Origin of the sequence: Chitinophaga sp. (genome assembly GCF_039596135.1) — a bacterium.
In the GTDB taxonomy this organism is placed as follows: Bacteria; Bacteroidota; Bacteroidia; order Chitinophagales; family Chitinophagaceae; genus Chitinophaga.
Map to the genome: position 1 here is coordinate 1 of NZ_JBCNKH010000028.1, position 57,671 is coordinate 57,671.

Consider the following 57,671-nt stretch of genomic DNA (forward strand, 5'->3'; position numbering starts at 1 on the left):
TGCCGGATATGTGCACGACTTTTACACTCGAAGAAGTAATTGCTGTTTTAAGTGCATCATAGGTACTTACAACTGTGGGAGTGGCGGTTCCACCACCTGTTACGCCGCCGTTTTGGCTGGCCCAGCCAACCAGGCTACATTGAGCGTAAGTAAATAAACTGAAAAAGCAGCATAAGGCAGTTAAAGCCAATCTTACATACCGGGTTTTGGTCATAGGAGGTTGTTTTTACAGATAATGGTTATAAATAGAGCAGACTACAGTAAATTTTAAAATGATAGGCCTGAGTGGGTAACGTGTGTATCCCAGATATGGGTAGACGGGAATTTCAGCGCTGCGAATTTATATTTTTTTATAGAAATATAAATTAAAAAATTGCATATTTCATCATCATCTCTGATTATCAGGATGTAGCCATAAGATTTAGATCCTCACACGCGGGCTTCCTGCCTGGCACCAAACCTCCCCGGATTTTTTAAAGCGCACGCCTAAAATCATTTTATATCCCCGTTTATTATCATATCATTGCACCCACATTTTTAATTAACCTGTTCACATGAAATTTATTTATCTCTACCTGTTAACACTTTCAATCAGCATTTCCAGTTTAGCCCAGCAAAAGTCTTCCGTAAAATGGGGAGAGGACATCAAACTTAAAAAAGGCTCTACAGACCTTAAAGTTATTTGCACCGACAATACTGGTATCTACCTGGAGGAAGCCCACATTAAAATGAAATCTTACTTTGTGGTGGGCGCTACCTTCAGAGAATCGGGGACACTTATAAAAATGAACTCCAACCTTTCAGAAATTTACCGCTACAACTACAACAAGGATCTGCGTGGTAAAGAATTTGAACAATTTTTCCCTTTAGGGAATGACCTCTACATCATTGCATCCAATTATAGCAGAGGAGACAGAATGCTTGAATTATTCGCAGCAAAAGTGAATAAGGCATCCGGTGACCTGACTGTAAGATGGCAACGGCTGGCATCCTTACAGCAGGAGTCAAAGAAGGATAAGATTGAGTTCAAACTAACCTACAATACTGACAGCACAAAGATGGTGCTTGTGAGCAGTGTGCAGGGAAAAGAAAGGAACGAGTACAAGGTGCAGGAGTTCGACAGTAAACTAAAGGGCGCTAAACCTGTCGTTATCTCAAATGAATTTGAAGCCAAAAAATACCAGCTGGAAGATGTAATTTATACCATCAACCGAAAGGTAATCCTGGTAGGTCGTACCTATGAATATGAAGAAGGTAAAAGGAAAAAGGAAAAGTTCCTCGACTTTAACCATTACAATATTCGTGTGTATAATGAAGCCGGCAAACAGGAATCAGAAATTAATACAACCGTTAACGGTAAATGGCTGAGTAGTACCAAATTGCTGCAGGAAAAGAACCAGGACCTGATACTGGCGGCATTCTATAGCAATGAAAAGAAAAGCCGGAAAGTAAACGGGCTGCTGGTACAAAGGATCGATGTCAATACCGGGAAAGTAATTTCCACCTTCGATAAAGCCATCAATGATGCCATGTTGTCTAATGATGATAATGTAGAAGATGATGATAAGGAAGATGGTAAGGAAACTAAAGAGAATAAAAAAGATAAAGAAAGCAAAGACAGTAAATCAGCCAAAGCAGGAAAAGAAAACGCAAAAGATACTAAACAGGACGGTAAGGAAGAAGGAGAGGGTTTCTCCCGCTACATGCAGTTCAGAAAGATCTTCTACTCCTCAGATGGTGGGTTGATGATCCTGGCTGAATCTTTTGATACCTATACCTACACATCTTCATATTTCACACCAGGTACAAATGGGGCTCCCGGACGCTGGACATACACTACCTACAGGGTATATTCAAGCGGAGACCTGCTGATGTGTAAAGTAGCTCCCCAGGGCGAAATTGACTGGTTACAGGTAGTACCTAAAGCGCAAAGCGAACGCTATGCCGTTGGCTCAACGTCAACGGGAAGTGGCGCAACAATCAGCGGGTTTAGTTTCTTTTCCTCTTTGAAAATGCCATTTTATTCAGGATTTGGTGTGATCAAATCCGGCGATAACATTCACCTTGTGCTGAATGATAATCCTAAAAATGCCGGTGTGACTCAATCCGGGCAGAAGGTGAAGTCTGTTTTGCGCTTTGGTAAATCAGATTGTTTTATCATTACTGTTGATGAACTGACAGGTAAGATTAGCCGTAAAATGATTTTCAATAACAGGGAAATTCCTACTGCTATGCCAAGGAAAGGCGTTGTATTGGGAAATGACCTGTACCTGGTAGGACGCTCAGATAGGATGTTTGGTAAAACAAAGATTGCTGTTGGGAAGATATCAGTGAAGTAAAGGTAAAAAAGCCTCCAGACTTTCACCTGGAGGCTTTCTAAATTTCGGCGGGCTATGGAGGCCAACTTTTCGACTGGTTGTAGTTCTCTCATTGCTGAGTACTACCTGACCGGCCTGCTACGTGGGCTTACGTACGCTGAGGAAGAAACCCTGCAGGTGCTTACAATTTCCAGAGCAGATGAAAAAGATGGCGATACAGATTCCCCGCAACAAAAGAAGGCAAAGCTTTGCAAAGCAGATAAGGAGACAACAGAAAAATTTAGGCGGCAATACATCAGAAGCATGAAAGTATTTTTTTGATAATAATTATCAAAAGGCAGATGTATGTCGCATGCTGATGTGGTTTATCCAATACCAAACAAACGGACCAGGCAATCATTTTCCGATAACTTTCTTACGATGGGCAAGACCCCAAAAATGAAGTTCGTCTAACACTTTTTCAAGCGACAATCCGTGTGGTGTTATTGAATACTCAACTGTAGGCGGGAAAGTATCATATACATCTCTGCGGACAAGTTTATTTGCCTCCAAACTCTTTAACTCCCTGGACAATGTCTTATCAGTAATTCCGGTGACTTCTTTTGATATCTGCTTAAACCTTTTAGGGCCTTCTGCTAATGAAAACAAAATAAGCAATTTCCATCTTCCCTCAACAGCTTCAAGAGCATCTTTGATAGAAAGCATTGTTTTCGGACAACCTGGATTTGACAACATTTCTTTCCGTTTTTACTTTACTTTCCATTTGGATAGCGCTATCCAAACAGGAAGTAATATCATTTGGATAGCAAAAGTAAATAGATTTGCTGCAACAAGAAAAAAGTTATGGCAACAGAACAAAACACATCGAAAACAATGAACATTATTGTTTGGATTGCACAAGCCCTTTTAGCCGCCATCTTCATTTGGGCAGGGTCTATGAAAATATTTCGCCCCGGCAGTTTACCTTTCCCCTGGATAAAGGACAACCCTAATCTTGCTTTAATTACGGGTATTGTTGATGTACTGGCAGGAGTTGGAATAATACTGCCAGCGTTACTACGCATTAAACCCCAATTAACAATATATGCAGCATACGGGACGATTACTTTGATGGTAGCCGCATGTATTTTTCACATTTCAAGAGGCGAAGCAAAAGATATTGGTTTTAATATTTTTGTTATCGCTCTTGCCATACTCATTGCCTGGGGTAGACAAAAAAAGCACCAATAATACCCACTGCTTAGCGCTTCCCTCTTCTACAAAATGACATCCCCAAAAAAATAAACATGAAAAAAATCTTTTGTCCCGCTAGGGCAGCGGCAGTACTTTGCTTATCTGCATTTACTTTTGTTAAATCATCTGAATGGAAAGTTAATGAAGGAGCTTATAAAGTCAGTTTTTCGGTAAAGGCGCTACCATGGTTCTTTTTTGTACCTCTTGGGCTTCTTCAGATAGAAAAGCAACCCGAAACTTTTGTCCATTATCTCACTACATTTTAAAAGGTGAATAAATGTAGGATCGAAGCGTAAAACAGACAAGATATTCAGCATTTAAATATGTTGGCTTACAACAAATTAAACACTTTTCGGTGAGTCTTTTTTTTCGCCATTTGCGGATTTACCGAAAGGAAATTTGAGTCTTTTTGTAAAATCCGTAAAAAACAAAAGCCTGTAAACACTACGTTTTACAGGCTTTTTTTATTTTTAATTACTTGATCTAGCGGGTTACGGGGGACGAAGTTCGAACCAGTTTACAGAAGATTTATCTGAGATTCACAACTTTATTGGTGAAATGAAATTAAAAATCTGTTGAAAGCCAGATAACGCTCAAATTTTATTTACATCTTAGGGTATACTTGGTTTAATATCGAAACATCAGCGTTACCATATCACCTTCTAAAAATATCAGCCTCTTGCTATCCTATATCTATATTTGATAATAGTATTATATAATTGATAGTGAATTGTTTAACTGTAATTTTTCTTTGCCCAATTGTTGTCATGTATAAAAAATTGAATTATCTTTACATGACAAGTGCCTCATGTATAATTTCTATGTATGAAACCTGATAAGCCATATAATGATCTTATTCCACTGCCTCCACAAAGAACGATGATATAAACCCTGCCTATATTAAGGCAATTGGTTAATTCGTCAGTGGCTCTAGCTGAATTAAAAGGATTGGTCAATATTTTACCCAACCCCAATATTTTGCTCAATGCAGTTATATTAAAAGAAGCAAGTGCCAGTTCAGAGATTGAAAATGTTATTACCACTCAGGATAAACTTTACCAGGCATTATCTGCTGATATATCCTTAATTGATCCGGCAACGAAGGAGGTGCTTCGCTATCGGGAAGCAGTTTTATATGGATTCAGTTTTATCAGGCAGAAAGGCTTTTTAAATACCAACTCCATTGTCAGTATTCAACAAAAGCTGGAAGAGAATAATGCAGGTATACGTAAATTACCAGGAACAGCATTGCGTAATGGAGCGACAGGAGAAGTTATTTATACTCCCCCTGATGACTATGATACTATCCTTAAGCTGATGAAAAACCTGGAAGAATATTTAAATGATAAAGGCGATCTTTCTCCCCTAATTAAACTGGCAGTGCAACATTATCAGTTTGAAAGTATTCATCCCTTCTATGACGGTAATGGTCGCACAGGAAGAATCATCAATGTTCTTTATTTGATCATTCATGGATTAATTGATAGTCCGATATTATATCTGAGTGATTTCATAATAAAGAATAAACCTGATTATTACAGACTGTTACAGAAAGTGCGCATAAGTGGAGAATGGGAGGAATGGATTCTGTATATCCTGAACGGAATCGAGCAAACTGCAAAGCAAACAATTAATCAGATTAAAGAGATTAATAAGTTATTTATTGCCACACAGGAGAAAATAAAACTTGAGGCTGAAAAGCTATACAATAAAGAGTTGGTAGAATTATTATTTGAACAGCCTTATTGTAGAATTGAATATGTGATTGAGCGATTAGGTGTATCAAGAATTACTGCATCTAAGTATCTGAAAGGATTGGAAAAGATAGGGATATTAGAATCCAGGCGTGTGTGGAAGGAAATATTGTATATCAACACAAACTTATTTGCATTGCTAAAAAATTAATTAACATTAGCAGGGAATTGCTACATCAGAAAGTTCAATTGATTTCGAACTTAAATGTAGTTGAAAACAAACAAGTTAGGAATTCATGATTATACATAAAAAAGCAAAACCCGCTCTATGACCGGGTTTTGCTTTTTTGCGGACTACAAGGGACGAAGTTCGAACCTGTTTTCGGAGGATTTATCTAAAATTTGCCAATGGATTAGTGAAATTTATCACTGATTTGCAATTGTGAATTATAGATATTCAGTAAATATTTTTATTACCCTATTTATAAATGATGTCTAAATTCCCAATTCTAACTCTCCTATTTCAATCCACTATGTTCTGAGGCGACTATTAAACAGCCAATTTTAAATTACTGATTTATTCAATGGCCTTATTATTTTGGAGCCACTTATGCAATTATAATGTAGATCAAAACTGTTGAAGAATGTAAATATTCTTTTGTAATAGAAATGATTCTGATTTGTCATGAAAGTGAGCAATTAATATAAATATATTAATTACTCATAATTAATGCTTTGTGTTAAATATTTTGATTTAAAATTAAACTTGCAAATTAACTTATAAGTGAATAGCTTTGTATTAGAAAAATGGGACGATGAAACAGATAAGTGTACATTTTATACAGTACGCAAGGAAGGAGCTAAGAATTCGGAAACGGATAAATTCTTTAAAAAATACTCCGCCATTCCCGAGCTTAAAAAACCTACACAAATACTATTAAGTTTTATTTTGGATAGCATTGGGAATGATTACGGAGCAATTGACTTGTTATTCAATCGATTTGAAAATGAAGTGATTGGCTTACCCAACCAAGGGAAAGCAAAATTAGGCGAGATTACATTTTTTTATCCCAATTTTCCTTTAAGATTATACTCTTTAAGAGTAAATAATCGCTCCGATCTAGTAGTATTATTTAACGGCGGAGTGAAATCAGCATTAACAAACCAAGCAAGCAGAGATCTGAATTTGAAATGGCGGGAAGCTTGCCAATTTGCAAGAAGGATAGAAGAAGCATTACTGAATAAGGAAATCTTCATTGATCAAAAGAAGAGTGAAATGCGAGCTGATGATAGTGGGGAGGAAATCATTTTATAAAAATTATTGGTATGCGAAGTAAAGTAGCAAAACAAATTCTGGAAGAAACACCGGCGGAGGTAAGAATATTTGTAAGACAATATACAGATATTGTTATAAGGATTGAACAGATTTTGCAGGCAAAAGGATATACACAGAAAGACCTCGCAGGAAGAATGGGGAAGAAAGCCTCTGAGATTAATAAGTGGTTAAAAGGGAATCATAATTTCACTTTAATGACATTAGCAAAATTAGAAGCTGAACTCGGTGAACCAATTATCCATATTTCCAGCCAACGTTTACATAAAAAGACAAGAAAGCAAATTGCCTGAAACGCCTTGAGGTAATAGTTTATTGTGAAAATTATAGATGCAATATAACTCCATAAATTTTTAAGCACTGATAACTTTGGCTTTTCTTTCTTTAGTTCTTCGTTAAAAGTTTCAATCAGCTCCCCTGCTTCCTGCTAGACGCAAACTCGAAAACCCCAATTAAATTATTTCATAAATTGGATAGTCATAGCCGTTCTTTTGAAGAAGATTAAGACTAATTTGTATTTCTTCATGTACATGTTTTAAGGATAGATTAAAAACTAAAGAATTGCTTTGGTTATTGCATTTCGAATTACATGACATGAAAAAATCTAGCTCTTTTCCCAAATCAAAAAACTATACCTTCTCACTTTTTGGAGTAGTCGATTATAGTAATTTTTATGGCAAGTCCGCTCCTGGAGATCCGATCGAACAGCTTTTCGAATATCCTACCGATGTATTGATCATCATACTCTCAAGAATAAATGCTATCATTTTTGAATGCCAGGGCAGTCCCAATCAAATTGATACCCAAATATTTCGTTTTGTATTTAATAAAATACACAAATCGGCTTATGAACGTTTAACTCAAATATTTTCAACTCATCAAGGAAAGTATACTGTGGTTTTCACTTCGCAGGCTATCGTGAACCTGATGGCAAAACTAATTGCCCGCTACAGGCCTATAAAAGATATGGACAATATCAATGAAGAAAATGAAGACCTTTTGCAAATGGCACTGTTCGACGCAATCCTTGCCATTAATGATGAATATTATAACCGCGCCGATAATAAAAATCTATTGTCATTAGAATTTCTTTGGAAGCTCGAATTATTTCAGCAGGAGTTCGCTAGAAAAAAATCTAACATGTATGGAGTTAATGCATTGAAAGCATTTTTATTCTTTCGTTTTATAGAAGAGCGATACGGCCCGCAGCTTTTAAAGGAATTTTCCGACGCATTTAATGTAGCATCTCCCTACAATTTCTATTCTATATTCGTAGAAACAATAATCAATTCTTATAATAGCTTTGAGCATGACAAGAATCCCCGGTTCTGCATAACTGATAGAACATTACAACTCGTATTCAAATCTTTTGTCTATGATCCAAATTCTACATCCGACAATGTATTTTCCGGCGAATCCTTTGCACTCATTAACCAACCATTTTACCGTTTTTCGGAAGGTATAGCTGTTCTCGATTTTGATTTCGTCTCGAATCTAACAGATGTAAGTCTCATCTATTATTTCTATAAAGTCACCTCGCTAAATAAAAATCATGGCATTAAAGATTATAACGTATATCTGGGCATAATTGGAAAGTGTTTTTTTGAAGAGTATATCATGCTGCAGTTAATCAGGAAAATATTCACGCACAAGTACGACAGTATTAAGACAGACAATGATGACCCTCAATATCCTGACATTCTAATCTTACAGAATAACAAAGATGTATTTGTCATTGAAGTCAAATCAACAAGAGTACATGGAACAGTAGTAGATAGAGCTGACACGCAAAGATTCAAGCAATTCCTTCAGGATCAGTTTGCCAATGAGAAGAAATCCGTTGGAGGAAAGAACAAGGGGATTTATCAGCTAAAAAGTCAAATCCGGTATCTCCAATCACTTGGAAGTAAATTCAGGATTTATCCAATAATTGTTTACACAGAACCGTCTCTGGATATTTCTGGGGTAAATACCTTTCTTGATGAACAATTCGAGGCCATTATTTCAGAAGTTCAAAATTCGTTCATAAAAATCAATCCGCTTACACTGATTAATCTCAATTTCTTTATTGAATATTATCCGCAATTGAGGTCTGAACGTTATTTCCTACGCGACAGAATTACTGAATATCATCATCGCAAAAAGAAAGAATTAAAAGAAGCCTTCAGACAAAATAACTCCTTGACCTATCTGTATGCCCAGTTTTCTTTTATGCGCTTCATGGAACAGGCTTATCCAACTGGTAACCGGATGACGTATTTTTAGATGGCTGCCGTTGATTTTGGGTTTAGTATGTAATAAAAAAGAGAAATTTTGCAAAAAGGAAGGTATAAAATTGGGACTAACTTCAAATGGACATCATAGTAAAGATAAGGACATCAACGAAAAAGTTTATGGTTGGATGATATAACAAATTTAGATTTCGAACACCAAAAGAATTCAGAACAAACAACTTAGGAAGTTATCAATATTCTTTAAAAAAGCAAAACCCGCTCATAGAGCAGGTTTTGCTTTTTCGCGGTGAGAGAGGGATTCGAACCCTCGGTACAGTTTGACCCGTACGACGGTTTAGCAAACCGTTCCTTTCGGCCACTCAGGCATCTCACCGAAAAATTCCCCGTTAGGGGTTGCAAAAATAATAATATTTCCTAATTCTCCAAAAGCAATTGAAAAAAAGTAGAAATTTTTCTATTCGTTATAATATTCATAAATAATCCGCCTCCCAATTTATTCCCGGATTAATACTTTACCTTGTTAATACCAATGCGAACAAATTTGCCAACGACTTACTTAAAACCTACAACTAATGAAAGTATTCACTGATATACTTACTGACCCTGTTTACACAGCGGCCAACAAACCCATTTCAAAATTCCGGCAATTTCTGAAATCGATGATCCGTGACGAACGCGACCTTCCTTTTCTCTACCTCACCATCGAACTTACCCTCACCCTGCTGCCACTGGCCATCTTATTATTCCTGCCAGTACCAGACCTCGTATGGTGGATAGCTGCCGGCGCCTTTACCTTTTTGAACAATTTCAGGTACAAAGGCCCCTTTGGCCTCATGCTTCACTGCACCAGCCACCGGGCATTCTTTGAAAAGAAATACGGTTTACTGAACCATTACCTCCCCTGGGTGATCGGCCCCCTCTTTGGTCAGACACCTGAAACATACTATAGTCACCATATCGGCATGCACCATCCTGAAAACAATATGCCAGATGATGATAGTTGTACCATGCCCTTTCAGCGGGACTCCTTCCGGGACTTTAGCCAGTATTTAGGTAGTTTTTTCTTTGCAGGGATTGTACACCTGGCCCGGTATTTCATTAAAAAGAACCGTAAAAAATTGTTGGTTCGATCTGTAAGAGGCGAAATGCTATATATATTAATGTGTGTAGGCTTGTCTTTTGTAAATTTCCCGGCTACGCTGGTCGTGTTTATCCTGCCATTTGTGATTTCCCGGATTATTATGATGCTGGGTAACTGGGCACAACATGCTTTCATCTGCCCTTTAGACCCAGATAATGCTTATAAAAACAGCATTACCTGTATTAATACAAAGTATAACCACAAATGCTGGAACGATGGCTACCACATCAGTCATCATATCAAACCAAACATGCACTGGACCGAACATCCCCATTATTTCAGGAAAACATTACATGAATATATTGAGAATGAAGCGATCGTATTTGACGGTATTCACTTTCTGCACGTATGGCTGTGGCTGATGACAAAAAGATATGACCTGCTGGCAAAACACTTTGTGAATATCGGGAACCGCTTCAGCTCGGACGAGGAAATCATGGCTTTTTTAAGGCAGCGGACCAGGAAAATTGACCTGGCAACATTGGGGTCAGCTACGGTAGCGGTCGCCTAAAAAAGATAAAAACCGCCTGATACTCATCATTCATCCGACAAATTTTTATCAAATCATTCCCAACAAATGCACTACGGGAGGCCATCTGCCGCCTCCCAGCCCTTTACTTTCCCTTTTTCTTTCCCCATTATATTATATAATTCTTATGATTATGCGTAATCATAAGAATAAGTGCCTAAATTTGCGCTCTAACTTTCGATTTTAAAGTTCAAAGCAATATGCGCACTGTTACGTTAAAAAGGGTTGTGGTTACGGGGCTTGGGGCCTTGACGCCTATCGGAAATGATGTAAACACTTTCTGGAATAGCCTAAAAACAGGGACCAGCGGTGCCGGTCCTATTACACGATTCGACACTACAGAGTTTAAAACCAAATTCGCATGCGAACTGAAAGGTTTTGACATAGAAAAGTACATGGATAAGAAAGATGCCCGTAAAATGGACATGTTCACCCAGTACGCAATGGTTGCAGCCCAGGAAGCTGTTGAGGATGCCGGCCTGAACAAGGAAGGTGTTGACAAAACCATGATTGGTGTAATCTGGGCTTCCGGTAACGGTGGTATGCAGACCTTCGAAGACCAGATTGTAGAATTCGCTCAGGCCAACTTCGTACCTAAGTTCAATCCTTTCTTTATTCCTAAGCTGATCTCCGACATCGCTGCCGGCCAGATCTCCATGAAATATGGGTTCATGGGCGTAAACTATTGTACAGTATCTGCTTGTGCTTCTTCCAGCAGTGCGCTGGTAGACGCCTTCAACTTTATCCGCCTGGGTAAGGCCAATGCTATCGTAGCCGGTGGTTCAGAAGCCCCTGTTACCCGCGCGGGTATCGCAGGTTTCAACGCGCTGAAAGCCCTCTCTACCCGCAATGAAGATCCTACCACTGCTTCCCGTCCTTTCGACGCTGACCGCGATGGTTTCGTGATGGGCGAAGGTGCTGGTGCTATCATCCTCGAAGAATACGAACATGCAGTAGCCAGAGGCGCTAAAATCTACGCTGAAATGGTAGGTGGCGCAATGAGTGCCGATGCTTATCACCTGACGGCGACCCACCCGGAAGGTCTGGGCGCACGCCTGGGTATGACACGTGCCCTCGAAGACGCTGACCTGAAACCTGAAGATGTTGATTATATCAACGCACACGCTACTTCTACTCCTCTCGGTGATGCAAGCGAACTGAAAGGTATCATGGGCGTATTTGGTGACCACGTTACCAAACTGAACATCAGTGCGACCAAGTCTATGACAGGTCACCTGCTCGGTGCTGCCGGTGCTATCGAAGCAATTGCTAGTATCAAGGCAACCCAGCATAACCTGATTCCGCCTACTATTAATACCACTAACCTGGGTGAGGGTATCCCAACCGACCTGAACCTGACTATCGGTAAGGCACAGGAACGCGAAGTGAATGTTGCGATGAGTAATACTTTCGGCTTCGGTGGTCACAATGCAATTGTAGTGTTTAAGAAATATAATGCGTAACTGACGCATAATGATAATAGAAAGGCTGCATCCACAAGATGCGGCCTTTTTTTATGGCACCCTAAGTTTACCTTTTCTTCGACGCTTGTTCGAGTGTTGTTCGAGCGTTGTTCGAGCGTTCTTCGACGCTTGTTCGACGCTTCTTCGATGCTTGTTCGATTAAACTATACTCTAACCTTACTACCAAAAGGCTACCAAAAGATCACCAAAAGGGCACCTCAATATCCCTTCGATATATAAGTGCCCTTTTGGTGACCCTTTGGTGATCTTTTAACAGTGACTCTTCACCGAATCCTGACTACCCCTCTCCAAACTCTTCACTAAAATTTTTAGCAAAATCACAAATTATGCCGTAGCTTAGTATCAAATTAACCAGCCCAAAAAGGCTCGCAAATCAAATATGGCAAAGAAGAAAGAGAATGCATCGACGCCGGTCCTCACACCGGCAACGGCAGATGATCAAATAGCTGTGTTTGGCGCCCGGGTTCACAATCTCAAAAACCTGGACCTCACATTACCTAAAAACAAACTGGTAGTCATCACCGGCATCAGTGGCAGCGGAAAATCCTCCCTGGCATTCGATACCATCTACGCAGAAGGCCAACGCCGCTACATGGAAAGCTTTTCTGCCTACGCCCGCCAGTTCATCGGCGATATGGAACGCCCGGATGTGGATAAAATCACCGGCCTGTCGCCCGTTATCTCCATCGAACAAAAAACGACTAACAAAAATCCCCGCTCTACCGTAGGGACCATCACCGAAATTTACGACTTCCTCCGCCTGCTCTATGCCCGCGTAGGTATCGCATACTCCTATAATACTGGTAAACGCATGACCCGCTTCTCCGAAGAAGAAATCATGGACCACGTATTTAAAAACTACCCGAAAAAGAAACTCGTCATCCTCGCCCCCCTCATCCGTGGGCGTAAAGGTCACTACCGCGAACTCTTCGAACAACTCCGCAAACAAGGCTACCTCAAAGTACGCGTGAACGGAGAAATACTCGACCTGAAAGAAAGAATGCAGGTGGATCGCTACAAAATCCACGACATAGAACTGGTAGTAGACCGGGTGCAAGTACAGGACGACGCCCGCACCCGCATCAGCCAGAGCATCCAAAAAGCCCTGCAGATGGGAAAAGGCCTCCTCTTCATCATGGACCATGACACCAACAAAGTCAGCCAGTACTCCAAACAACTCATGTGTGAGGATACCGGCCTCTCCTACGAAGAGCCCTCTCCAAACACCTTCTCTTTCAACTCTCCCTATGGCGCCTGCCCCCGCTGTAAAGGACTCGGCACCATCTACCAGATAGATATGGACACCGTGATCCCTGATCAAAATGTCTCTATCAATGACGGTGGCCTCGCCCCACTCGGCGAAGCCAGGGATACTTATACCTTTAAACAGGTACAACAACTTGCCAAAAAACATAAGTTTTCCCTGACAGCCCCCATCGGTAACCTGCCCCAGAAAACATTGAACCTCCTCCTTTTTGGAGATGAAAATGGTAGCCTGGAAATGGATATGGAATTCGGGGATAAGGGCGAAAATGATTACAACGCAGATTTCGAAGGGGTCATCAACACCGTTCGCCGTTATTTTAACGACACCTCATCTGACGCTGTACGCAACTGGGCCGAAAGCTTCATGAAACTACATACCTGCCCTGAATGTAACGGCTCCCGCCTCAAAAAGGAAAGCCTCTTCTTCAAGGTAGATGAAAAGAATATCTCCGAACTGGGCAACATGGACCTCGATAAACTGGCTGCCTGGTTCAAAGACATCGAAAAGCGACTGGATAATAAACAAAACACCATCGCCAAAGATATTCTCAAAGAAATAAGGGAAAGACTAGGCTTCCTGCTCAATGTAGGACTCACCTACCTTACCCTCAACCGTGCTACCCGCACACTGAGCGGTGGCGAAAGCCAGCGTATCCGCCTCGCTACCCAGATCGGCTCCCAGCTCATGGGCATCACTTATATCCTGGATGAACCAAGTATCGGTCTGCACCAGCGTGATAACATGCAGCTGATCGACGCCCTCCGCAACCTCCGGGAAATGGGGAATACCGTAATCGTGGTGGAACACGATAAAGATATCATGCTCCATGCCGACCACCTGGTAGACATAGGTCCGGGTGCCGGCGTACACGGTGGCCAGATCATTGCCCAGGGTACACCCAAACAAATCCTGAAACTCAATACCCCTACCGCCGGTTACCTGAATGGCAACCAGGCAGGTACCATCCCTGCCGAAAGGCGCAAGGGCAACGGGAAGTACCTGGAACTAAAAGGCGCCACCGGCAATAACCTGAAGAATGTGAGCGTGAAATTCCCACTGGGTACCTTTATATGTGTGACAGGGGTATCTGGTAGTGGTAAGTCTACCCTCATCAATGAAACGCTGTACCCTATTCTAAGTCAGCACGCCTACGATTCCAAACAGGACCCCATGCCTTACAAAAGCATCAAAGGCCTGGAAAATATAGATAAGGTCATCGAAATCGACCAATCACCCATCGGTCGTACGCCGCGTAGTAACCCAGCCACTTATTGCGGGTTCTTTACAGACATCCGTACCCTGTTTTCACAGGTGCCGGAGGCAAAGATCAGGGGCTATAATGCAGGTCGGTTCTCCTTTAATGTGAAAAGCGGTCGCTGCGATGTTTGTGAAGGCGGGGGGATGAGAGTCATAGAAATGAACTTCCTCCCTGATGTATATGTACATTGCGAGAAATGTAATGGCCGCCGGTACAACCGTGAAACATTGGAAATCAGGTACAAAGGCAAATCTATCTCTGATGTACTGGATATGACGGTAGATGAGGCAGTTGAGTTTTTCCAGCCCGTAAATTATATCTATCGGAAAATCAAGACATTGCAGGACGTAGGGCTAGGGTATATCACATTGGGACAATCTGCCGTGACCCTGTCAGGTGGGGAAGCCCAGCGCGTGAAACTGGCCACCGAATTGTCTAAAAAAGATACCGGGAAGACGATTTATATCTTAGATGAACCGACTACCGGCCTGCACTTCCAGGATATTCAGCTGTTGCTGAATGTACTAAACAAACTGGTGGACAGGGGAAATTCCGTGCTGGTGATTGAGCACAACCTGGATGTGATCAAGATGGCGGATCATATTATTGATCTGGGACCTGAAGGAGGTGCTGGTGGAGGTACGATATTGTGTACGGGAACACCGGAACAGGTGAGTGAGTGTAAGGAGAGCCATACCGCGAGGTTCCTGAAACAGGAGCTGAAAGGATAATAAAAACCGGTTGCAAGCCACTACAAAAAATCGCTTTTGCCATGGGCAAAAGCGATTTTTTGTTTCCGGGGAAAACAGATTCTACCCGCTAAGTCATTATCTTCGCCTCCAGAATTGTTATAACCAATAGGCATGAAATATATTTCCGGCATTATAGCCCTCCTACTCATAGCAGTATTTGCGGCTTGTGAGGATGAGACCAAGAGCTGTGATCAAACCCTGCTTGCAGACCTTGGTATTAACTTTAGAAAAGACTCACTGGATGGATACATCGATAAAGATACCACCTGGCCCAAAGTGGTCTTCTATGCCTTCGGCAAAGACACCCTGGTCAAAAGCGAAGCCAGATCCAGTGTATATTTCGAGCTCGACCCACTTCATGATACCTGTCAATACTACCTGAAACTGGACTCCGCCGCCGTGGCAGATACCCTGACCTTCAGGTATACACGCACCCCGCACTTTGTATCAGCAGGTTGTGGATTCGCTACTTTCTCCACACTGGATACGGTGATAACCACCTATCATACCATCGACGCTTTAAAAATTAATAACCGGGAGGTAACAAGTGATAATACTACGAACGTTTCTTTATACTTTATTTATTAGCCTGTTCGCGGTCGCCGCGCAGGCACAGGTGAAGAAGGATACGCTTCCCACGCCTGTTAAGGATACTGCTCATAAGCCGTTATCAAATGCTGTGCTGAAAACTCAATCAGCAAAAGATACCGCTATTATCAAAGGCAAATCAGCCAAAGATACCATTGCCCCCAAAGGCAAACCGGTTGTAGCCAAAATAGCAGACAGCATCTACCTCTCTAACGGCGGCATCCGCATCGGCCTGGATATCAGCCGTTTTGCCCTCCTGTATTTCCAGCCTTACAGAACAGACATCACCGTACAAGCCGATGTACGCCTTGGCCAGAAAATATATGGTGCCATCGAAACCGGCTGGAACCGTACCTCCCACAGCGATTCCGATTACACCTACAAAGGAAACGGTATCTACAGCACCATCGGTATCGATTATGACCTCATGAAAAAGAAAGAAACCACTGAACAGAATATGCTCTACGGAGGTATCCGTTACGGTTTTGCACATAACTCATACGAAGTACCCACCTACCGGATCACCAGTGACTACTGGGATGCATCTACTACCGGTAGCTATCCCAAAACAAGTATGACCGCCCACTGGATCGAACTGGTATTTGGCCTGAGAGTTGAAGCAGCAAAGAATTTATTCCTGGGATGGGGGGTGAGAGAGAAAATCATGCTCCATAGCAGTGCAAGTAAAGCATTTCCACCTATCGTAATTCCGGGGTTTGGAAGCGGGTCAAAACGATCACAGTTTGATATGACCTATACAGTATCTTACCTGATACCCATGTATAAAGTAAAGGTACATGTACCAAGAGATCAGAAGAAATAGGGGAGGAGACTCCCCTATTTTATTTTAAGGTGCTAGCCATCGTAACGGAAAAGAAGACAATGACCCACTTTTTTTAAGGCCGTATCATATCAATATGTGGCAACCCATGATCATCATACACCTCACTCACCTGCTCAAACCCTAGTTCATTATAAAACTTCAACAGGTACGACTGTGCACTAATTTTCACCGGTACCCTGCCATAATGCTGTTCTATCACCTCCAGCGTACGCCTCATCAGCTCTTTACCCACTCCTTTCCCCCGTGCCTCCTTCGCCGTTAGCACCCGGCCAAACGCCGCCTGCTCATATTTCTTTCCCGGGCCAAAAATGCGGGTATACGCCATAACCTTCCCATCGTCTACCCCAAACAGGTGCAGGGCTTTCTGGTCATAATCATCCAGGTCCTCCGCCATACAGTTCTGCTCAATAATAAACACATTGAAACGTACCTGCATGATGGCATATAACTCGCTATTCGTTAATTCCTCAAAGGATTTGGTAAACCATTGTATCATGCTGACAAATTTAAATAGATGAGTGCAAGTTACAAGGATCATTTTACCAATTGCCACACCTTTCCTTATCTTTGACGAGCCTTAGCGATCAAGTATAGCGATCCTAAAGGCAGGAAAAGGGGAGGATAACCTAAGTGACCTGTATGCATCGTAAACGGATTTTTAACCCAAACCCGATTCCACCATATTAACTTTAAATATATATTTTAACATACCTTTATATCTTAAACCAGCATTTATCCACATGCATCCCAAAAGAAACGTTGCCATACTTACTGGTATTTTCTGCCTTTTATTGTCATGTTTTACAGCTTGCAAACAAACCAGAAAAGCAATGAACCCTGAATTGGCAAAATACATCGACGCCTATACCGCCGGTGTAATTTCCAAACAAAGTACCATCAGGGTACAACTCTCCAGTAATGTAAACATTACCCACACCCAAAATGAACCTGTCAGCGAAGAACTCTTCGATTTCAGCCCCTCTATCAAGGGTAAAGCCTATTGGGTAGACGCCACAACGATTGAGTTTCGTCCGGATGCCAACCTGACTCCCGGCAAAACCTACACCGCCACTTTCAGACTCGGAAAAGTGATCAAAGTCGAAAAAGAATTGCGCACTTTCGATTTCGAATTCCGCGTCATGAGCCCATCGTACGAGATTGAGGACTTCGGTCTCAAAACCGCCAGCACCACCTCGCGCGAAAAAATGGTCTACACCGGCGCCATCGTCACTGCCGATGCCGAAGATCCTCAACAGATCGAAAATGTAGTCACCGCCCACGCAGGTAGCAAATCCTTCCCCATCAAATGGGAACACAACGCTGCCGAAAGAACGTCCAAATTCACCATCGAAAACCTGGTCCGTGCCCAGGATGGATGGAACCTGGATCTGGAATGGAACGGCGCCCCACTGAAAGTAGATGTATCAGGTAAAAAACAAATTGCAATACCTGCCATCGGCGATTTCAAAGTACTCGATGTTAAAGCAATCGTAGATCCGGAACAATATGTACTCGTACAATTCTCCGATCCTGTCAGCGTAGCCCAGAACCTCGATGGCCTTATCGGCATTAGTGGTGTAAGCGACCTGCGCTATACCATCGAAGGCAGTGAAGTAAAAGTATTTGCACCTAAACGACTGGAAGGTAGCTTCTCCGTTGTCATCAACGAAGGTATCCTCAATACTTATGACGATAAACTGAAACAAAGCTTCTCTGCCAATATCGATTTCGAAAATATTCAGCCTTCCGTATCCATCCCTGGCAAAGGCGTGGTACTACCGGCAAGCAATAAACTGGTGCTCCCCTTCGAAGCGGTGAACCTCCGCGCCGTAGACGTGACCATCATCAAGATCTACGAAAACAACATTCCCCAATACCTGCAAAGGAATGACCTGGATGGTACACAGGACCTGCGTCGTGTAGGACGCCCTGTCGTTGAAAAAACCATTCGCCTCGATACCGATAAGTCGCTCAACCTCCATAAACGTAACCGCTTCTTCCTCGACCTGGATCAACTGCTCCGCACTGAACCAGGTGCCATCTACCGCGTAACCATCGGTTTCCGCAAAGCATACTCCCTCATGGGTTGCTCTACCCAAACCGAAGAAAAGAAAGAAGAACAGTCTGAAGAAGACTACTACAGTGACAGCTATGGTGAAAAAATTGACGAAGACGACGACTTCTGGTCCCGCTACGATAGCTACTATCCCTACGGTTACAACTGGGAAAGCCGCGAGGACGCCTGCTCTAACTCTTATTACAACAAAGACAGATGGGCATCCCGCAACGTATTCTCTTCCAATATCGGTCTCACTGCCAAGAGAGGTAATGACAACAGCATGCTCATTGCCGTTACCGACATTCGCGATACCAAACCGCTGATGGGCGTAGAACTGGAGCTGCTCGACTATCAGAACCAGGTGATCTTCAAAACCAAGAGCGACGGCGATGGCCTCGCTACCTTCGACCTGAAACGCAGACCTTACCTGCTGATTGCTAAAAAGGGCGATGAAAGAGGCTACCTGAAACTGGATGATGGTAACTCCCTCCCCCTGGGCCGCTTCGATGTGAAAGGGGAAGAAGTACAAAGCGGTATCAAAGGTTTCCTCTATGGTGAACGTGGTGTATGGCGCCCCGGCGATACCCTGTACCTCACCTTCATACTGGAAGATAAACAACAGAAACTGCCTGCCGATCACCCGGTGACCCTGGAACTGTACAACCCGAAAGGTCAGTTGTACAAAAGGATCAACTCCCTGCAATCTGTAAACGGCTTCTACAACTTTATTACCGCTACCAACCCTGACGACATCACTGGTAACTGGACGGCAAAAGTTAAAGTAGGCGGCGCCCTCTTTACTAAAAATCTGCGCATCGAAACGGTGAAGCCTAACAGGCTGAAAGTAAAACTGGACTTCGGTACCCGGACAACCCTGTCCAAAGACGATGCTTCTGAAGGTACCCTGAGTGCCCAATGGTTGTTTGGCGCTACCGCCCAGCACCTGAAAGCAAAAGTCGATGTGTCACTCACCCAACAGGCTACCAGCTTTAAAAACTTTGCCGGCTATACCTTCGATGATCCTGTCACTCACTTTGAAGCAGAAGACAAAACCATCTTCGAAAGCGCCCTGAGTGAAAACGGTACTGCACCTGTAAAGGTAAACCTGCCACTGGGCAAACTCGCCCCAGGTCAGCTGAAGGCTAACTTCGAAATAAAAGTATTCGAACCTGGTGGCGATTTCAGTATCGACCATTTCTCCATGCCTTACAACCCGTTCTCTACCTACGCAGGTATCCGCATGCCGGAAGGAGATCGTACCACAGGCATGCTGCTCACCGACCAGCCACACCACATCAGCATCGTAAATGTGGATAATAATGGTAACCTGGTGCGTGGATCCAGCAGTGTGCAGGTAGAACTGTACAAAGTGCGCTGGCGCTGGTGGTGGGATGAAGATGGTGAAGACGACTTTACCAACTTCACACAGGATAGCTATAACCAGCTGCTGAAAAAAGAAACCATCTCCCTCAATAATGGTAAAGGTACCTGGGACCTGCAGATCAACTCTCCTGACTGGGGTCGTTACCTCGTAAGAGTAAAAGACCTGAAGAGCGGGCACACCACCGGTAAGTCAGTATATATTGACTACCCGGGTTGGGCAGAAAGAGTGCAGAAAGAAAATCCTGCCGAAGCTGCTATGCTCGTGTTCACTTCTGACAAGAGTAAATACAATGTAGGTGAAGACATCAACCTCACCATTCCAAGTAGTGAAGGTGGTCGTGGCCTCATCAGCATCGAATCTGGCAGCAAGGTGCTGAAATCCTTCTGGGTAAATACGAAAAAAGGGCAGACTACTTTCAGCTTCAAGGCTGACAAGTCTATGGCCCCTAATATATACGTGAACGTGAGCCTGCTGCAACCACATGCACAGACAGTGAACGACCTGCCTATCCGTATGTACGGTGTAATACCGCTTACAATTGAAGATGCGAATACCATCCTCAACCCGGTGATCACCATGGCCGATAAACTGGAGCCTGAACAAAACGCCAGCATCACCGTATCTGAATCCAAAGGCAAATCCATGACCTATACCATCGCTATCGTAGATGAAGGGCTGCTGGATCTGACCCGCTTCAAAACGCCTGATCCACATGCCGCCTTCTATGCAAGAGAAGCACTGGGAGTAAAAACCTGGGATATCTTCGACTACGTAATCGGTGCATGGGGTGGCGATATGGAACGCATTCTCAGTATAGGTGGCGACGAAGGATTGAACAGAAATGCAGGTGCTGCAAAAGCAAACCGCTTCAGACCAGTTGTATTATACATGGGTCCATTCACCCTGAAAGGTGGTGAGAAGAAAACACACAATTTCAAACTGCCTCCATACATTGGTTCTGTAAAAGCCATGGTAGTAGCAGGTCAGGATGGTGCTTATGGCGCTGCTGAAAAAACAGTGGCGGTAAAGAAACCATTGATGCTGCTCACCTCACTGCCACGCGTATTAGGTCCTTCAGAAACGATTCAATTGCCAGTGACCGTATTTGGCCTGGAAAACAATATCAAATCTGCGAAAGTAACACTGGCTACCAGCGCCCTGCTGGAAGTAGTGGGCGAAAGTACGAAGACCGTTACTTTCAATCAGCCAGGTGAACAACTGGTCTACTTCGATGTGAAAGTGAAAGCTGCCGTAGGTGTGGCCAAAGTAAAGGTAACAGCTACCAGCGGCGCCGCGAAAGCAGAAGAACAAACTGAACTGGAAGTACGTAATCCAAATCCGGTGATTACCACCGTTCAGGATGGCACGATAGCCGGTGGACAAAGCTGGAGCGCTGATTACAAACCAGCAGGTATGGCAGGCACCAATACCGGTGTATTGGAAATCTCTACCGTGCCACCTATGAACCTGGCGAAACGCCTGAATTACCTGGTACAATATCCACATGGTTGTGTGGAACAAACTACTTCTGCCGCCTTCCCGCAACTGGTACTGAACCAGCTGGTAGACCTGAAGAGCAGCGAAGCCGCCAATGCTGATCATAATATAAAAGCAGCGATCAACAGGCTGAAAGGCTTCCAGACTTCTGACGGTGGTTTGGCTTACTGGCCGGGTAATGCAGATGCTGATGAGTGGGGTACAAACTATGCCGGTCACTTCCTGCTGGAAGCACAGGCAAGAGGATACGAACTCCCTGCCAGCATGCTGGAACAATGGAAGAAATACCAGCGTAATAAAGCCGCATCCTGGACACCACGCAGTACCAACTTCTACGGTGGCGACCTCACACAGGCTTATCGCCTGTACCTGCTTGCGCTGGCCAAGGTACCTGAGTTAGGTGCTATGAACCGGCTGAAAGAATTCGCATACCTTTCTGATGCGGCCAAATGGAGACTGGCAGCAGCTTATAAACTCGCTGGTCAACCGGAAGTATCAAATATGCTGATCAGAAATTTACCAACCAGTGTGAAACCTTATAAACAATTAGGTGGCACCTTTGGCTCTGATACACGCGATAAAGCGATGATACTGGAAACACTCACGATCATGGGTCAGACTAACCGTGCAAATGAACTGGTGAAAGAACTGGCTGCTGACATGTCGAAAGATGATTACTACAGCACACAGACTACTGCCTATACATTGATTGCCATTGCGAAGTTCTGCGGTACGAACAAGAGTGGGGCCAAAGCAACCTTCACCTACAAGCTGAATGGTAAAGCGACTACTGTAAATGCGACCTCTTACATCACACAGATTCCTGTTACTACTACAGCTGGTAATGTGAGTGTGCAGAACAGCGGTGGTAATATCCTGTATGCAAGACTGATCCTGCAGGGTCGTCCGGATGCAGGGCAGGAGCCAACAGTACCTAACAACCCTGCTGTACTGGGGCTGACAGTGACTTACAGCACACGTGAAGGGCATCCGCTGGATGTAACGAACCTGCGTCAGGGTACAGACTTTATGGCAACGGTGAAGATCACGAATCCGGGTAAGCGTGGATATTATGAACAGATGGCATTGACACAGATCTTCCCAAGTGGGTGGGAGGTGATCAATACCCGCCTGCTGGAAAGCGATAGTGCATTCCATAATTCACCGTTTACATACATGGATGTACGTGATGACAGGGTGTATACTTATTTCAATATTGAAGAGAATAAGACACATACCTACAATGTGTTGCTGAATGCAGCATACTTAGGACATTATTACCTGCCGGCAGTAAATTGTGAAGCGATGTATGATAATACCATACAGGCTTTCCTGCCAGGTAAGTGGGTAGACATAAGTACTAAGTAAATTGACTAAATTTACTTGCTCGTAAAAATCGCTTATGCCTACGGCATAAGCGATTTTTTTGCCGCGAGGGTGACGGCCGGCTTAAAAAGAATTTTATGTGGTTGCGTAAAAGAAAATGGTGGCTCATAGCGACAGCCATTCTACTGATAGTTTATATTTTTTGTCTCCCCGCCCGTTTATTTACGGCCCCAACCTCCTTTGTCATAGAAGATAACAATGGCAGGCTACTCAGCGCCACCATCGCCACAGACGGTCAATGGCGTTTCCCGGTTGACAAACCTGTTCCTGATAAATTTGCCACATGCATTATCGCCTACGAAGACAAACGTTTTAATTACCACTGGGGTGTGGATATCATTGCCCTGGCCCGTGCTATCAAGCAAAACATACAACACCGTACTGTCATCAGCGGCGGTAGTACCCTCTCTATGCAGGTGATCCGCCTCTCGCGCAATAAACCCCGTACCATATTTCAAAAGATGATCGAAGCCATACTGGCTACCCGTCTTGAATTCTCTTATTCCAAAAAAAGAATCTTACAACTCTACGCCGGCAATGCCCCTTTCGGCGGTAACGTAGTAGGTCTGGAAGCTGCTTCCTGGCGCTATTATGGCCGTAGTGCCGAACAGCTCTCCTGGGGTGAAACAGCAGCATTGGCAGTACTGCCCAATAGTCCGGCATTAGTACATCCTGGTCGTAACAGGCAAACTTTGCTCACAAAAAGAAACCAGCTCTTAAACAGGCTGTGGAAAAATAAAACGATTGACAGTATCACCTGTGCGCTCGCTAAATTAGAACCTTTGCCAGATCAGCCGCAGGCATTGCCACAGGATGCCCCACATCTGCTGGACCGGTTCCGCAAAGATTACCGCACAGGTACTACCCGGATCAAAACCACGCTGGAAGGCGATCTGCAAAGAAATGTAGCGAACATCGCAGAGCGCTATCACAATGTTTATAAAGCCAATGGCATCAACAATATAGCAGCAATTGTACTAGACGTAGAGACTGGCAACACACTCGCATATGTAGGCAACATCTATCATCCTGAAGATGCAGAAATGGAAAGCCATGTGGATATCATTCAGAGTCCGCGTAGCCCGGGTAGCACATTGAAACCGGTATTGTACGCAGCAATGATGACAGATGGCATGTTGCTACCACATAGTTTAGTACCAGATATTCCTACACAGATTGCAGGTTATACCCCACAGAACTTTGACTTAGGGTATGACGGTGCAGTGCCCGCCAGCAGGGCATTGGCAAGGTCACTGAATATTCCCGCCGTGCGCATGCTACAGCAATATCGTTATGAACGTTTTCATGCATTGCTGAAGAAAATGGGTATTACTACTTTACGACAACCGGCAGATCACTATGGTTTATCGCTGATCCTGGGTGGTGGTGAAACCAATCTATGGGAGATGGCCGGCATGTATGCAAGCATGGCGCGCACCTTAATACACCTGGATCAATATAAGGGAAAGTATGATGCAGATGATATTCATGCCCCTAACTATATTCATGGATTAAAAAGACCTTCGGCACATGCGCCTGCAGACTATGGCGTACTGGATGCAGGTGCGATCTGGTATACCTTTCAGGCGATGGAAGAGGTGATGAGACCGGGTGAAGAAATGCTCTGGCAACAGTTCTCCTCATCTCAACGGGTAGCCTGGAAAACAGGTACCAGCTTTGGTTTCAGAGATGGCTGGGCCATTGGCGTCACCCCGCAATATGTAGTAGGTGTATGGGTAGGGAATGCAGATGGAGAAGGCAGACCGGGATTACTGGGCGTAGCCACAGCCGCCCCTGTGATGTTCGATGTATTCAGGTTATTGCATACCAGCGGCTGGTTTACCACGCCTTATAGCAAGTTAAGAAAAGTAGAAGTATGCAGGCAAAGTGGCTTCAGGGCCAGCGACCTCTGTCCGGACAAGGATTCGCTATGGGTACCGGCAAATGGTTTGCGGGCTGGTGTATGTCCTTATCATCAGTTAATACACCTGGATCGTACAGGGCAATACCGTGTCACAGCCAATTGTGAATCGCCCCTCAATATGCAGCATGTACCCTGGTTTGTATTGCCACCGGCCATGGAATTTTATTATCGTACCAAACATAACTATGCGGCTTTGCCGCCTTACAGGCCGGATTGTATTGCCAGCTTATCAGCTGATAAGCCAACGATGGAAGTAATTTATCCAAGACCCAACGCCCGCATTTATGTGCCTATAGAAATAGATGGTACACCCGGAGAGGCAGTATTTACGGCTACGCACCGGGATATAAAGGCGAAAATATTCTGGCACCTGGACAATAACTTTATCGGTACTACTGAAGAGTTTCACCAGATGGCATTGCACCCGGCACCGGGTAAGCACATGCTCACATTAGTGGATGAAACAGGGGCAGAAGTACATGTACCCTTTGAGATCCTGGCTAAAGAAAAAGAACAGTAAGGAGCACTAATATCCATATTTTTCTTTCCACAGTCCCCGCAGGTGTTTCCGCATTTCATCTTCTCTGGCATTCTTCCCGGGGTCATACAGTTTCATGCCTTTGATCTGCTCTGGCAGGTATTCCTGCGGAGAAAAGTTGCCTTCATAATCATGAGAGTATTCATAACCTTTGTTATACCCCATCTCCTTCATCATCTTTGTCGGCGCATTCCTGATATTCATCGGCACCGGCAGGTCGCCTGTTTTACCGACTACAGCCAGGGCATTGTTAATCGCCATATACGAAGCATTGCTCTTCGGAGAAGAAGCCAGGTAAGTGGTACACTGAGATAAGATAATTCTTGCTTCAGGATAACCAATCATTGTCACTGCCTGAAAACAACTGGTGGCTAATAACAGGGCATTCGGGTTCGCATTGCCAATATCCTCCGAAGCAGATATTACCAATCTTCTTGCAATGAACTTCACATCTTCACCACCTTCTATCATCCTTGCCAGGTAATATACGGCGGCATTCGGATCACTCCCCCTGATAGATTTAATAAAAGCAGAAATGATATCGTAATGTTGTTCGCCTGACTTATCGTAGATGGCTACCCGTTGTTGTGCAATGTCCATCACCTTCTGATCGGTGATCACGATGGGCATTTCCTGTTGCAGGGTATTTACCACCAGTTCGAATAGGTTCAGCAATTTGCGGGCGTCGCCGCCAGAGATATTGAACAAGGCACGCGTTTCTTTCAGCTCTATTTTCCGGCTACCTAACCACTCATCCTTTTCCATGGCCTGCTGCAGGAGTTGTAACAGCTCTGCCTCACTCAATGGTTTCAACACATACACCTGGCTCCTGCTCAGCAATGCTGCATTTACTTCAAAACTGGGATTTTCGGTAGTCGCACCGATCAGGGTGATAATTCCTTTTTCTACAGCTCCCAGCAGGGCATCCTGCTGGCTTTTATTGAAACGGTGAATTTCGTCTATGAACAATACGGCATATCCCTGTCTGCGGGCAATTTCGATCACTTCACGTACTTCTTTTACACCAGCAGCAATGGCGCTGAGGGTATAAAAGGGTACTTCCATGGTATGTGCGATGATATTGGCAATGGTCGTTTTACCTACGCCGGGAGGCCCCCACAGAATCATGGAGGGAATTTTGCCCTGCTGTATGGCCTTGCGTAAGATGCTGTCTTTTCCGGTCAGGTGTTGCTGTCCCACCAGCTCATCCAGTGTCTGAGGCCGTAACCGCTCTGCTAATGGTTCCATATAAAAGATCTTAACGGGTTAAAATAAAGGCTCCTCATCCTGCCTGTTCTTCCACTCTTTGAGGAAGGTATAAGAGAGCAATACATTTGTTACAATTATTACTCCAATGAGGATAAAAAATATAGCCATGGGGCTCAGCATGGCTCTCATTTTCCCCTGGTCGCTGGCCGGGAGCTGTTTGATCACATCTTCCAAAGGATCCAGGTTGCCTGTTTTGAGGAGCATGAAAAGGGATAAGCCTGCCAATGCAATATATCCACCTACAAAGATGCTGATACCACCAATGATCCGGATGCCACCCGGTGTGCTTTCTTTTAATACCATATTACGATCTATCAGCGCTTTTTGTAAATGAAGTGATAATATAGCATGGATTAAAATGGCGCCTAAAAAGATGCCGGCAGAGAGAATCATCACGCTTCCTGTAGTGAACAGTGTAATAACGAGGCCCATCAGGAAGAAGGTCGAGAACATGATATTAATAGCAGTCAGTCCCCTGAATAATTTAAACTTAAAAGTCATTGATCTCCGGTTTATCGTGGTACAAACCTAGCTAAATCTTCCCTTATAGCAAGATAAAAACAGCCGCCCGTAAAAATCCATTTCTTATACAATCCCCGATTTAGCTATCTTTAAATACTAAACCTGTTTACTTTATGAAGAGCATTTACGCTTTACAACTATCGTTGTTGGCTGCCATCTCGTGGACGGCCTGCAATAACAACACCACAACAGAACAGGCGGGGACAAACCAGGACACCCTAAAAATTCCTGCGTTTGACATAAGTTCCATTGACAGTACTGTGAATCCCTGCGACGATTTCGACAATTTTGTAAATGGCAACTGGAAGAAGAACAACCCGGTTCCTTCTACAGAAAGCCGTTGGGGCGCATTCAATGTTCTTGATAAACAGAACAAAGAAGTAAGGCTGAAAGGCATCATCCTGGATCTGGCCAGCAAAACCGACCTGAAAAAAGGTTCTGAAGAGCAACAGATCTCCGATTTTTACCGCTCCTTCTATGATACTGCCACCATCGAAAAACTGGGTATCGCCCCGTTACAACCTTACCTGGATAAGATTAACGCCATCCAATCCCTGGACGACTGGGCAAAAGTGTCCGGAGAACTCCAGAACCTGGGTGTTAGTACAGTAGCCACTTTCTATATTGGTGCAGACTCCCGCAACAGTAAGATGAATGCTGTATACGAAAACCAGGGCGGCCTCAGCCTCGGCGAAAGAAGCTATTACGAAAGAACAGACAGTGCTACCAAAGCCGTACGCGACGAATTCGTAAAGCATGTGGATAAGCAATTCTCCCAGGCAGGCTTCAAAGATGCAAACCCAGGTCAGACGATCCTGGATTTTGAAACCAAACTGGCTAAATTACAGCTTACCAACGTACAGCTGCGTGACCCGGTAGCTACCTATAATAAAGTGGCCTTTGCAGCGCTGAAAAAACTGGCTCCTGAATTTAACTGGGAAAGTTATGCAGATGTACAGCAGGTGAAAACCGATACCATCATCCTGGAAAACAAGGCATATGTTACCAATTCAGCTAAACTGGTGAAAGCAACCCCGCTGGAAACCCTGAAAACATATGCACGCTGGCAGACCCTGTCCCGTTTTGCAGGTTACCTGCCTAAGGCGTTCGACCAGGAAAACTTCCATTTCTTTGCAACCGTAATGCGTGGTACCAAAGCACAGAAACCTCGCCTGGAACGCGCTATTCGTGCTACCGACGGTACTTTGGGCTTCCCGCTGGGCAAACTGTTCGTAAAACAGTATTTCCCTGAAAGCTCTAAGCAGAAGGTATCTGAAATGATCGAAAACGTACGTGCCGTATATGGAGAGAGAGTGGACAGCCTGAAATGGATGAGTCCTGCTACCAAAGAAATGGCGCACAAAAAGCTGAAATCCTTTACCTATAAAATCGGTTATCCTGATAAATGGAAAGACTATTCCAGCATAGATGTGAAACCAGGTACCCTGATCGAAAATGTAGTGTCAGCTACCAACTACAAACACAAGGAAGAGATCGAAAAGATCGGTAAACCTGTGGATAAATCAGAGTGGGAAATGACACCTCAGACCGTGAATGCATACTATAACCCATTGAACAACGAAGTAGTATTCCCGGCTGGTATACTGCAACCTCCTTTCTTCAATGCGAATGCTGACGATGCGATCAACTATGGTGGTATCATTGCGGTAATCGGGCATGAATTTACCCACGGCTTTGATGACCAGGGTTCACAGTTTGATGCAGAAGGTAACCTGACAAACTGGTGGACGCCAGAAGATCGTAAGAACTTTATGACACTGGCAAACCGTTATATCCGTTATTTCAACGGTATCGAGGTGCTGCCTGGCTTCCATATCAATGGTGCGCTGACTATCGGTGAGAACATTGCTGACCTGGGTGGTCTGACACTGGCTTACCATGCACTGGAAAAATCCCTGAAGGGTAAACCGGAGCCTGCGAAGATTGATGGCTATACCTGGCAACAGCGTTTCTTCCTGGGTTGGGCACAGGTATGGCATGGCAACAGTACAGAGGCTGCGCTGCGCAACCAGGTGCAGACAGATCCACACTCTCCGGCCAGCAGCCGTATAGATGGACCGCTGCCTCATCTGAAAGAATTCAATGATGCGTGGGGATGTACTGGTGGTAAAATGAAACTGGCAGATACTGCGCGAGTAGTGATCTGGTAATATAATATTGAATCAGTTTGAAAAACGCTTTTGCCGGTGGCAAAAGCGTTTTTTTATGTAGATTTGTGTATCCTTTCACCAGATGTAAATTAGAATCATATGACAGGCATCTTCAGACAATACCGCACGGAATTACGCAACATTTTCATCTTAGCATTGATCGTATTCGCTGTACCTTACCTCCCGGCTTTTGCTGACCTGGCATTGACTGCCAAGGGTTTAATCTTTTCTGCCGCTGTCATGGGCAGTTTTGTGCTGGCTATGGTTGTGAAACTTTACTTCCGCATTTTAGTGTTGCGTATCACCAAAGAAAACTAACATTTGATGAAAAAGACGCTTTCAATAGTATTCGCCACATTAGCCGCAGGTGTTTTTTTTGCGTGCAACCAGCCATCTACTGAGAAAGCTGCCGCAAAGGCAGACTCCGTAATGAGTACTGTCACTCAGCCAGCTGAGGATACGACAGCATTACAGCCAATTGCAGGGAAAATGGGTGATCCGGTATGTGGCATGCCTTATGATACTACGTATCATGAATTTAGCGTTTATAAGAATGATACAGTGCATTTTTGCTCCCCTACCTGTAAAAGGGTATTCGATAAGAATCCGGAGAAATATGCAGCTAAACTGGGTCTGTAAGGATTCATATATGATTTAGTATACTTAGCAACGTTGGGAATTATTTCCGGCGGAGTGAGATGTGATAAAGCCCCTTTTGAAGATCATGGGATGTCATCCCTTGAAGTCCATAAGCATTTTTGAGCATAACGTACTGATTGTCAATCAGGCTTTAACATTTCCGAATCGACCAACCGCCTTATTTCGTCTCCCACCAGATGTAACTTCTTATAGTATTTCGCGTTCTAATTGATCATACAAAAACGTGCGCATGAGATCTATATTTACCTGGCTGCTAGTCCTCATGTTATTTTGCAGCTGTGAGAAAAATGATACGGAGGCTACGCCTTCCATAGATGTGACCGGTTCCTGGGAACTGGCCGCCAGTATGAAGCTGCCGGATACTACCTGGCAGGCGATTGCTGCTGCGGATTCTGCGACGTATTCTTTTGATGGAAACGGACAGGTTTCCTATTCGACTAAGGGGTGGCATACTACCGGAACTTATAAAGTGATTGCTGATGGAAGTAAGGTAAAACTTATTATCAGTACGGATTCTTTATCTCAGTATTTAGAGGTGGCGAAGACCAGTGATTCTACGATTCGGGTGGATGATTGGTTGAAAGCGGTGAATAAGGGGTATACCAGTAAGCAGTTTATCAGGGTTTATTAAAAGAAACATCCCGGGATAATTCCCGGGACGGTCAGTTAAACAGCTTATGAAAATCTACGCTTACGTTCAGATTAATAACCTGAAGTTCGGTAGTTAATATTATGGCAGTGTTACCAAAGGATTACCAACGTATTAACAATTAGGTGTAGGGGTATATAAGGATTTTGCCAATAGCTGTTCTTGCTACTTATTCAGAGTTTTTTCCTTTTATAAGGCTGGTGATTAGAAGTCGAAGAGGTCCTGGTTAGGGTAATTTATGTAAGGTTATTAAAGTGAGAATGGGAGGACGGTTATTTTTGGAGGGGAAAAAGAGTGAGTAATGAGGGGGAGTTTGGAAGGGGTGTGAGGGAGCACATCAGGGGGGAAGGGTGAGTATGGGGAGATGAGGTATAGATATTTTGAAGGTGATGAGGGGGAAGAGAGGGTATCTGAGTAAAGAAAATGATTTATATTTGTATAAACTAAAAAGCCAGGTGCTTGGAACACCTGGCCGGTAGCTTCAGAAAAATAATTTCCATAAAGCTATTAGTTTTGAGGTGAACTCGACCAATTTGGTGAGACCGTCAAGGATTACTAAAAACCTTGACGGTTTTTTTATTTTTTTCATAATTGTGATACGGCTGTTTTTATAGCCGCCTCACCGCAGAAAAAGCCGCAAGGCGGCTAACTACAGCGAACCCAATTACTAGCTATTAATCGCCACTTCAATAGCTCTGATTCCAAGTCATATCACAAATCTATCGCAAATTACTATACGAATTACATTCAAATTCATGTATCAAAACGAAGGAAACAAGCTCTCAACAACATCCTCCTAATCCTTTACAGAAAAGGGTCTTCTGAATTATCACATTACTATCAGCACAATATTTTTTATACAATTTTGATACGATTATGATCAGTAATTTTCTCAAAAAAAACTGGTGAAAAAAATGAGTGTATCAGCGTGAGAATGAGAGAACGGTTATTTCTGAGATTAGGTATAGATAAGATGCTGGAATAGTAAAATGTTGTAAATTTGAATAAATAAAAAATATCCGGGCGCGGTAAACACCCAGATATTCTTTTGGATTAGTGAAACATTTTCCACAAAACCGCCAGTTTTGTAATTACATCCACCACTTTCGTGATGCCCTCCAGGGAAGAACTAGAAACCCTGGAGGGTTTTCTTTTTTGTTTTATCATATAAATACGGCCATTTTGATCAGCCGCCTCTGCACGACCAGGCGGCCGTCAAGGAGCAATTTATATAACCGCTATTACGAATCATTTAATAGCGCTGATTTACCGTCATTACTACAAATCTATCGTAAATACCTATACGAATCACACTCAATTTCACTGATCAAATACAAGTATTTTTTGTCTTATTAATCCCTTCCAAATCTTTTATTGACAAGCTTTTTCATTACATCAATCCAAATTAATAAATCACGATTTTAGTACTCATTTTAAGTACCGCATTTCGATAAAATTTCAAAAAAAACTTTCGCGCACGCATCGTGTATAAGACCGTTGTAACTTTGTATAGGAAACGATCGATAGCTGTGACGTTTCTTATTTTTGCTCATATCGTGAATCGGCTGTTTTGCCAAACAAAAAAAGGGCGTATCTCCCGATACGCCCTTCGACTTTTACATACTTTATCTAATTAGAAACTATACCTCAAACCTAACTGCATCTGATGTCTGCTCGCAAAGAAATCCTTAGAATAAGGAGTACCTGGATTAGACCATGTATAAACAGGATTTGCAGTCGCTGAACCAGCAGTAGCAGTCTTCAAACCTACACTCGCCATTGAGTTGAATGTATTTGGAGAGAAGTACTGTACACCCCAGTTCTTATTAATCAAATTAGTCACATTCACGATATCATAAGTAAGCGTGATCGTATGATTTACCTTACCACTCTTGAAATTGAAATCCTGTGTGAAGCGGAAGTCTGCAGAAGTATTCCACGGTGTACGACCACCATTACGCTCTGTAAACTCACCCTTACGTGTCTTCAGGTACTTATTACCCTCTACATAAGCAAAGAACGCATCTGCCATTGACTCATTAGCAGCAGAGAAGAAAGAACGAGCCTCTGTCTGATCTTTTGGAATATACACCAGGCTCACCTGCTGTGGAGTACCCTGGATAGTGCTGTTCACAAATCCATAAGAGAAAGGAACACCAGAAGATGTATTGAAGAACACCGCGAAGTTAGCTACCCAACGATTCTGCTTAGTCCAGTCAACTTTGTAAGAAGCTGTCGCCACTACACGATGACGGATATCAAAGTTAGAATAAGCCAGACCAGGATTGTTAGGATTCAGTGCCTGGTTCAGCTGCCAGTTAGACTCCATGGAGTTACGGATACCGTTGGTAATATCTTTAGACTGACCATAAGTATACGCTGCAGTTACATTCAGACCAAATTTCCAGGTCTTGGCCACCTGACCGGTGATGTTGTAACGGAAACCTTTGTCAGTATTTGATAACAGGTAAGCGTTAGTATACTTAGAGTTGATCTTGGAACCAGTATAGATAGGCTGCTGGTGTTTAGTATCATATGGCAGGTAGTAAGGATTATCTACCAGGTTTACCTGCTGGAATTTCAGGTCCTTGATAGTCTTGGTATAAATACCTTCTACTGTAAAACGCCATTGATTAGGAGTGGTATAATCCAACGCTAAGCTGCTTCTCCACATAGATGGCATCTTAAAGTTGTTATCGATCATATCCACCTGAGTAGCACCGGTTGCATCATGTACATCTACACCCTGTGCAGACACGAACTGTGCAGCACCCTGACTGTTTACCTTTACAGGATTAGAACCAGCAGCAGGAGCATCTGCAGCGCTGGTATAACCGAATTTCTTATCGTACGCACCATAAGTCACACCATTGTTGTAGTAAGCATAACCTAACCATGCGAACGGAATACGACCGGTGAAGATACCAGTACCACCACGCAGCACCAGGCTCTGGTCGCCCTTGATGTCGAAGTTGAAACCTAAGCGTGGAGAGATCTGTACGTTGTTCAGATATTTGTTCTTAATATCTTTTGGTTTAGTATACGTATAGGTAGTACCATAATTGGCATCTACAGGCGCATTGATAGTTTTGTCACTCAGCGGTTGCTTGTTAGGCAGGCTGGTATAGTCTAAACGCACACCAGGAGTCAGTTTGAAACGGTCAGTGATCTGGATCTCATCCTGGGCATACAGAGAGTACAGGTTGATCTTGAACGCTGCTGGTGGGTGAGACATGATATAATCACGTGAGTTGTCTGTGTAGTTGAAGTTACCACGTACACGGCTAGGCTGGTCAGCCAGGAAAGAAGCAATGCTGCTGTAGTCAACACGGCCGTTCCAGGAGTTTACGAAACCATATGTGATGTTGTAAAACTCGTTGTGTGTACCGATGTTGATATTATGTCTTCCTTTGAAGATATTCACGTTGTCAGTGAATTCAAAGGTCTTTTGCTTCATGTTGAAGATAGCAGCTTCACGGTCAGTACCCAGGAAGATAGTACCACCATTGCTCGCGATCTGGATCTGAGGCAGTGAAGGATCAGACAGTGGATCGCGGTAATCGTGAATGCTGGAATAACCCAGGATCAAACTGTTTGACAGCGTATTGCTGAAATGGCTTTTCAACTCAGCAACAGTTGATGTCTGGTTGTTGGTTTGTTTGTAATCAATACCGCTGAAACGGAAGTTCTGCTGGTCACGCTCCAGGTTAGTTGCCTCAGAGAGGATGGTATTGTTACGTACTGACAGCTGGTGCTTGTCATTGATGTTCCAGTCTAAACGGTTAAAGAACTTAGTAGAGTTGGAATAGATATTATAGTTGCCGTAAGTACCGGCGTTGTATTTACCAGTTTTATCCACATCCAGTGCACTCAGGTGATCAGCGATCTGTTTTGCCTGATCAGCAGTGAGCAAAGTCATGTCAGAAGAACCTGCAGCGAGGATCACAGGATCCTGACGGCGGGTGATTTCTTCGTTGGTAAAGAAGAACAATTTGTCTTTGATGATTGGGAAACCAATACGAACACCTGTCTGATATTCGTGGAAGCTGGAAGGTTCTTTGGAACCGTCACCTGCGTGGTTCTTACCAATCATAGATGCGTTACGACCAAAAGCGTAAACGGAAGCATGTACATCGTTGGTACCGCTACGTGTTACGGCGTTGATACTACCACCCAGGAAGTTACCAATTTTCACGTCGTAAGGAGCCAGGTATACCTGGATATCCTGAACGGCATCCAGAGAAACCGGGTTAGTACGGGTAGAGCTACCTGGCTGTCCGGAGCTGTTAGTCTGACCACCCAGGGAAGGGCTAAAGCCGATAGCGTCGTTATTAATAGCACCATCCAGGGTCACGTTGTTATAACGGAAGTTAGAACCCAGGAAGGAGTTGTTATTACTTTGAGGAGTACCACGAGTGAAGTCCTGGAAGCTACGGTTCAGAGATGGCAATGTTTTCAGCGCATTCTGACCTACACGGAAACCACCTGGTTTACCAGTGGCATTGCCTTTTACAACTACTTCGCTCAGTGCAGTAGATTCATCCTGGAGCAGGAAGTTGAAAGTTACGCTACCCAGGGATAAGTTGATATCAGTTCTTTCTTCCTTCTTAAATCCGATGAAGGTAACGGTGATGGTATAAGGACCACCAGGATTAAGGTTGTTGATAAGGTAACGGCCCTCGGCGTTGGTTTGTCCGCCATATTTGGTACCGGTTCCAGTGTTCACAGCAAGTACAGTTACACCAGGCAAAGGTTCTCCTTTTGCGCTTACTACCTTACCAGTGAGTTGTGATGTAGTAATTTGAGCCTCTACGTTGGTTGCAGCTAGTACAAGGATACTAAAGAAAAAAATTAGTGAAGAGTAAATCTTATTCACGTCAGTTAAATTTGACGCAAACGTATTCTCACAACATTACGCGTGTGTTAACACAATATTAAATTAATGTTAACGAGCGAATGCAGCACTATGTACCAACGAATTACATATGAATTCGATGATAATTTGTGAAAAATAAATTAAAAATTAGCGTGAATGGCAAGCCATCACATAGGTGCGGATAAGAAGAATTTGTCAGTTCGCTATAGGTATTCTCTTAGTACGCATTATATTCAAAAGTAAAGGGTCTGTGTTAAGGGATTGTTACGCTAATATTAACTTTATCTCTGATAACTGTTAAAATTATCATAAGAAGGTGAGCCATGACAAAGGGAAGTAGCCTATTATATAAAAAGAAACGCTTTTGCCTGTGGCAAAAGCGTTTCTTTAAATTGCTATGTAAGAATATTAATACACAGTTGTTTCTGCACCAGCAGTAGTCCAACCTTTAGTCCAGTCGGTAGTACCATCAAATGCACCTCTGTAGGTAGTTACAGTGAAACCGGTAGTCAGGGTAGTGAAATCAGCACCAGTCAGCGCAGGAGATCCGGTTTTCAGCAGGAAGCTAGGTGTACCAACGTTAGTAGAAGCAACACCAGCAGAGAACTGGTAAGGATTATCCAGCAGTACATCTGTAGCAGCAGTCAGCACAGTTGTGTTTGTAGCAGCCCACCATGTAGTCCATGCAGCATTGTCTGTAGTGCTCCACTCGCTCTTGGTGGCAGCTGTAGTGCTACCAGCAATGATGTTGTGAGAGAATACCAGTGTACCTTCAGCAGCGTTAGCAGAAGTCTTGTGAGATACAACCTTGCTGTCATCCAGGTAGAATCCATAAGGGAAACCAATGATCAGGGAGTTGTACAGGCTCATAGAAGAGTTACGACGGATCTGTGCACCATGCTGATAGTTAGCGTTAGTAGAACCGGTAGAACCAGGACCAACGATCGTCATGTTAGAGAATACTGCTTTAGTCTGTGGAGCGTTGGTAGAACCAGTAGCATCGTTGTCAGACTCAAAACCGTTAGAACCTGATTGGTCAGCGATAGTTCTGTAACGCTGTGCCAGACCGAATTGTACACGACCAGAGAAACCGTTGTCAGTATCGAAATCATCATCCCAGGTATAAGTTGCTACCAGGTGATCACAATTTACAGTACCACCAAACCACTCATAAGAGTCGTCGCCAGAACGGTACACCTGTACGTAGCTGATAGTAGTACCACTACCAACACCGCCCATTGTCAGACCGTTGATTTCGTTATCAGGAGAGTAAGCGATACCAGCGAACTCGATACGTACATATTTCAGTACACCAGAGTTGTCGGCAGCATCGGTACCACCGTAATAGATATAAGTTTTTTCATTACCACCGTTAGTTGGGGTCAGACCACCTTCGATCTTAGCTTCGCCACCAGTAGCATTAACAGGTGCTTTACCCAGCAGGATGATACCACCCCAGTCACCTTCTCTGCGTGCACCAGCTTCCTGGGCAGATGTGAAGACGATTGGTTTTGCAGCAGTACCTTCTGCATTTACTTTACCACCACGGGTTACTACCAGTGTACCCCTGGATGCTTTGTCACCCACGATTACGGTACCAGGTTCGATGGTCAGGGTTGCACCGCTCATTACATATACAAAACCTTTCAACTTATATTTTTTGTTGGCAGATAAGGTTTGGTTCGCAGTGATGTCGCCGGAGATTGTTACGTACGTAGAATCAGTCGTAGATGTAGTGTTGTTGTCATCCTTGCTGCAAGAGGTCATCGCCCCAAAAGATGCCAGTACCAGCAAGCCTAAAAGATACCTTTTCATGGATTGTCTAATTGAATTTAGGTTCAGAAAAATTTAAACTACTTTGATAAATGATATGTAAATGTCAATGTGAATGAAGTACCAGGGCGATACTGCTGTAACAGGTAGTCTTCGCCGGAGTTGATGCTTCCTTTTTGATACACAGGATGATCGAATTTGTTATTCCCATTCTGGTCGTAATAGAACTGGTAACGGGCATTTAACAGGTCTTTGATGTTCAGACGGAATCCGCTACGCTTGCTCACATTCAGGTTAGCCTGGAAATCCAGCAGGTCTCTTGGGCTTTCGTAGATGTTACCGAGTCTGCCGGAACCATCTGCACCACCACCTTCGCCTACCAGGTACAGGCGCTGACCAATCCTGTTGTACAGCAGGTTAAAGCTCACCTTATCATTAGGCAGTGCATAACCCAGGCTTGTATTCACTACGTAGTTGGATTGACCGGATAATGGCCTGTCTTTCGCAGTAGTAGTTGTATTGTCAGATACTACAGACTTGATATAGGCTACGTTCGCATAGAAAGTCACATTATCCAGGAAGCTATGTGGTGCAATGAATCCCAGTTTCTTTCTTACTTCTATTTCCGCACCAATGTTGTATGCATTTGGATAGTTGTACGGCGTTACATCATACTGGCTCAGACCAGATGAAGTAACCCTGCTTTCTATCGGGTTGTTAAAATATTTGTAGAACACAGAACCAGATACTACTTCACCGGCAGCAGGGAAGATCTCATAACGCAGATCTGCATTATCAATCTGGCTGCGTTTCAGGTTGGTATTACCATTGATGAGTGAAGACATCTCATAATCGTAATATGCTAATGGTGCGATCTCACGCAGTTCCGGTCTTGCCACTGTTCTGTAATAAGAGCCACGCAGGTTAGAACGCTCATTCAGTGCATATGTAATGTTTGCTGAAGGCAGTACATCCAACCAGTTATTATCCAGATCTATAGTTGCGTTATTGATCGGTGATTTCAATTTCAGGTTGAATGATTCCACACGCACACCCCATACGATACGGATCTTATCAGAAAGGCGGTTATCGAGTTGTGCATAACCAGCAGTGGTCAGTGTAGTTGCTCTGTACTCATCGGCAGTAGAAGTGATATCATCCAGCTGATAATAGTCCTGATCAATAACGTCATTGCCAAACAGTGTGCTGATGGGGCGTTGTGCAACTGCATCACCACCATCCTTAATAGGATCCAGTTTAAAACCGATATAGCGGGCATGGAAATCCCTGGAACGATATTGTCCTACTGCACCTGCCTTGAAAATGCTCTTGTTGTCGAGGAAACGAAAAGGATGTGAATAGTTTGCACTGGCGATATAGATGTTTTCATCCAGGTCAGAAAACAGTCGGCTGTTGGCTTTACCTACAGATCCGATATCGGCTACCATTGGCGCAGCGGCATCATCAATGGCTCTGCCATATGATACTTTGCGCTGGTCTGGCTGGTTGTTAGTTACTTTGTTGTAAGACAATAACCAGTTCACTTTACTCTGTCCCTGTCCTACCTGGTGATCACCTTCTACCGATGTTTTGAACAGTGATTTCTGCACCAGGTCAAATGCATAGTAGTTGATGTACTTAGAGCTGCCGATGTTGTCACCTTGCCTGTACAGGAAGTTGTCATCGAAGATTTTGTTATAGATATTTCTCCATACCAGTTTGCTTTTGCCGGTAGTATAACCTACGTTTGCTACAGCACCCAGGTTAGAAGAGTATTTATATACATTGTCAATATAGTCGAAGTTGTCATAGTGCCTGATCATATCTTTCGCCACTGTTTCATTGTGTGAATAGGTCACACCTGCAATCACACCCAGGCTACCGTGTTTCTTAGTATCCCAGTGATTTCCCCAGCTGCCCTGCAGGTTGATGGCTGGTGCACCATTGCGTTCCCTTACGCGATAGTCATTGTTCAGCGACTTCTCTGCTGCACGTGTTTGTGCAGTGCTCAATTGGTTATTCACGATCGCTGCAGTAGAAGGGAAGGCTGATGGCAACTGACGGCCGCCATTATCAAACCCTAAGATATCGGTACTTGTTTTATAACCAGTTTTGAAAGGCTTGAAAGTAGAGACAGTATTGAAACCGGTACCTAATGAAATATCGAAGAACTGTTGTTCAGGAATTTCTTTGGTTTGTACATTGATCACACCACCAGCAAAGTCACCAGGCAATTCAGGTGTAGCGGATTTGGTGATCACAATGTTGTCGATCATATTCGCAGGAATAATGTCGAACGAGAAAGCCTTACGGTTAGGCTCAGTACTGGGCAGGATGGCATTATCTACCAGCGCTACGTTGTAACGGTCACTCAGGCCTCGTACAATTACGAATTTATTGTCCTGGATGGTGGTACCGCTTACACGCTTCAACACTTCACCAGTACTGCGGTCTGGCGATTTTTTAATCACATCGGCAGAGATACCGTCTGATACGGCGGCATTGTTCTTCTGCAGGGTATATAATGCGTTGATTGTTTCCTGTTTGAAAGAGCCTTTGATCACTACTTCTGCCAGGTTTTTGGAAGTAGGTTCGTCCATGATTACGGGCAGACTGGTAGCATTACTACCTTTTACAACCACTTCGGTGACTGCTTTGGTCTGGTACCCCATGTATTTGAACTCAAGTGTGTAAGTACCCGGCGCGATATTCAGTGTATAGTTTCCCGTTACATCTGTAACAGTGCCGTGCGTAGTCCCCTGAATTAATACGGTTACACCAATCAATGGTTCTCCCGTCTTCTGATCAGTTACTTTACCAGTAATTCTTCCATTATCGAAGCCAAAGGATGGCATTACAGTGCACAAAAAAAGACATACACACAACAGTGCGGACTCAAAAAGTTGCTTCACAGTAGAATTGTTCGTTCGTGAATTATAGATTGATAGTAGCGCAAAAGTAGAGGGGCTATATAACCGTAATGTTAAGGGAGCGTTACCGTAATGTTAACAGTTGCTTGTATTAGGTATAGGGCTTTACATATAATATTAACAGGAGAAAGGCTGTGGTCCTTGCCTGTTATTATTATGCAGGTTTATTAATCTTTCGAGCTGAATGTTATATTCATTACCGTTAGCATAACCTGGCTTGGCAATGTCACTGAGCCCTTTGATCAGTTGAAAAAGGTGCATGCTTTTGTTGGTAAACGGTTTGTTGTCTTTATTACAGAGTTCGAGGGTAAAGTTGAACCTGTCTTCCAGTTCTTCTTCGAATTCGCGAAGGCTCAGGGTTTCGTCTATGGGGTATTCAATGAGCATATTCTCCAGAAAACCGGCTTCCTGCAGGGTATCGAAAGCATTTGCCGGGGAGTTCCGCATGTAAACAGCAATGTTGCACGAGAGTAACCGTTGAAACTGCATCTGCAAAAGGGATACTGTCATTAAAGGATGTAACTTCAATACTTTCATTTCACGTTTGGATTATTTTCCAGTCTTACTGAATTATTTGCAAACTTAGTTTGTGCATATTAAGTGAATATTAAGAGCATGTTATATAATCATAAATATATGTTAAAGTATAACATATATAACTTGTGTTTGCTTTTCAAAAAATCTCGTTTCTGCCTGAGGTGGAAACGAGATTTTTTCAGAGGCGGGATCTACAGTTGGCAAGTAAACAGGTATTATGAATTCGGGAAAGTTACTGCTTTAGATAAATCCAAATCCCCCCATATTGGCTGATCTTCCTCCTCTTCCGGCAGTACCACTTTCGCTTTCGTCACGGGGTATTGGTAGAGGGTCCATTCTTTATTTACATATTCAAGAGAAGTGAGGCTTTCCACCCAGTCGCCGGAGTTCAGGTATGTTACCGTTTTACCGTTATGTACCATTTCCTTGATAATTGGCTGGTGAATATGCCCACATGCTACTACATCGAATCCTTTATCTACAGCAATTTCAGCTACGATCTGTTCAAAATCGGAGATGAATTTTACGGCTTGTTTCACGCCTTGTTTCACCTTTTTGGAAAAGCTCATTTTTTCCCTGCCCATGCTTTCCAGGATATTATTCACCAGGCGGTTGAGAATGATGAGCAGGTCATAGCCTTTGCCGCCCAGTTTTGCGAGCCATTTGGAGTTTTTCATGGTCACATCGTATACGTCCCCATGGAAGAACCAGTGTCTTTTGCCGTCTACGTCCAGTATGAGTTTATTATCGATAGTGAGGTTACCCAGGCCGAATCCTGCAAATTTGCGGAGGGCTTCGTCGTGGTTACCTGTCAGATAATATATATCTGTCCCCTTTCCTGTCATTTTCAGGATTCTGCGGATCACCTTGGTATGTGCTTTGGGGAAATAGCGTTTGCTAAACTGCCAGATGTCGATAATATCGCCATTGAGAATCAGTATCTTAGGATCGATGCTATCTAGGTATTGGACAAGCTCTTTAGCGTGGCAGCCGTATATTCCGAGATGCACATCGGAAATAACGACTATATCAAGTGGGCGTTTATCGGACATTGTTTACGCTGGTGAACCGGAACTCCGGGTTCATTGTTCTAATGGTGATAAATAAATGTTCGCTCGCTGTAGGTGTATTTTGCCCCTGCGCTGGGCCTTTTCGGGATAAAAAATATCCTTGAAAACCAGGCTCGTACACTGCAGGATTTTACAATACAAAGAAAAAAACGCTATATTACTTTTATATTAATCCAGTGTTAAGGAATCATTAATAATAATTATTTCTTGGAGGTATTGGTCGCGGAAAGCTATTTTTGCGCCAAATTCAAACTATAAGCGTATGGGAGGCTTCAATTCCTTTGTTAAATTGTTTATTCCTAAAGACAGGGTATTCTATTCATTATTTGAAGATGTGGCAGCTAATCTGGTAGAAATGGGGAAAGTATTGATTGAGTTGGTAAATTCAACAGACCCTGCAGTAAGAAAGGATAAGACCCACCTGATCGAGAGATTAGAGCACAAGAATGATGATTTTACCCATCGCATATTTGTAGAACTGGGCCAGAACTTCATTACTCCCTTTGACCGTGAAGATATTCACCACCTGGCAGCTACGCTGGACGACGTAGCAGATTACATTCATGGCTCTGCCAAGCGTTTGGATCTGTACAAAGTAGTAGAGATCAACGAAAGCGTTCGTAAACTGGCAGATCTGATCTACCAGGGCTGTGTAGAGCTGCACAAAGCAATCCCTGAACTGAGAAGCATGTCTAATATGCGTAATATCACTGATGCCTGTGTAAGGATCAACAGCCTGGAAAACCATGCTGACGATATCTATGATATGGCAATCGCAGACCTGTTCGAGAAAGAATCCAACAATGCAGGCGAGCTGCTGAAAATGCGTGAATTGTATCAGGCGCTGGAAATCGCTACCGATAAATGCGAGGACTGTGCCAATGTGATCGAATCTATCATTATTAAATACGCATAGTCGCCCGGTCTTGTAATGGCTCAATGCAAACTGTATTCTAATGGTCTTACTTGTCACAATTATTATACTGGCATTCATCTTTGACTTTATTAACGGGTTTCATGATGCTGCCAACTCTATAGCTACAATCGTTTCCACAAAAGTGCTGACCCCGTTTCAGGCCGTATTGTGGGCTGCTATATTCAACTTTGCCGCTTTTTTTATCTCAAAGTACGTTTATGGGGAATTTAAGGTAGGCAATACCATCGCCAAGTCAATATTTGAGCAGTTTATCACCCTGAAAGTGATCTTCTCCGGACTGGTGGCTGCTATCATCTGGAACCTGCTTACCTGGTGGTATGGCATTCCCTCCAGTTCTTCCCATACCCTGATTGGGGGCTTCATTGGCTCTGCCGTTGCTGCTGCTCACGGTAACTTTGATGTGATCAACTATGCCAAGGTAATGCCGATCATTTACTTCATTGCCCTGGCGCCCTTTATAGGGATGGCTGTCGCCTTTGTGATTACTATTATAATTATGAACATATGCCGCAAGGCGAACCCTTATAGGGCAGAAAGCTGGTTCAAACGCCTGCAGCTGGTGTCGTCAGGTGCACTGAGCCTTGCCCACGGCGGTAATGATGCGCAAAAGGTAATGGGTATCATCGCTGCTGCCCTGGTAGCACATGGTATTATCCCTGACCTCATGCATATACCGAACTGGGTGCCGTTTTCCTGTTTTGCTGCAATCGGTTTAGGCACTATGAGTGGTGGCTGGAAGATTGTAAAGACAATGGGGTCCCGCATTACCAAAGTGACCCCACTGGAAGGTGTGGCCGCTGAAACCGCAGGTGCCATTACGCTTTACCTCACTGAAGCGCTGGCCATTCCTGTAAGTACTACACACACCATTACCGGTTCTATTATCGGGGTAGGTGCTACCAAACGCCTGTCTGCAGTGCGCTGGGGGGTAACTGTCAGCCTGCTCTGGGCATGGATCCTGACTATCCCGATCAGTGCTTTACTGGCTGCTGCCGTGTATTTCGTCGTGAATCTCTTTATGTAAACAATTCCCGGATTGATATAGCCAGGCCGGCGTGGGTAAAACTTCCAAATTACTCACGCCGGCCTTTTTTATGGATATTTTTCCCCCTGCCGCTTTTTTTTCTCCCCCATCCACCTATTTTTGTAAGGCTTTTGAAAAACCCATTATCCTATTACATCAATGGGACCATTATTATAATGGTGTATTGATGATTGTTTATCATATAATAAACCGCAATGAAAGGTATTATCTTAGCCGGGGGTTCCGGCACTCGTTTACACCCCATTACTTATGCCATCAGTAAGCAGATCATGCCGGTGTATGATAAACCGATGATCTATTACCCATTGTCTACACTGATGTTGGCTGGTATCAGGGAGATTCTGATTATTTCAACGCCTCATGACCTGCCTGCTTTCAGGCGGCTCTTTAATGACGGCAAGCAGCTTGGGCTGGATATTTCTTATGCAGAGCAGCCGGAACCTAATGGTCTGGCACAGGCATTTGTGATAGGAAAGGACTTCATTGGGAATGACAATGTTGCCCTGGTATTGGGCGATAATATATTCTATGGCGCAGGTCTTGGTACCCAGCTGGCCAACAATGTGCATCCACAGGGAGGGATCGTATATGCCTACCAGGTATCAGACCCGGAAAGATATGGGGTAGTGGAGTTCGATGCCAAAATGCAGGCGGTATCTATCGAAGAGAAACCTGCTAAGCCCAAAAGCAACTACGCTGTACCAGGTTTGTACTTTTATGACAACGATGTGGTGGGCATTGCAGCAAACCTGAAGCCCAGCGCCCGTGGTGAATATGAGATCACAGATGTGAACAAGGCTTACCTGGAGGCTGGCAGACTGAAAGTATCTATCTTACCACGCGGCACTGCATGGCTGGATACGGGTACTTTCGACTCCATGATGCAGGCTTCCCAGTTCGTACAGGTAATAGAGCAGCGGCAGGGGATCAAGATCGCCTGTATTGAAGAAATTGCGTACAGACAGGGATTCATTGACATAGAGCAGTTGCACAAACTGGCCACTCCCCTGCTCAAGAGCGGCTATGGCAATTACCTGGAGTCATTGCTGAAACAATAATATTGAGATCCATACACCAAAAAATCGCTTTTGCCACTAAGGTAGAAGCGATTTTTTGCGAAAAGGAATTTGTCGGTGAATAATGGATGAATGCATACTGGCTGACCAATATTTTGAGAATATGGTATTTACGACATAAATTCGTAATTCGCTTTTTGTTACTTTGATACCAACTCTAAAATCAAATACATATGAAGGTTCTTGTTACCGGCGGTTGTGGCTATATTGGCTCTCACACTATCGTAGATCTGATTAACAATGGATTTGACGTAGTCTCTGTAGACAGCAATATCCGCAGTAGTACACAATTGCTGGAAGGCGTAGAAAAAATCACAGGTAAAAAAGTCCGCAATTACAAAGTTGACCTCTGCAACCTGGAAGATACCCACGCCGTTTTCCACGAAAACCGTGACATCGTAGGTGTCATTCACTTCGCCGCCCTGAAAACAGTACCAGAATCAGTGTCAGAGCCCCTGTTATATTTCCACAACAACCTCACTTCACTGACGAACGTACTGAAATGTGTAAAGGAATTCAACATTCCTAACATGGTGTTCTCCTCTTCCTGCTCGGTTTACGGTAATGCTACCGCCCTGCCAGTAGTAGAAGAAACCCCGCTGGGAGAAGCACAATCTCCATATGCACGTACCAAACAAATGGGTGAACAGATCATTGTAGACTATAGCCGTGTAAACAACACACAGTCTATACTGCTCCGTTATTTCAACCCCGTTGGTGCACATCCTTCTGCCCTGATTGGCGAACTGCCGCTGGGTAAACCAGATAACCTGGTACCGGTGATTACCCAGACAGCGATTGGTAAAATTCCTAAGCTGACTGTGTTTGGCCATGATTATGATACCCGCGATGGTAGCTGTATCCGCGACTATATCTATGTAATGGATATCGCGAATGCACATACCAGGGCACTCCAATACCTGATAGACAAGAAAAATAAGACCAACTGTGAGGTTTTCAACCTGGGTACCGGTAATGGTGTAACCGTACTGGAAGCCATCAAGGCATTTGAAAAAATCTCTGGCGTAAAACTGAATTACGAACTGGGCCCAGGTCGTCCGGGAGATGTAATTGCGATTTATGCTAATAACACCAAGGCAAAGTCATTGCTGGGATGGGAGCCGAAAACAGGTATTGAGGATATGATGAGGACTGCATGGCAGTGGGAAGTGGCGCTGAGAGACAGGGTGCTGAATAATTAATGTAATGCAGACACTTAAAATGAGCATGGCCTCTGCCAACAATAAAAAGATATAACATGCTCATCTTTTTTATTACTTTTAAAGCTCAATACTTATAATAAAGGCTATGGTAAAAGACATTAAACCGTTAAATGAAAAGGAAACCCGCGCTGGATTTGGAGAAGGAATCCTGGAGGCCGGCCGTAGAAATCCAAATGTAGTAGCGCTGACTGCTGACCTGCTGGGCTCTATGAAACTGAATGCCTTTATCAAGGAATTTCCGGATCGTTTTGTACAAGTCGGTATTGCAGAAGCCAACATGATAGGTATCGCTGCTGGTATGACCATCGGCGGTAAAATTCCTTATACTACCACGTTTGCCAACTTTTCAACCGGACGTGTATACGACCAGATCCGTCAGTCCGTTGCTTATTCTGACAAGAATGTGAAAATCTGTGCATCGCACGCAGGTTTAACCCTGGGTGAAGACGGTGCTACCCACCAGATTCTCGAAGATATAGGAATGATGAAAATGCTGCCTGGTATGACAGTGATTGTACCTTGCGATTTTAATCAGACCAAAGCTGCCACTATTGCGATTGCAGATTACGAAGGTCCTGTGTACCTGCGTTTTGGCCGTCCAAAATGGCCTAACTTCACCCCTGAAGACCAGCAATTTGAAGTAGGTAAAGCGCAGATCCTGCACGAAGGTACTGACGTAACCCTCTTCGCTTGTGGTCACATGGTATGGCTCTCTATCGAAGCAGGTAAAATCCTGGAAGAAAGAGGTTACAGCGTGGAAATCATCAACATCCACACTATCAAGCCGCTGGACGAAGCAGCTGTACTGGCTTCTATAAAGAAGACCGGTTGTGCCGTAACTGCCGAAGAACACAACGTACTCGGTGGCCTGGGCGACAGCATCGCGCAGGTAGCTGCACGTAACCACGTAGTTCCTATCGAATACGTAGGTACGGAAGATACCTTCGGTGAAAGCGGTAAACCTTTAGACCTGCTGAAGAAATATGGTCTGGATGCAGATCATATCGTAGCTGCTGCTGAAAAAGCAATTGCGAGGAAGAAGGCTAAATAAGAGATATTAACAAGCTTTTTATTGAACTGTAGGCTGACTGGATAACGGTCAGCCTATATTTTTATCTCTTATTCAAATTAAACCTTACAGCAAAAAAAGCATCTTAATAAGTGGTTTTTAATTAAATTCCATTCTTAACCATTTAACCTTAGTATGGCCATTATCCAGGATGATAAGACATTGCTGAGTTTGTACAGAGATCCTGCCACAAGGGAAAAAGGATTTACGTATATCATTCAGAAATATCAGGAGCGCTTATATTGGCATGTAAGGCGGTTAGTGCTGGATCATGACGACGCCAACGACGTATTGCAAAACATATTTGTAAAAGTCTGGAAGAACCTCGAAGGATTTCGTGAAGACGCCCAGTTGTACACATGGCTATACAAGATAGCTACCAACGAATGCCTCACGTTCCTGGAAAAACAAAAGAAAAATACAGCTGTATCCCTGTCTGACGTGGAAACAGGGCTCAGTAACACGCTAAAAGCTGATAGCCAGTTTGATGCGAATAAATTGGAATGGAAACTGCAGAGAGCAATTCTGGGACTACCCGAAAAACAAAGGATCGTATTTAACCTGCGATACTATGACGAAATGCCCTATGAAGAAATGAGCCGTGTGCTGGATACCTCAGAAGGTGCACTGAAAGCCTCCTACCATCATGCTGTAAAAAAAATTGAAGAATTTATCAAGAACAGCTAAAATTGCGACATTTACCGATTTTTGAGGTGAATTCCTTAAATTTTGAGATGAAAATGAAATATTTGAAGACGAAGCGTTGCTGTCTTTAAACTATTCATATCTTTTGCCGTCTAAATACCGAGATGATACCCAAAAGCGACGATATTGCGAACGAACTTCAGGAGCTTATTCCTGGTGCTCAATGGCCACAACAGGCGCCCCTGTCAGGGGTTCCGGCTGGTTACTTTGAGTCTTTGCCAGCAATAATCCTTGGTAAAGTACGTCAGGTGGATGTGATGGAAGAGCTACAAAGCCTTTCTTCCATGCTGGCTGCTGTTCCCAAAACGTTCCCGCTGACCTTGCCGCAGGGTTATTTTGAGCAATTACCTCAAAGAATCATTGCACGGATACAGGAACCGGAACTAACGGGCATTTCCCGGAATGTACCTTTTTCTGCGCCACCAAAAGAATATTTTGAGCAACTCCCACAAAGGATCATTGCACTCGTAAACGAAGAGCTGGCCCCGGAATTGACCGGTATATCCCGGAAATCTCCCTTTACCCCTCCTCCAAACGAATACTTCGGGCAACTATCCTTGCAGGTGATGCAAAAGATAAAAATGGAAGAAGCCGCTACTGAGCTGGCAGCTATCTCACCATTACTGGCCACCTTGCCAAAGGCAATGCCTTTCTCCCTGCCTGCAGGGTACTTTGAGCAGTTCCCTGCCCAATTACTCCAGCAGATCCAGGAAGCAGAAAGCGTTTCACCTTTTGCCGAGCTGACCAGGGCCACCCCATTCTCTATGCCTGCCGGTTACTTTGAGCAGCTGTCTGCCCAGGTAATACAAAAGGTAAGAAATGAGGAAGTAGCTGATGAACTGGCCGACATTTCTCCATTACTGGCCTCCCTGCCAAAAGCAATGCCTTTCTCCGTACCCAACGGTTACTTTGACCAGCTGGATACACAGGTAGCCGCCATTGCACAGGCACCAGCCAAAGTGGTGAACCTGCGCCCACGCAGAATGCAGTTCTACAAATGGGCAGCCGCTGCCTGTATGCTTGCACTCGTAGGCACCAGCAGCCTGTACTACATGCGGAATACGCAACATGTGGAAAATCAGGCGGTCATCAACCTGGCCGAAGCAAGTTTATCTGACGTAAGTGACCAGGAAATCGTGGAATACCTGCAAAATCACATGGACGCTTTTGATAAAGAAGACCTCATGGGATTGACGGCTGCTACGCCGGAGGTAACGACAGAGAACACACCTTTACCCGGTGGATTGTCTACCGAAGACATTGAAAGCTACCTGGAAAACACTGGTTCTTTAAAAGAAGAAAGTCCAATTAAAAACTAAATGAAACATTTTTACATACTGTGCTTATTTTTTATCACCTCTCTCCTGTGTCGGCCCTCACCGGGCATGGCCCAGAGTGGCGGCAGCGATGCTGAGATAAAAGACAAGATCCGGGCTGCAGAAATTGCCTACCTGGCTCAGAAGCTCGATCTTACCCCGGACGAAGCCCAAAAATTCTGGCCGGTGTATAACCAGTATACCAAAGAAGTAGAACTCCTGATTGCAGAGCGTAATAATCGCAACAACGCCAGTAATGCCGCAGAAAAAGCAAATTCCAAAACGAATGGTGACCAGGAATTAAAATATGACCAGCGCATGCTGGATATCAAAAACCACTACGACAAAGAATTTCAAAAAGTACTGCCGGCAAATAAAGCAGGGTCGGTGTTCAGGTCAGAAAGAGAATTCAGGGTGCAACTGATACGGCAGCTGAAAGAAAGACAAATGAGAAATGTAGGTGGGCCAGGGGCTCGCAGGTTCAGAAACTGATAACTTTAGATGTTATATAAGGAATAAGTGAACAAAGCCTCCCAGCGTGGGAGGCTTTGTTTTTAGGCATAATGTGCCCGTACCTCTATCACCTTTCCCTCATTGTTTAATACCATCATTTCGGCAGCAAGACGGTTCCCTACACTCCGATAATACAACACCAGTGAGTTGACACCTTCCAATACCTGTATCAGCTCGAAATGTAAGTCAGGATAGGCGGTCAATGCCTTTGAGAAATAAGCCTGCAAAGTTGCCTTGCCGCGGATATTGCCTGCAGGGTCGTTATTGATCTTTATAATAAAGGGAGAGTAGAAAACCACATCTTCGGCATAGTGAGACATGATTTCATCCAGCTGATGTGAGTTCCAGGCATGCAGCCATTCCTGCGCGAAATTGCTCATAGTTACTTTTTTAAATACCAAGATAGGCAGGGCGATGACAGTACCATTTGCTGAAAAGCTCATTTTACAGCACGCCATTCCTTTGGCGTCATACCAAATGTACGGCGGAACAGGCGGTAAAAATGCGGGATGTTTTCAAAGCCGTTACTGTAGGCTATTTCCTGGATAGAAAGGGTAGTAGTTCTCAGTAGGAAACTGGTTCTTTCCAGGCGTTTTTCCCATACCCAGTGCATAGGACTTTTGAGGTAACGCTGTTGGAAATGCCTTTTCAACGTGGCTTTGCTCATATGGCTCTGGCGTGCCAGGTCTTCTATTTGTAAGGGAGCAGCGAGTTCTTTGCCAATGGTTTGTACAGGCAACCGGCTGGATAATGACTGGCGGAGCATCTGTAGCCCTTCGGCAGGGATCAACTGCAATGCTTTTTGCATCACGTAGTCAGGAGACAATGATGATCTTTTGCTGAAAGCACTGAATAGTTCAGCAGAGAAATGCTCCCAGTGGGGGCCAGGTTGTAAGCGACAGGTGGCGACTGCTGTTTCTGAAAGGGGCAGGGGCAGCAGCCATTCATCAGGCAGGAGCAGGTTGATGCTCGCATAACCTTCTTTTCTACCCAATATTTCAGAGCATAATAAAGTACCTGCGGGAATAAGGAATACATCGCCGGCATGCAGATGGTGAATGCGCTGGCCATCGTACATGCGTTTTTGCCCCTGTATTACCAGGTTGAGGATGCTAACGGGAATGTATATTTCATGGTCTGTTTTGCGATGGTATTCGCTGTACGCAGCCCAGTTGTATGAGCCCTGTTTCCAGGCCTGCATGTGTGCATGGCCGGTAAAACAGAGGTTATCATACGCTGTATACATCTATTTAAATTTGTTGAAAGGCGTTTTGGTATCGTGGTAGAAGAGGAATGTCCAGTCGTCTGCAATACCGCGCTGTTTGAACTGTTCGCGGAGTTCCATCCCACGCTTGCCATCATAATCGTATTTAGCTGCAAAGCGACGTATCATGTAAGACATCTGGGGAGCTTCGTCACCACCAAAGAAGATCTTGCCATCTTCGTCGTTGATGAGGAATACCTGGTGGTAAGGGCAGTGACCGCCGGTGACCTCGTAGGAGATATAATCGTCGATGGTGCCGTCGCCTTCTGTGAAGACTACATTGTCGTAATTCTGCAGGAGTGAGATATCGCTGGCCAGGTAGGATTTACCATCGTGCTCGAGGGCATACTGGAATTCCTGCCTGTTTACATAATAGGTAGCGTGTGGGAAGGTGAGCTGGCGCTGGCCGGTGATGGGATCTACTGCAGAAACGCCACCGGAGTGATCTTTATGCAGGTGGCTCATCAGTACTTTGGTGATTTCCATTGGATTCACGCCATTGTCTATCAGATGCTGATGAATTTGCAGTACCCCGTCCTTATTACGGAGGCCCAGACCTGTGTCAAAGAGGATGAAATCCTGGTTGGTAATGACGAGGAAAGGTTGTATTTCTACCAGCAGGGAACCGCCAGATCTTTGCTGCATGGTATCTACCGATGGATTGTAAGGTACGAACTGTTTTGTAGCATCTACAGTGAAAGACCCTTCTGATAATGGAATAATACGTGCCATAGTTTCAAGTGCCAAAGTGCGGGTACAAAGGTACAAAAATGAAAGCTCCCGCCGTAGGGCGGGAGCTTTCATTTTTATCTCAATACCATCTGCCTGTCGGCATCCAGTCTCAACATTATAAATATCAGCATTGTAAACGTCATCAGCGACGAACCACCATAACTCACCAGCGGCAGTGGAATACCAATTACCGGCGCCAGACCTATCGTCATGGATATATTGATGGCCATATGGAAAAAGATGATGCTCGCCACCCCGTATGCATACACCCTGCTAAACGTGGATCGCTGTCGCTCCGCGACAAATATGATCCGTAAGAGCAGGGCCACGTATATGCCGATAAAGATCAGGGAGCCCAGGAAACCAAAGTCTTCCCCTACTGTACAAAAGATAAAGTCAGTACTTTGTTCCGGTACGAAGTCATATCTCGTTTGCGTTCCTTTCAGGTATCCTTTTCCGATCACACCACCGGAACCAATGGCAATCATACTCTGCCGGGTATTGTAAGTCGCTTTCGGATCGTTCTCTTTACCCAGCATTACGTTGATACGCTTTACCTGGTAATCCTTCAGCACCTTGGTAAATGCAAAAGGTACGATGAACATCACAAACACCGAACAGAAAGCGTAGATACCGAGTATCAGCGCCAGCCTGGAACGATGCCTTTTGATATCCCTGCGCATGACATAAATGGCAAGCGCAGTAATACCTGTGAATATGTAAAAGAGAATATTTTTATCCACCAGTAATGCGGACAATACCAGCACTATCCCCGAGAATGCAATCACCAGCAATACTGCAGGCAGCCCTTCTCTATACATCACCAGGAAGAAAGAGAAATACACCAGTGCCAACCCTGTTTCATCCTGCAGGATGATGATAGCGCAGGGAATCAATGCCAGTGCAGCAGCGATCAATCGTGAGCGCAGTTTGGTAAAATCTGTTTCTAATGAAGAGAGGTACTTTGCGAGGGCCAGGTTGGTACATAGCTTTGTGAGCTCTGCAGGCTGGAACTGGAACCCACCTATCACTAACCATGAATGTGACCCCTTTACATCCTTACCAATGGCGATTACCAATAGTAGTAATAATATACCGCCTGCATACAGCAGGTTGGCTGTAGCTGTAAAAAACTTACTATCTGTGAGCCAGATGATGGTAGCCAGAATGGCTGATACTCCCAGCCACATGATCTGGCGGGAATAGTTCTTATTCAGGTGAATGATATCGTACCATATATTATCGCCTTCCCTGTACTCTGCAGCAAAGATCGATAACAGGCCAATGAACACCAGTGCCAGGTAGAGACCCATAATAGGCCAGTCAATACCTTCTGTAAGTTTTAATTGCTGCCGGCGGTTTATCATTAGTTATTCGGGAAATAGAGTTTAAGTATTTGTTCTGTCGTCATTTTTGCTGAAGCTCCATTCAGTGAATCCAGCTTGGATTTTTCTCTTACCACAGGATCGATGGTTACATCGTTCAATGTTTTCTCCATCTGTGCCCTGCGTTTTGTTGATATGGTATCATTCAGGTATTTCTCAATCATCAGGCTGGCGATAGGTGCAGCATAGGTGGCACCGAAACCTGCATTCTCCACGATTACAGCTATGGCAATCTTTGGATTGTCTCTCGGCGCAAATGCTACGAATACAGAGTGGTTTTTCAGTTTGGTGAGCTTACCGTTTACAATGGCATTGTTCTCTGCCGTACCTGTTTTACCACACACTATTATACCGTCGATACGGGCAATCATACCTGTACCTCTCTCCACCACATCTTCCATACCATAGATTACTGAACGGTAAGATGTATCAGATACGTGTGCGACCACGTGTTTTTCTTTGTATTTATCCAGCAGGTGTGTATTATCATTGTCTATGCTGCTCACAAAGTGAGGTACATAATAAGAACCATGGTTGGCAATAATACACATCGCATTTGCCATCTGCAGCGGCGTAGCCACTACCTGGCCCTGGCCCATACCTACATATAGCTCTGAACAGGAGTTCCACTGACCACGGTACAACTTATTCATACCTGCAGAATCAATGGCTTTACCGCCTGATTCACTCGGAATATCTATACCCAGCCTGTGACCAAGCCCAAAGGATGAGATATAATCATGCCACTTCTGATGTCCTTTTTTCACGCCGCCCCATTTAGGTGCGTCTACTTCCAGCCTGTAGAGGTGTACGAAATAAGCATTACAGGAGTTGGCAATCGCCAGCCGAAGATTGGCTGCGTGCCCCGGGTTGTGGTGCGTACAGGCAATCGGGCGGCCGCAATAAGTATATGCACCAAAACAAGGGAAACCAAAGCTGGGTGTAATTACACCTTCATCCAGTGCGATCAGGGCGGTGAGCGGTTTCATGGAGGATCCCGGTGGATACCCTGCCTGGATGGCACGGTTAAAGAGTGGTTTGGTTGTATCGGCAAAGAGACGGCTAAAGTTGCGCGCCCTGTAAGAGCCAGTGAGCAGATTTGGATCGAAGGTAGGTGCACTCACCATAGAGAGAATACCACCTGTTTGGGGATCGATGGCGACCACGCTACCTATTTTATTACGCATCAGGTGCTCGCCGAGTACCTGCAGATCAACGTCTAAAGAGAGACGGAGGTTCTTACCGGCAATAGCAGCGGTATCGAACTCCCCATGTTCATAAGGGCCCTGCGGACGGTTCAGGTTATCCTTTACCAGGTATTGAATACCACGCTGTCCCATCAGCACTTCTTCGTAGGTTCTTTCCAGGCCGGTCATGCCAAGGTAGTCACCCTGGTTATAATCGCTGTACTGCGGGCGTTGCATCATCTGGGGAGAGATTTCGCCGATATAACCTAAGATATTTGCAGCAGCGGCAAAAGGATAAGAGCGGATTTGCCTGGGCACCAGTTCGAACCCGGGCTGGAACATATACATACTTTCCTGCAGTTTGCCGAACATATCCGGGGCGAGCAGGGGAGCGAATACGGATACACGGCGGCTACCATTTTTGAGGATGGAGGCAGTGATACGTTTTCTGAATTCTTCTTTGGTGATATTCAGGATCTGGCACATGTAAGCCGTATCAATGTTTTTGACATTGATAGGAGTCACGACCAGGTCGTACATAACATCGTTGCTAAGGATACTACGACCTTTACGATCGAAGATGATACCACGGCTGGGGTAAACTACTTTGCGGAGTACCGCGTTGGCATCTGCCAGCTTGGAATATTTCTTTTCGACGACCTGTAAAAAGAAAAGTCTTGTCATGATCAGTACGACCATGCCAAGGAAAATTAATTGTATGACCCGTTTTCTGGGTTGGTTATAAACAGACATTTCCCCGGAGATGCATTATTAATAAAAGTATCCTTCTTTATAAAGATACTATACATTTTACTTCCTCGAAAAGAACAACAGCTCATACAGCACGATCAGGAAAATGCTCGCAGCGGTAGAGAAGACGATCTTTAACAGCAGGTACAAAAAGCTGCCAACATTGAATACTTCCAATGAAAAGAAGACCAGGTTGTGAAGGAATACCAGAATAGCAGCATAGATCAGGAACTGGGATACCCCCATACTTGTCATGGAAGGCGTCTTCTGCGTAGTTTCGAAACCACCCTGTGGTGAAAGGACGTTGATAATAAAAGGTCGCAGGTAAGCAATGAACACACAGGCAGCGGCATGCATACCCATTGTATTCATAAACATATCGAGGCTGAGGCCCATGAGCAATGCCAGCAACATGAGTGCCGGGCGGGGCAGATTAAAGGGCAACAGCAATACGAAAAGCACATAGAGGTTGAAGCTAATCGATTGGTGCAGCAAAATTCTGTTCAGAACAAATACCTGCAGCAACAGCAAAAGCACAAAACGGATTATATTTCTTAACAGTATGCTCATTGTTTAATCAGCTTGTAAGTTGAATCCTCCAAAGATTTTTGTTCATCCTGCAGCAGGTTGTCGATCACATATACATATTGCAGGTTGTAGAAGTTAGTGGCCAGGCGAATCCTGACATTGACGGAAGTGCTGGCTTTGTCTACCTCTTCGGCTGATTCTACGTAACCGATCGGGATATTTTCAGGGAAGAAGGCGGAGTAACCGCTGGTGACTACGGTATCACCTTTTACGAGGTGTACACCTTTAGGCACATCTTCCATAGTGGCATAACCAGCTTCACCACCATGCCAGCGTACCATACCCATTTCCTTACTATGGCTAAGGCGGGCGCTGGTACCGAAGTTACGACCTCTGGAGAGCAGGGAGATGACTACTGCATAGTGTTCGTTCACGCTGCGTACTATACCTACTACACCGCTTGGCCCCACCACGCCCATATTAGGGCGGATGCCATCGGCACTGCCGCGGTGAATGGTAATATAGTTGATGGGATTGTTAACAGAGTTGTTCACTACCTTGGCAGCTTTGTACAGGTAGCGGCGTACGGCAGTACTGATCACCTTGCGGGTGGTATCGGTGCTGTACTGGCGAATGGTATCAGATTTTACAATATTGTCGAGGATAACAGTGTCGAAACTTGTGCGCAGCATATTGTGCAGGCGGGCATTCTCTTTTACCAGACTGTCATTTGTAGCTTTCAGGTGAAAGTAGTATTCTACGTTGTTGTAACGTTCGTATAACCTGGCGCTAATGTTATTGGCGGAATTGAGGTAAGCTGTTTTCTGAAAATCGTTGTTCTGGAAGACCAGCACTAAACAGATCACTTCCAGCAGCAAGAACAGAAAAAAGTTAAAGTAGCGCCTTAAGAAAATGATGAGATTACGCACAGGATTTTATTTCTATAAAGAAGCCTGCAAAGCCAGTAGCCTTGCAGGCCGCTCTGTATTATTGCATTAGGAACGGATACTTACCTACGTGTTTCAGTGCGATGCCGGTACCTCTTACCACAGCGCGCAGCGGATCGTCTGCCACGTGAACGGGCAATTTGATCTTTTGGGTCAGGCGCTTGTCGAGACCGCGTAACAGTGCACCACCACCTGTCAGATATAAACCTCTGCGGTAGATATCGGCAGCCAGTTCGGGCGGAGTTGTTTCCAGTGCTTTCAGGATGGCTTCTTCGATCTTGAAGATGGATTTGTCCAGCGCTTCGGCTACTTCCTGGTAAGATACCATGATCTGTTTAGGAATACCGGTTACGAGGTCACGTCCATTTACTGCTACATCATCTGGTGGGTTGTCCAGTTCTTTCAGTGCAGAACCGATCTGGATCTTGATCTGCTCAGCAGTTCTTTCACCAATCAGCAGGCTATGATAGCGGCGCAGGGCTTCCATGATATCGGCGGTGAACTCGTCACCGGCGATGCGGATACTCTGGTCGCACACAATACCAGCCAGGGCGATCACGCTGATACCGGTGGTACCACCTCCGATATCGATGATCATGTTACCTACCGGCTCTTCTACGTCAATACCGATACCCAGCGCAGCGGCCATCGGTTCATGTATCAGGAACACTTCCTTAGCGCCTGCCTGCTCGGCAGAGTCGCGTACGGCGCGTTTTTCTACTTCTGTAATGCTGGATGGAATGCAAATTACCATACGCCAGCTGGGAGAGAACAAAGGCTTCTTTGGATACACCAGTTTGATCATTTCACGAAGCATACCTTCTGCTGCGTTGAAGTCCGCGATTACACCATCTTTGAGGGGACGAATGGTGCGCAGGTACTCATGTGTCTTTTCGTGCATCATCATGGCCTTCTTACCAACAGCCACAATTTTCCCGCTAGCGCGTTCTATAGCAACAATGGAAGGTTCATCCACCACCACCTGGTCATTGTGAATGATCAGCGTATTAGCTGTACCTAAGTCAATCGCTATTTCCTGTGTTAAAAAATTAAAGAACCCCATTGCTTAATATG

Annotated in this window: 44 protein-coding genes, 1 tRNA gene and 1 pseudogene; 27 read left to right on the top strand and 19 right to left on the bottom strand. The window is 44.3% G+C overall.

The genetic code is table 11. The features are described 5' to 3' along the window. Positions 1-214, bottom strand: a pseudogene (locus tag ABDW16_RS16965) (hypothetical protein); the annotation flags it as partial. Between the two features lie 340 nt (positions 215-554). On the opposite strand from ABDW16_RS16965, the gene ABDW16_RS16970 reads away from it, so the two are divergent. Both ABDW16_RS16970 and ABDW16_RS16975 read left to right on the top strand, forming a co-directional pair. Continuing rightward, positions 555-2,339 (top strand): hypothetical protein, encoded by a 1,785-nt coding sequence (locus ABDW16_RS16970; protein ID WP_343671294.1) that lies wholly within the window; start codon positions 555-557, stop codon positions 2,337-2,339. A gap of 54 nt (positions 2,340-2,393) precedes the next feature. Continuing rightward, positions 2,394-2,639 (top strand): hypothetical protein, encoded by a 246-nt coding sequence (locus ABDW16_RS16975; RefSeq protein WP_343671296.1) that lies wholly within the window; start codon positions 2,394-2,396, stop codon positions 2,637-2,639. A gap of 75 nt (positions 2,640-2,714) precedes the next feature. On the opposite strand, the gene ABDW16_RS16980 is transcribed toward ABDW16_RS16975, so the two are convergent. Further along, on the bottom strand, positions 2,715-3,053 hold the full coding sequence (locus ABDW16_RS16980; RefSeq protein ID WP_343671298.1) for a helix-turn-helix domain-containing protein: 339 nt from the start codon (positions 3,051-3,053) through the stop codon (positions 2,715-2,717). A 108-nt stretch (positions 3,054-3,161) separates the two neighbouring features. Here ABDW16_RS16980 and ABDW16_RS16985 point away from each other — a divergent pair, with 108 nt between their 5' ends. From ABDW16_RS16985 to ABDW16_RS17010, 6 genes are all read left to right on the top strand, one after another. Next, on the top strand, positions 3,162-3,548 hold the full coding sequence (locus ABDW16_RS16985) for a DoxX family protein (protein ID WP_343671300.1): 387 nt from the start codon (positions 3,162-3,164) through the stop codon (positions 3,546-3,548). Between the two features lie 56 nt (positions 3,549-3,604). Then, the gene (locus ABDW16_RS16990; protein ID WP_343671302.1) at positions 3,605-3,817 is read left to right on the top strand and encodes a hypothetical protein; all 213 of its coding nucleotides are present in this window, start codon (positions 3,605-3,607) and stop codon (positions 3,815-3,817) included. A 643-nt stretch (positions 3,818-4,460) separates the two neighbouring features. Next, entirely contained in the window at positions 4,461-5,456 is a 996-nt protein-coding gene (locus ABDW16_RS16995) for a Fic/DOC family N-terminal domain-containing protein (protein WP_343671304.1), read from the top strand. Positions 5,457-6,029: 573 nt separating this feature from the next. Then, positions 6,030-6,560, top strand: coding sequence for a hypothetical protein (locus tag ABDW16_RS17000; protein WP_343671306.1), 531 nt, complete (start codon positions 6,030-6,032; stop codon positions 6,558-6,560). Between the two features lie 11 nt (positions 6,561-6,571). Continuing rightward, positions 6,572-6,871 carry a helix-turn-helix transcriptional regulator gene (locus ABDW16_RS17005; RefSeq protein ID WP_343671308.1) on the top strand — a complete coding sequence of 100 codons (300 nt, stop codon included), beginning with the start codon at positions 6,572-6,574 and terminating at the stop codon, positions 6,869-6,871. A 301-nt stretch (positions 6,872-7,172) separates the two neighbouring features. Continuing rightward, positions 7,173-8,843 (top strand): NERD domain-containing protein, encoded by a 1,671-nt coding sequence (locus tag ABDW16_RS17010; protein ID WP_343671310.1) that lies wholly within the window; start codon positions 7,173-7,175, stop codon positions 8,841-8,843. A gap of 253 nt (positions 8,844-9,096) precedes the next feature. Here the strand turns inward: ABDW16_RS17010 and ABDW16_RS17015 are convergent. Continuing rightward, positions 9,097-9,185 (bottom strand) — tRNA-Ser (locus ABDW16_RS17015). 199 nt (positions 9,186-9,384) lie between these two features. Here ABDW16_RS17015 and ABDW16_RS17020 point away from each other — a divergent pair. The 5 genes from ABDW16_RS17020 to ABDW16_RS17040 all read left to right on the top strand — a co-directional run bounded on the left by ABDW16_RS17020 (position 9,385) and on the right by ABDW16_RS17040 (position 16,654). Beyond that, positions 9,385-10,464, top strand: coding sequence for a fatty acid desaturase (locus tag ABDW16_RS17020; RefSeq protein WP_343671312.1), 1,080 nt, complete (start codon positions 9,385-9,387; stop codon positions 10,462-10,464). A gap of 218 nt (positions 10,465-10,682) precedes the next feature. After that, complete coding sequence (fabF, locus tag ABDW16_RS17025) at positions 10,683-11,945, top strand: beta-ketoacyl-ACP synthase II (RefSeq protein WP_343671313.1); 1,263 nt, start codon at positions 10,683-10,685, stop codon at positions 11,943-11,945. Between the two features lie 400 nt (positions 11,946-12,345). Then, entirely contained in the window at positions 12,346-15,222 is a 2,877-nt protein-coding gene (uvrA, locus tag ABDW16_RS17030) for an excinuclease ABC subunit UvrA (RefSeq protein ID WP_343671314.1), read from the top strand. 132 nt (positions 15,223-15,354) lie between these two features. Then, entirely contained in the window at positions 15,355-15,831 is a 477-nt protein-coding gene (locus ABDW16_RS17035) for a DUF6452 family protein (protein WP_343671315.1), read from the top strand. After that, on the top strand, positions 15,791-16,654 hold the full coding sequence (locus ABDW16_RS17040) for a DUF6048 family protein (RefSeq protein WP_343671317.1): 864 nt from the start codon (positions 15,791-15,793) through the stop codon (positions 16,652-16,654). The genes ABDW16_RS17035 and ABDW16_RS17040 overlap by 41 nt, the downstream gene beginning before the upstream one ends. Before the next feature lie 73 nt (positions 16,655-16,727). Here the strand turns inward: ABDW16_RS17040 and ABDW16_RS17045 are convergent, their stop codons facing one another. Continuing rightward, positions 16,728-17,171: a GNAT family N-acetyltransferase gene (locus ABDW16_RS17045; RefSeq protein WP_343671319.1), complete on the bottom strand. Its 444-nt coding sequence runs from the start codon at positions 17,169-17,171 to the stop codon at positions 16,728-16,730. Between the two features lie 334 nt (positions 17,172-17,505). On the opposite strand from ABDW16_RS17045, the gene ABDW16_RS17050 reads away from it, so the two are divergent. Next, positions 17,506-22,983 carry an MG2 domain-containing protein gene (locus ABDW16_RS17050; protein WP_343671321.1) on the top strand — a complete coding sequence of 1,826 codons (5,478 nt, stop codon included), beginning with the start codon at positions 17,506-17,508 and terminating at the stop codon, positions 22,981-22,983. 95 nt (positions 22,984-23,078) lie between these two features. Beyond that, positions 23,079-25,445 (top strand): penicillin-binding protein 1C, encoded by a 2,367-nt coding sequence (gene pbpC, locus ABDW16_RS17055; protein ID WP_343671323.1) that lies wholly within the window; start codon positions 23,079-23,081, stop codon positions 25,443-25,445. A gap of 6 nt (positions 25,446-25,451) precedes the next feature. On the opposite strand, the gene ABDW16_RS17060 is transcribed toward pbpC, so the two are convergent. Together ABDW16_RS17060 and ABDW16_RS17065 are read right to left on the bottom strand one after the other, a co-directional pair. Further along, positions 25,452-26,711, bottom strand: a complete 1,260-nt coding sequence (locus ABDW16_RS17060) for a replication-associated recombination protein A (protein ID WP_343671325.1) — start codon at positions 26,709-26,711, stop codon at positions 25,452-25,454. Positions 26,712-26,729: 18 nt separating this feature from the next. Continuing rightward, on the bottom strand, positions 26,730-27,233 hold the full coding sequence (locus ABDW16_RS17065; protein WP_343671327.1) for a hypothetical protein: 504 nt from the start codon (positions 27,231-27,233) through the stop codon (positions 26,730-26,732). A gap of 134 nt (positions 27,234-27,367) precedes the next feature. On the opposite strand from ABDW16_RS17065, the gene ABDW16_RS17070 reads away from it, so the two are divergent. The 4 genes from ABDW16_RS17070 to ABDW16_RS17085 all read left to right on the top strand — a co-directional run bounded on the left by ABDW16_RS17070 (position 27,368) and on the right by ABDW16_RS17085 (position 30,716). Next, the gene (locus ABDW16_RS17070) at positions 27,368-29,425 is read left to right on the top strand and encodes a M13 family metallopeptidase (RefSeq protein ID WP_343671329.1); all 2,058 of its coding nucleotides are present in this window, start codon (positions 27,368-27,370) and stop codon (positions 29,423-29,425) included. Between the two features lie 99 nt (positions 29,426-29,524). Next, entirely contained in the window at positions 29,525-29,743 is a 219-nt protein-coding gene (locus ABDW16_RS17075; protein WP_343671331.1) for a hypothetical protein, read from the top strand. Between the two features lie 6 nt (positions 29,744-29,749). Beyond that, complete coding sequence (locus ABDW16_RS17080) at positions 29,750-30,064, top strand: YHS domain-containing protein (protein WP_343671333.1); 315 nt, start codon at positions 29,750-29,752, stop codon at positions 30,062-30,064. A 250-nt stretch (positions 30,065-30,314) separates the two neighbouring features. Continuing rightward, positions 30,315-30,716 carry a hypothetical protein gene (locus tag ABDW16_RS17085; protein WP_343671335.1) on the top strand — a complete coding sequence of 134 codons (402 nt, stop codon included), beginning with the start codon at positions 30,315-30,317 and terminating at the stop codon, positions 30,714-30,716. A 1,651-nt stretch (positions 30,717-32,367) separates the two neighbouring features. Here ABDW16_RS17085 and ABDW16_RS17090 read toward each other — a convergent pair. From ABDW16_RS17090 to ABDW16_RS17110, 5 genes are all read right to left on the bottom strand, one after another. Then, positions 32,368-35,610, bottom strand: coding sequence for a carboxypeptidase regulatory-like domain-containing protein (locus ABDW16_RS17090; protein ID WP_343671337.1), 3,243 nt, complete (start codon positions 35,608-35,610; stop codon positions 32,368-32,370). A 408-nt stretch (positions 35,611-36,018) separates the two neighbouring features. Further along, positions 36,019-37,425, bottom strand: a complete 1,407-nt coding sequence (locus ABDW16_RS17095; protein WP_343671339.1) for a hypothetical protein — start codon at positions 37,423-37,425, stop codon at positions 36,019-36,021. Positions 37,426-37,463: 38 nt separating this feature from the next. Beyond that, positions 37,464-40,295 carry a TonB-dependent receptor gene (locus ABDW16_RS17100; RefSeq protein ID WP_343671341.1) on the bottom strand — a complete coding sequence of 944 codons (2,832 nt, stop codon included), beginning with the start codon at positions 40,293-40,295 and terminating at the stop codon, positions 37,464-37,466. Positions 40,296-40,430: 135 nt separating this feature from the next. Continuing rightward, positions 40,431-40,850, bottom strand: a complete 420-nt coding sequence (locus tag ABDW16_RS17105; protein ID WP_343671343.1) for a hypothetical protein — start codon at positions 40,848-40,850, stop codon at positions 40,431-40,433. Positions 40,851-41,065: 215 nt separating this feature from the next. After that, positions 41,066-41,902 (bottom strand): UDP-2,3-diacylglucosamine diphosphatase, encoded by an 837-nt coding sequence (locus ABDW16_RS17110; protein WP_343671345.1) that lies wholly within the window; start codon positions 41,900-41,902, stop codon positions 41,066-41,068. 280 nt (positions 41,903-42,182) lie between these two features. Here ABDW16_RS17110 and ABDW16_RS17115 point away from each other — a divergent pair, with 280 nt between their 5' ends. From ABDW16_RS17115 to ABDW16_RS17150, 8 genes are all read left to right on the top strand, one after another. Beyond that, positions 42,183-42,836 carry a DUF47 family protein gene (locus tag ABDW16_RS17115; protein WP_343671347.1) on the top strand — a complete coding sequence of 218 codons (654 nt, stop codon included), beginning with the start codon at positions 42,183-42,185 and terminating at the stop codon, positions 42,834-42,836. Between the two features lie 40 nt (positions 42,837-42,876). Next, positions 42,877-43,881, top strand: a complete 1,005-nt coding sequence (locus tag ABDW16_RS17120) for an inorganic phosphate transporter (RefSeq protein WP_343671349.1) — start codon at positions 42,877-42,879, stop codon at positions 43,879-43,881. 215 nt (positions 43,882-44,096) lie between these two features. Further along, positions 44,097-44,960, top strand: coding sequence for a glucose-1-phosphate thymidylyltransferase RfbA (gene rfbA, locus ABDW16_RS17125; RefSeq protein ID WP_343671351.1), 864 nt, complete (start codon positions 44,097-44,099; stop codon positions 44,958-44,960). 191 nt (positions 44,961-45,151) lie between these two features. After that, positions 45,152-46,180: a UDP-glucose 4-epimerase GalE gene (galE, locus tag ABDW16_RS17130; RefSeq protein ID WP_343671353.1), complete on the top strand. Its 1,029-nt coding sequence runs from the start codon at positions 45,152-45,154 to the stop codon at positions 46,178-46,180. 106 nt (positions 46,181-46,286) lie between these two features. Further along, positions 46,287-47,252, top strand: coding sequence for a transketolase C-terminal domain-containing protein (locus ABDW16_RS17135; protein WP_343671355.1), 966 nt, complete (start codon positions 46,287-46,289; stop codon positions 47,250-47,252). Positions 47,253-47,405: 153 nt separating this feature from the next. After that, on the top strand, positions 47,406-47,957 hold the full coding sequence (locus ABDW16_RS17140) for a sigma-70 family RNA polymerase sigma factor (protein ID WP_343671357.1): 552 nt from the start codon (positions 47,406-47,408) through the stop codon (positions 47,955-47,957). Between the two features lie 122 nt (positions 47,958-48,079). Beyond that, positions 48,080-49,294, top strand: coding sequence for a hypothetical protein (locus ABDW16_RS17145; protein ID WP_343671359.1), 1,215 nt, complete (start codon positions 48,080-48,082; stop codon positions 49,292-49,294). After that, a complete protein-coding gene (locus tag ABDW16_RS17150) occupies positions 49,295-49,783 on the top strand; it encodes a hypothetical protein (RefSeq protein ID WP_343671361.1) in 489 nt (162 codons plus the stop codon). A 62-nt stretch (positions 49,784-49,845) separates the two neighbouring features. On the opposite strand, the gene ABDW16_RS17155 is transcribed toward ABDW16_RS17150, so the two are convergent. From ABDW16_RS17155 to ABDW16_RS17190, 8 genes are all read right to left on the bottom strand, one after another. Further along, positions 49,846-50,184, bottom strand: a complete 339-nt coding sequence (locus ABDW16_RS17155) for a nuclear transport factor 2 family protein (protein ID WP_343671364.1) — start codon at positions 50,182-50,184, stop codon at positions 49,846-49,848. A 59-nt stretch (positions 50,185-50,243) separates the two neighbouring features. Continuing rightward, positions 50,244-51,050 carry a helix-turn-helix domain-containing protein gene (locus ABDW16_RS17160; RefSeq protein ID WP_343671366.1) on the bottom strand — a complete coding sequence of 269 codons (807 nt, stop codon included), beginning with the start codon at positions 51,048-51,050 and terminating at the stop codon, positions 50,244-50,246. Next, complete coding sequence (locus ABDW16_RS17165) at positions 51,051-51,800, bottom strand: MBL fold metallo-hydrolase (protein ID WP_343671368.1); 750 nt, start codon at positions 51,798-51,800, stop codon at positions 51,051-51,053. 74 nt (positions 51,801-51,874) lie between these two features. Beyond that, positions 51,875-53,167 carry a rod shape-determining protein RodA gene (gene rodA, locus ABDW16_RS17170; RefSeq protein ID WP_343671370.1) on the bottom strand — a complete coding sequence of 431 codons (1,293 nt, stop codon included), beginning with the start codon at positions 53,165-53,167 and terminating at the stop codon, positions 51,875-51,877. Then, on the bottom strand, positions 53,167-55,125 hold the full coding sequence (gene mrdA / locus ABDW16_RS17175; protein WP_343671372.1) for a penicillin-binding protein 2: 1,959 nt from the start codon (positions 55,123-55,125) through the stop codon (positions 53,167-53,169). The genes rodA and mrdA overlap by 1 nt, the downstream gene beginning before the upstream one ends. Before the next feature lie 57 nt (positions 55,126-55,182). Continuing rightward, positions 55,183-55,692 (bottom strand): rod shape-determining protein MreD, encoded by a 510-nt coding sequence (locus ABDW16_RS17180; RefSeq protein ID WP_343671374.1) that lies wholly within the window; start codon positions 55,690-55,692, stop codon positions 55,183-55,185. Then, positions 55,689-56,579, bottom strand: a complete 891-nt coding sequence (gene mreC, locus ABDW16_RS17185) for a rod shape-determining protein MreC (protein WP_343671376.1) — start codon at positions 56,577-56,579, stop codon at positions 55,689-55,691. Before mreC ends, ABDW16_RS17180 begins: the two co-directional genes overlap by 4 nt. 58 nt (positions 56,580-56,637) lie before the next feature. Further along, positions 56,638-57,660, bottom strand: coding sequence for a rod shape-determining protein (locus ABDW16_RS17190; protein ID WP_012787871.1), 1,023 nt, complete (start codon positions 57,658-57,660; stop codon positions 56,638-56,640). Positions 57,661-57,671 lie beyond the last annotated feature (11 nt).

Bases quoted from the DNA above. Each gene is read 5' to 3' on its own strand.
- ABDW16_RS16970 (WP_343671294.1), top strand. From the start codon at position 555: ATGAAATTTATTTATCTCTACCTGTTAACACTTTCAATCAGCATTTCC.
- ABDW16_RS16975 (WP_343671296.1), top strand. From the start codon at position 2,394: ATGGAGGCCAACTTTTCGACTGGTTGTAGTTCTCTCATTGCTGAGTAC.
- ABDW16_RS16980 (WP_343671298.1), bottom strand. From the start codon at position 3,053: ATGTTGTCAAATCCAGGTTGTCCGAAAACAATGCTTTCTATCAAAGAT.
- ABDW16_RS16985 (WP_343671300.1), top strand. From the start codon at position 3,162: ATGGCAACAGAACAAAACACATCGAAAACAATGAACATTATTGTTTGG.
- ABDW16_RS16990 (WP_343671302.1), top strand. From the start codon at position 3,605: ATGAAAAAAATCTTTTGTCCCGCTAGGGCAGCGGCAGTACTTTGCTTA.
- ABDW16_RS17005 (WP_343671308.1), top strand. From the start codon at position 6,572: ATGCGAAGTAAAGTAGCAAAACAAATTCTGGAAGAAACACCGGCGGAG.
- ABDW16_RS17010 (WP_343671310.1), top strand. From the start codon at position 7,173: ATGAAAAAATCTAGCTCTTTTCCCAAATCAAAAAACTATACCTTCTCA.
- ABDW16_RS17020 (WP_343671312.1), top strand. From the start codon at position 9,385: ATGAAAGTATTCACTGATATACTTACTGACCCTGTTTACACAGCGGCC.
- fabF (WP_343671313.1), top strand. From the start codon at position 10,683: ATGCGCACTGTTACGTTAAAAAGGGTTGTGGTTACGGGGCTTGGGGCC.
- uvrA (WP_343671314.1), top strand. From the start codon at position 12,346: ATGGCAAAGAAGAAAGAGAATGCATCGACGCCGGTCCTCACACCGGCA.
- ABDW16_RS17035 (WP_343671315.1), top strand. From the start codon at position 15,355: ATGAAATATATTTCCGGCATTATAGCCCTCCTACTCATAGCAGTATTT.
- ABDW16_RS17045 (WP_343671319.1), bottom strand. From the start codon at position 17,171: ATGATACAATGGTTTACCAAATCCTTTGAGGAATTAACGAATAGCGAG.
- ABDW16_RS17050 (WP_343671321.1), top strand. From the start codon at position 17,506: ATGAACCCTGAATTGGCAAAATACATCGACGCCTATACCGCCGGTGTA.
- pbpC (WP_343671323.1), top strand. From the start codon at position 23,079: ATGTGGTTGCGTAAAAGAAAATGGTGGCTCATAGCGACAGCCATTCTA.
- ABDW16_RS17060 (WP_343671325.1), bottom strand. From the start codon at position 26,711: ATGGAACCATTAGCAGAGCGGTTACGGCCTCAGACACTGGATGAGCTG.
- ABDW16_RS17065 (WP_343671327.1), bottom strand. From the start codon at position 27,233: ATGACTTTTAAGTTTAAATTATTCAGGGGACTGACTGCTATTAATATC.
- ABDW16_RS17070 (WP_343671329.1), top strand. From the start codon at position 27,368: ATGAAGAGCATTTACGCTTTACAACTATCGTTGTTGGCTGCCATCTCG.
- ABDW16_RS17075 (WP_343671331.1), top strand. From the start codon at position 29,525: ATGACAGGCATCTTCAGACAATACCGCACGGAATTACGCAACATTTTC.
- ABDW16_RS17080 (WP_343671333.1), top strand. From the start codon at position 29,750: ATGAAAAAGACGCTTTCAATAGTATTCGCCACATTAGCCGCAGGTGTT.
- ABDW16_RS17085 (WP_343671335.1), top strand. From the start codon at position 30,315: ATGAGATCTATATTTACCTGGCTGCTAGTCCTCATGTTATTTTGCAGC.
- ABDW16_RS17095 (WP_343671339.1), bottom strand. From the start codon at position 37,425: ATGAAAAGGTATCTTTTAGGCTTGCTGGTACTGGCATCTTTTGGGGCG.
- ABDW16_RS17105 (WP_343671343.1), bottom strand. From the start codon at position 40,850: ATGAAAGTATTGAAGTTACATCCTTTAATGACAGTATCCCTTTTGCAG.
- ABDW16_RS17110 (WP_343671345.1), bottom strand. From the start codon at position 41,902: ATGTCCGATAAACGCCCACTTGATATAGTCGTTATTTCCGATGTGCAT.
- ABDW16_RS17115 (WP_343671347.1), top strand. From the start codon at position 42,183: ATGGGAGGCTTCAATTCCTTTGTTAAATTGTTTATTCCTAAAGACAGG.
- ABDW16_RS17120 (WP_343671349.1), top strand. From the start codon at position 42,877: ATGGTCTTACTTGTCACAATTATTATACTGGCATTCATCTTTGACTTT.
- rfbA (WP_343671351.1), top strand. From the start codon at position 44,097: ATGAAAGGTATTATCTTAGCCGGGGGTTCCGGCACTCGTTTACACCCC.
- galE (WP_343671353.1), top strand. From the start codon at position 45,152: ATGAAGGTTCTTGTTACCGGCGGTTGTGGCTATATTGGCTCTCACACT.
- ABDW16_RS17135 (WP_343671355.1), top strand. From the start codon at position 46,287: ATGGTAAAAGACATTAAACCGTTAAATGAAAAGGAAACCCGCGCTGGA.
- ABDW16_RS17140 (WP_343671357.1), top strand. From the start codon at position 47,406: ATGGCCATTATCCAGGATGATAAGACATTGCTGAGTTTGTACAGAGAT.
- ABDW16_RS17145 (WP_343671359.1), top strand. From the start codon at position 48,080: ATGATACCCAAAAGCGACGATATTGCGAACGAACTTCAGGAGCTTATT.
- ABDW16_RS17150 (WP_343671361.1), top strand. From the start codon at position 49,295: ATGAAACATTTTTACATACTGTGCTTATTTTTTATCACCTCTCTCCTG.
- ABDW16_RS17155 (WP_343671364.1), bottom strand. From the start codon at position 50,184: ATGAGCAATTTCGCGCAGGAATGGCTGCATGCCTGGAACTCACATCAG.
- ABDW16_RS17160 (WP_343671366.1), bottom strand. From the start codon at position 51,050: ATGTATACAGCGTATGATAACCTCTGTTTTACCGGCCATGCACACATG.
- ABDW16_RS17165 (WP_343671368.1), bottom strand. From the start codon at position 51,800: ATGGCACGTATTATTCCATTATCAGAAGGGTCTTTCACTGTAGATGCT.
- rodA (WP_343671370.1), bottom strand. From the start codon at position 53,167: ATGATAAACCGCCGGCAGCAATTAAAACTTACAGAAGGTATTGACTGG.
- mrdA (WP_343671372.1), bottom strand. From the start codon at position 55,125: ATGTCTGTTTATAACCAACCCAGAAAACGGGTCATACAATTAATTTTC.
- ABDW16_RS17180 (WP_343671374.1), bottom strand. From the start codon at position 55,692: ATGAGCATACTGTTAAGAAATATAATCCGTTTTGTGCTTTTGCTGTTG.
- ABDW16_RS17190 (WP_012787871.1), bottom strand. From the start codon at position 57,660: ATGGGGTTCTTTAATTTTTTAACACAGGAAATAGCGATTGACTTAGGT.